This is a genomic window from Mesorhizobium sp. WSM1293 (genome assembly GCF_000513875.1).
Taxonomy (GTDB): Bacteria; Pseudomonadota; Alphaproteobacteria; order Rhizobiales; family Rhizobiaceae; genus Mesorhizobium; species Mesorhizobium ciceri.
Genome location: NZ_AZUV01000009.1, coordinates 287653 through 345323, shown reverse-complemented (window position 1 = coordinate 345323; position 57671 = coordinate 287653). Strand labels below are relative to the sequence as shown.

The 57671-nt window shown below is 63.4% G+C and carries 52 protein-coding genes (2 of these 52 only partly in view); 24 read left to right on the top strand and 28 right to left on the bottom strand.

Features of this window, described 5'->3' with window-relative positions; translation table 11 throughout:
- On the bottom strand, nt 1–509 hold the 5' portion of the coding sequence (locus M729_RS0113365) for a phosphotransferase family protein (RefSeq protein WP_027161837.1). It extends 394 nt beyond the left edge of the window; only the first 509 of its 903 coding nucleotides appear in the window; its start codon is at nt 507–509; its stop codon lies beyond the left edge, outside the window.
- Nucleotides 510–612: 103 nt separating this feature from the next.
- On the opposite strand from M729_RS0113365, the gene M729_RS0113360 reads away from it, so the two are divergent.
- Complete coding sequence (locus M729_RS0113360; protein ID WP_027161836.1) at nt 613–1245, top strand: class I SAM-dependent methyltransferase; 633 nt, start codon at nt 613–615, stop codon at nt 1243–1245.
- A gap of 1 nt (nt 1246) precedes the next feature.
- On the opposite strand, the gene M729_RS0113355 is transcribed toward M729_RS0113360, so the two are convergent.
- Together M729_RS0113355 and M729_RS0113350 are read right to left on the bottom strand one after the other, a co-directional pair.
- Nucleotides 1247–3700: an FAD-dependent oxidoreductase gene (locus tag M729_RS0113355; RefSeq protein ID WP_027161835.1), complete on the bottom strand. Its 2454-nt coding sequence runs from the start codon at nt 3698–3700 to the stop codon at nt 1247–1249.
- A complete protein-coding gene (locus M729_RS0113350) occupies nt 3697–4584 on the bottom strand; it encodes a phosphotransferase family protein (RefSeq protein ID WP_027161834.1) in 888 nt (295 codons plus the stop codon). Before M729_RS0113350 ends, M729_RS0113355 begins: the two co-directional genes overlap by 4 nt.
- Nucleotides 4585–4987: 403 nt before the next feature.
- On the opposite strand from M729_RS0113350, the gene M729_RS0113345 reads away from it, so the two are divergent.
- A complete protein-coding gene (locus M729_RS0113345) occupies nt 4988–5764 on the top strand; it encodes a DeoR/GlpR family DNA-binding transcription regulator (RefSeq protein ID WP_013528029.1) in 777 nt (258 codons plus the stop codon).
- On the opposite strand, the gene M729_RS0113340 is transcribed toward M729_RS0113345, so the two are convergent.
- Complete coding sequence (locus M729_RS0113340) at nt 5761–6660, bottom strand: NAD(P)/FAD-dependent oxidoreductase (RefSeq protein WP_027161833.1); 900 nt, start codon at nt 6658–6660, stop codon at nt 5761–5763. The two genes, M729_RS0113345 and M729_RS0113340, sit on opposite strands and share 4 nt — an antisense overlap.
- Entirely contained in the window at nt 6650–7099 is a 450-nt protein-coding gene (locus M729_RS0113335) for an Rrf2 family transcriptional regulator (protein ID WP_027161832.1), read from the bottom strand. Before M729_RS0113335 ends, M729_RS0113340 begins: the two co-directional genes overlap by 11 nt.
- Nucleotides 7100–7362: 263 nt before the next feature.
- Here M729_RS0113335 and M729_RS0113330 point away from each other — a divergent pair, with 263 nt between their 5' ends.
- From M729_RS0113330 to M729_RS0113300, 7 genes are all read left to right on the top strand, one after another.
- Nucleotides 7363–8019 (top strand): DedA family protein, encoded by a 657-nt coding sequence (locus M729_RS0113330; protein ID WP_084652614.1) that lies wholly within the window; start codon nt 7363–7365, stop codon nt 8017–8019.
- A gap of 75 nt (nt 8020–8094) precedes the next feature.
- A complete protein-coding gene (locus M729_RS0113325; RefSeq protein ID WP_013528025.1) occupies nt 8095–9006 on the top strand; it encodes a LysR substrate-binding domain-containing protein in 912 nt (303 codons plus the stop codon).
- A gap of 219 nt (nt 9007–9225) precedes the next feature.
- A complete protein-coding gene (locus M729_RS0113320; RefSeq protein WP_013528024.1) occupies nt 9226–10380 on the top strand; it encodes an ABC transporter substrate-binding protein in 1155 nt (384 codons plus the stop codon).
- A 229-nt stretch (nt 10381–10609) separates the two neighbouring features.
- Entirely contained in the window at nt 10610–11620 is a 1011-nt protein-coding gene (locus tag M729_RS0113315; RefSeq protein WP_027161830.1) for an ABC transporter ATP-binding protein, read from the top strand.
- A gap of 14 nt (nt 11621–11634) precedes the next feature.
- A complete protein-coding gene (locus M729_RS0113310) occupies nt 11635–12585 on the top strand; it encodes an ABC transporter permease (protein ID WP_196815398.1) in 951 nt (316 codons plus the stop codon).
- Entirely contained in the window at nt 12575–13390 is an 816-nt protein-coding gene (locus M729_RS0113305; protein WP_024503371.1) for an ABC transporter permease, read from the top strand. Before M729_RS0113310 ends, M729_RS0113305 begins: the two co-directional genes overlap by 11 nt.
- Before the next feature lie 98 nt (nt 13391–13488).
- Complete coding sequence (locus M729_RS0113300; protein ID WP_027161829.1) at nt 13489–14916, top strand: gamma-aminobutyraldehyde dehydrogenase; 1428 nt, start codon at nt 13489–13491, stop codon at nt 14914–14916.
- Between the two features lie 174 nt (nt 14917–15090).
- On the opposite strand, the gene M729_RS0113295 is transcribed toward M729_RS0113300, so the two are convergent.
- The 10 genes from M729_RS0113295 to M729_RS0113250 form a co-directional block, all read right to left on the bottom strand.
- Complete coding sequence (locus tag M729_RS0113295) at nt 15091–15405, bottom strand: hypothetical protein (RefSeq protein ID WP_013528019.1); 315 nt, start codon at nt 15403–15405, stop codon at nt 15091–15093.
- A gap of 53 nt (nt 15406–15458) precedes the next feature.
- Entirely contained in the window at nt 15459–15821 is a 363-nt protein-coding gene (locus M729_RS0113290) for a nuclear transport factor 2 family protein (protein ID WP_024503372.1), read from the bottom strand.
- Between the two features lie 81 nt (nt 15822–15902).
- On the bottom strand, nt 15903–16382 hold the full coding sequence (locus M729_RS0113285) for a carboxymuconolactone decarboxylase family protein (protein WP_013528017.1): 480 nt from the start codon (nt 16380–16382) through the stop codon (nt 15903–15905).
- A 110-nt stretch (nt 16383–16492) separates the two neighbouring features.
- The gene (locus M729_RS0113280; RefSeq protein ID WP_027161828.1) at nt 16493–18046 is read right to left on the bottom strand and encodes an alpha/beta fold hydrolase; all 1554 of its coding nucleotides are present in this window, start codon (nt 18044–18046) and stop codon (nt 16493–16495) included.
- Nucleotides 18047–18159: 113 nt separating this feature from the next.
- Entirely contained in the window at nt 18160–18471 is a 312-nt protein-coding gene (locus M729_RS0113275) for a formate dehydrogenase subunit delta (protein WP_013528015.1), read from the bottom strand.
- Nucleotides 18461–19291 (bottom strand): formate dehydrogenase accessory sulfurtransferase FdhD, encoded by an 831-nt coding sequence (fdhD, locus tag M729_RS0113270; protein ID WP_027161827.1) that lies wholly within the window; start codon nt 19289–19291, stop codon nt 18461–18463. The genes M729_RS0113275 and fdhD overlap by 11 nt, the downstream gene beginning before the upstream one ends.
- Before the next feature lie 2 nt (nt 19292–19293).
- Nucleotides 19294–22206: a formate dehydrogenase subunit alpha gene (gene fdhF / locus M729_RS0113265; RefSeq protein WP_027161826.1), complete on the bottom strand. Its 2913-nt coding sequence runs from the start codon at nt 22204–22206 to the stop codon at nt 19294–19296.
- 10 nt (nt 22207–22216) lie between these two features.
- Nucleotides 22217–23773, bottom strand: coding sequence for an NADH-quinone oxidoreductase subunit NuoF (locus M729_RS0113260; RefSeq protein ID WP_013528012.1), 1557 nt, complete (start codon nt 23771–23773; stop codon nt 22217–22219).
- Nucleotides 23770–24249 carry a formate dehydrogenase subunit gamma gene (locus M729_RS0113255; RefSeq protein WP_023811689.1) on the bottom strand — a complete coding sequence of 160 codons (480 nt, stop codon included), beginning with the start codon at nt 24247–24249 and terminating at the stop codon, nt 23770–23772. The genes M729_RS0113260 and M729_RS0113255 overlap by 4 nt, the downstream gene beginning before the upstream one ends.
- Before the next feature lie 175 nt (nt 24250–24424).
- Nucleotides 24425–25339, bottom strand: coding sequence for a LysR family transcriptional regulator (locus tag M729_RS0113250; protein ID WP_013528010.1), 915 nt, complete (start codon nt 25337–25339; stop codon nt 24425–24427).
- A gap of 151 nt (nt 25340–25490) precedes the next feature.
- Between M729_RS0113250 and M729_RS0113245 the strand changes: the two genes are divergently transcribed.
- Nucleotides 25491–26132, top strand: a complete 642-nt coding sequence (locus tag M729_RS0113245; protein ID WP_013528009.1) for a DUF47 domain-containing protein — start codon at nt 25491–25493, stop codon at nt 26130–26132.
- Between the two features lie 3 nt (nt 26133–26135).
- On the top strand, nt 26136–27140 hold the full coding sequence (locus M729_RS0113240; protein WP_027161825.1) for an inorganic phosphate transporter: 1005 nt from the start codon (nt 26136–26138) through the stop codon (nt 27138–27140).
- Between the two features lie 11 nt (nt 27141–27151).
- Here M729_RS0113240 and M729_RS0113235 read toward each other — a convergent pair whose 3' ends face one another.
- The gene (locus M729_RS0113235) at nt 27152–27529 is read right to left on the bottom strand and encodes a VOC family protein (protein ID WP_027161824.1); all 378 of its coding nucleotides are present in this window, start codon (nt 27527–27529) and stop codon (nt 27152–27154) included.
- A gap of 269 nt (nt 27530–27798) precedes the next feature.
- On the opposite strand from M729_RS0113235, the gene M729_RS0113230 reads away from it, so the two are divergent.
- Entirely contained in the window at nt 27799–28980 is a 1182-nt protein-coding gene (locus M729_RS0113230) for an Mrp/NBP35 family ATP-binding protein (RefSeq protein ID WP_027161823.1), read from the top strand.
- Between the two features lie 27 nt (nt 28981–29007).
- Here M729_RS0113230 and M729_RS0113225 read toward each other — a convergent pair whose 3' ends face one another.
- Complete coding sequence (locus tag M729_RS0113225; protein WP_013528005.1) at nt 29008–29460, bottom strand: carbon monoxide dehydrogenase subunit G; 453 nt, start codon at nt 29458–29460, stop codon at nt 29008–29010.
- Nucleotides 29461–29606: 146 nt separating this feature from the next.
- Between M729_RS0113225 and M729_RS0113220 the strand changes: the two genes are divergently transcribed.
- The 4 genes from M729_RS0113220 (at nt 29607) to M729_RS0113205 (ending at nt 34294) form a co-directional block, all read left to right on the top strand.
- On the top strand, nt 29607–31412 hold the full coding sequence (locus M729_RS0113220; protein WP_013528004.1) for an IlvD/Edd family dehydratase: 1806 nt from the start codon (nt 29607–29609) through the stop codon (nt 31410–31412).
- A 215-nt stretch (nt 31413–31627) separates the two neighbouring features.
- Complete coding sequence (locus M729_RS0113215; RefSeq protein WP_027161822.1) at nt 31628–32446, top strand: chromate resistance protein ChrB domain-containing protein; 819 nt, start codon at nt 31628–31630, stop codon at nt 32444–32446.
- On the top strand, nt 32443–33831 hold the full coding sequence (gene chrA / locus M729_RS0113210) for a chromate efflux transporter (protein ID WP_024503379.1): 1389 nt from the start codon (nt 32443–32445) through the stop codon (nt 33829–33831). Before M729_RS0113215 ends, chrA begins: the two co-directional genes overlap by 4 nt.
- 64 nt (nt 33832–33895) lie before the next feature.
- Nucleotides 33896–34294 carry a hypothetical protein gene (locus tag M729_RS0113205; protein ID WP_024503380.1) on the top strand — a complete coding sequence of 133 codons (399 nt, stop codon included), beginning with the start codon at nt 33896–33898 and terminating at the stop codon, nt 34292–34294.
- A gap of 146 nt (nt 34295–34440) precedes the next feature.
- Here M729_RS0113205 and M729_RS0113200 read toward each other — a convergent pair whose 3' ends face one another.
- The 3 genes from M729_RS0113200 to M729_RS0113190 all read right to left on the bottom strand — a co-directional run bounded on the left by M729_RS0113200 (nt 34441) and on the right by M729_RS0113190 (nt 39007).
- A complete protein-coding gene (locus M729_RS0113200) occupies nt 34441–35670 on the bottom strand; it encodes an aromatic ring-hydroxylating dioxygenase subunit alpha (protein ID WP_027161821.1) in 1230 nt (409 codons plus the stop codon).
- Between the two features lie 62 nt (nt 35671–35732).
- Entirely contained in the window at nt 35733–37322 is a 1590-nt protein-coding gene (locus M729_RS0113195; RefSeq protein WP_027161820.1) for a trimethylamine methyltransferase family protein, read from the bottom strand.
- 191 nt (nt 37323–37513) lie between these two features.
- Nucleotides 37514–39007, bottom strand: a complete 1494-nt coding sequence (locus M729_RS0113190) for a PLP-dependent aminotransferase family protein (protein WP_024503382.1) — start codon at nt 39005–39007, stop codon at nt 37514–37516.
- Nucleotides 39008–39330: 323 nt separating this feature from the next.
- Between M729_RS0113190 and pgi the strand changes: the two genes are divergently transcribed.
- Both pgi and M729_RS0113180 read left to right on the top strand, forming a co-directional pair.
- Entirely contained in the window at nt 39331–40974 is a 1644-nt protein-coding gene (gene pgi, locus M729_RS0113185; RefSeq protein WP_084652613.1) for a glucose-6-phosphate isomerase, read from the top strand.
- A gap of 5 nt (nt 40975–40979) precedes the next feature.
- Complete coding sequence (locus tag M729_RS0113180) at nt 40980–41702, top strand: HAD family hydrolase (protein ID WP_027161818.1); 723 nt, start codon at nt 40980–40982, stop codon at nt 41700–41702.
- Nucleotides 41703–42061: 359 nt separating this feature from the next.
- On the opposite strand, the gene M729_RS0113170 is transcribed toward M729_RS0113180, so the two are convergent.
- Both M729_RS0113170 and M729_RS0113165 read right to left on the bottom strand, forming a co-directional pair.
- Nucleotides 42062–42799, bottom strand: coding sequence for a methyltransferase (locus M729_RS0113170; protein WP_027161817.1), 738 nt, complete (start codon nt 42797–42799; stop codon nt 42062–42064).
- A complete protein-coding gene (locus M729_RS0113165; RefSeq protein ID WP_027161816.1) occupies nt 42796–44802 on the bottom strand; it encodes a long-chain fatty acid--CoA ligase in 2007 nt (668 codons plus the stop codon). The genes M729_RS0113170 and M729_RS0113165 overlap by 4 nt, the downstream gene beginning before the upstream one ends.
- Nucleotides 44803–45255: 453 nt before the next feature.
- On the opposite strand from M729_RS0113165, the gene M729_RS0113160 reads away from it, so the two are divergent.
- The 5 genes from M729_RS0113160 to M729_RS0113140 all read left to right on the top strand — a co-directional run bounded on the left by M729_RS0113160 (nt 45256) and on the right by M729_RS0113140 (nt 50518).
- The gene (locus tag M729_RS0113160; protein ID WP_027161815.1) at nt 45256–46848 is read left to right on the top strand and encodes an ABC transporter substrate-binding protein; all 1593 of its coding nucleotides are present in this window, start codon (nt 45256–45258) and stop codon (nt 46846–46848) included.
- 50 nt (nt 46849–46898) lie between these two features.
- Complete coding sequence (locus M729_RS0113155; protein ID WP_027161814.1) at nt 46899–47906, top strand: ABC transporter permease subunit; 1008 nt, start codon at nt 46899–46901, stop codon at nt 47904–47906.
- Nucleotides 47907–47976: 70 nt separating this feature from the next.
- Entirely contained in the window at nt 47977–48831 is an 855-nt protein-coding gene (locus M729_RS0113150; RefSeq protein WP_224618710.1) for an ABC transporter permease subunit, read from the top strand.
- Nucleotides 48832–48833: 2 nt separating this feature from the next.
- Complete coding sequence (locus M729_RS01000000134965; protein ID WP_050596221.1) at nt 48834–49688, top strand: ABC transporter ATP-binding protein; 855 nt, start codon at nt 48834–48836, stop codon at nt 49686–49688.
- Entirely contained in the window at nt 49688–50518 is an 831-nt protein-coding gene (locus M729_RS0113140) for a dipeptide ABC transporter ATP-binding protein (RefSeq protein ID WP_013527989.1), read from the top strand. Before M729_RS01000000134965 ends, M729_RS0113140 begins: the two co-directional genes overlap by 1 nt.
- An 85-nt stretch (nt 50519–50603) precedes the next feature.
- On the opposite strand, the gene M729_RS0113135 is transcribed toward M729_RS0113140, so the two are convergent.
- The 3 genes from M729_RS0113135 to M729_RS0113125 all read right to left on the bottom strand — a co-directional run bounded on the left by M729_RS0113135 (nt 50604) and on the right by M729_RS0113125 (nt 53552).
- Nucleotides 50604–51878: a cysteine desulfurase-like protein gene (locus M729_RS0113135; protein ID WP_027161813.1), complete on the bottom strand. Its 1275-nt coding sequence runs from the start codon at nt 51876–51878 to the stop codon at nt 50604–50606.
- Nucleotides 51879–51927: 49 nt separating this feature from the next.
- Nucleotides 51928–52602, bottom strand: coding sequence for an amino acid ABC transporter permease (locus tag M729_RS0113130; RefSeq protein ID WP_013527987.1), 675 nt, complete (start codon nt 52600–52602; stop codon nt 51928–51930).
- Nucleotides 52603–52754: 152 nt separating this feature from the next.
- Nucleotides 52755–53552 carry an ABC transporter substrate-binding protein gene (locus tag M729_RS0113125; RefSeq protein WP_024503391.1) on the bottom strand — a complete coding sequence of 266 codons (798 nt, stop codon included), beginning with the start codon at nt 53550–53552 and terminating at the stop codon, nt 52755–52757.
- A gap of 505 nt (nt 53553–54057) precedes the next feature.
- Between M729_RS0113125 and M729_RS0113115 the strand changes: the two genes are divergently transcribed.
- The gene (locus M729_RS0113115; protein WP_024503393.1) at nt 54058–55149 is read left to right on the top strand and encodes an LLM class flavin-dependent oxidoreductase; all 1092 of its coding nucleotides are present in this window, start codon (nt 54058–54060) and stop codon (nt 55147–55149) included.
- 24 nt (nt 55150–55173) lie between these two features.
- Here M729_RS0113115 and M729_RS0113110 read toward each other — a convergent pair whose 3' ends face one another.
- The 3 genes from M729_RS0113110 to M729_RS0113100 all read right to left on the bottom strand — a co-directional run.
- Complete coding sequence (locus M729_RS0113110; protein WP_013527982.1) at nt 55174–55569, bottom strand: RidA family protein; 396 nt, start codon at nt 55567–55569, stop codon at nt 55174–55176.
- Nucleotides 55570–55646: 77 nt separating this feature from the next.
- On the bottom strand, nt 55647–56795 hold the full coding sequence (locus M729_RS0113105; RefSeq protein WP_027161811.1) for an acyl-CoA dehydrogenase family protein: 1149 nt from the start codon (nt 56793–56795) through the stop codon (nt 55647–55649).
- Between the two features lie 225 nt (nt 56796–57020).
- Nucleotides 57021–57671, bottom strand: the 3' portion of a protein-coding gene (locus M729_RS0113100) for an enoyl-CoA hydratase family protein (protein WP_027161810.1). Its footprint extends 162 nt past the window's final position; only the last 651 of its 813 coding nucleotides appear in the window; its start codon lies beyond the right edge, outside the window — the gene reads right to left on this strand; the stop codon is at nt 57021–57023.

The window sequence follows — 57671 nt, the reverse complement described above, 5'->3', positions numbered from 1 at the left end:
AGCGGATGGGCGGCCAGCGCCGACCGCACGCTCTCGGCGTCGCGCACCACGTCATGATAGCCGGCGGGCAGGGCGATCTCCTTGGTGGACAGCACCTTGAGATAGTCGTCGATCATCGCAAACAGCTCGAAGCGGAAGGGAAACACCGCGCCTGAATTGTGCAGCTTGCGAAAGGCCTCGCCGGCGCGGGCTGGACTGCCCGGCCGAACCTTGAATTTCTCCTCCGACATGGTTTCGGCGCCGGCGATGTAGCGTGTCACCATCAACCCGGTGCCGGCATCGACATGCAGCACCTCGGGACTGACCCCTGCTTTTGCCGCTTCGCGTGCGGCCACCGCTTCGTTGGCCCGGTTGATGTATTCCTCGGTGCCCTTGCCGGGAATGCGCAGGCAGAAGTCGCCGGCCTTGAAGACGAGGTTGGTGAGGCCGCCCAGCCGTTCCAGCGGCCCGCTGTAGCCGGCCAGCATGGGAATGGCGTCCAGTGCCGCACGCGCCTCGTCTGTAATCATGCCTGCGCCCCCACACACTGTTATTTGTCGCGGCAACGGTTCCACAATTTTCGCGCTTTGGCTATCATCACTGCGAGATCAAAAATTGGCGGACTGGATCAAAGTGGCGGACAACAAACATCAGGGTGCGCTTGGCGCGGCCTACGCGGCAAAGCGGCCCGAAGAGGTCGCCGCACTTTATGATCGTTGGTCGCAGACCTACGACGCCGACATGTCGGCCGCCGGCTATCGCCATCCGACGATCTGCCTTGCGCTGCTGACCCGCCATCTGCCGCGCGGTTCAGCACCGCTGCTCGATGCCGGGGCCGGCACCGGTCTCATCGGCGAATGGCTTGATATTGCCGGTTACCCGCAAGTCGAGGCACTCGATATTTCACAAGGCATGCTGGATCAGGCGGCCCGCAAGGGTGTCTATTCCGCGCTCCATTGCCTGGCGCTGGGCGGTCATCTGCCCTTTGCCGATGATGCCTATGCCGGAGTGATCTCGGCCGGCGTCTTCACATCAGGTCATGTCGGCGTCGAGGGGCTGGACGAACTGATCCGCATCTGCCGGCCGGGCGGGATCATCGTGCTGACGGTCAAGAACTCGCTGTGGGATCAGGGCTTCGCCACGCGCATCGCTGAGCTTGAGGCGCAAGGCCTCGTCACCCGCGTCGAGGAAACGCGCCCTTATGTCTCGATGCCCGGCGAGGCCGACACCGTGCCCAGCCGCGGCCTCGCACTGCGCGTGACGTGACCTACGCTTTGATCCTTACGCCTGCCGGATCGTACATCGGCTCGAGGTGAATCTTGGCCGGCGTCCTCTCCATTGCAACCACCAGTTCGTAGTCGCCCGAGGCGAGAAAATCGTCGCTGACCCCGTCGGCGTTGCGCACGTAGCCGTAGCCGATGGTCTTGCCCAGCGTATAGCCATAACCGCCGCTGGTGAGATAACCGACAGGCTCGCCATTGCGCAGGATGGTTTCGCGGCCGAGCAGCACGATCTCGGGGTCGTCGACCGTGAAGCCGGCAAAGCGTTTCTTCATTGCCGTGCCGCTGGTCTTCTCCAGCGCGCGCCGTCCGATGAAATCCGTGTTCTTGCGCAGCTTGACCGCCCAGCCGAGCCCGGCTTCCTGCGGCGTGTCGTTGGGCGTGATGTCGGAGCCCCAGGCACGATAGCCCTTTTCCAGCCGCAGCGATTCCAGTGCCCGATAGCCGATCGGGCGGATGTCGTGCTTTTTGCCTGCCGCCATCAGCGCGTCGAAGACTTCGCCGGTGGCCGCGATGGGCACGTGCAGTTCCCAGCCCAACTCGCCGACATAGGTGACGCGAAGCGCCCGAATTGTGTGGCCGGCGATGGCAATCTCACGCACATGGCCGAACGGGAAGCTCACGTTTGAGACGTCGGCTTCGGTCACGGCCGAAAGCACGTCGCGCGCCCGAGGACCCATCAGCGACAGCGTGCCGAAATCCTCGGTGACATCGACAAGCCTGGCATCGAGCCCTTCGCCGATATGATCGCCGATCCACGAGGAATCATGCGTGCGGAAGCCTGTGCCGGTGACGATGTAGAACTTCTCTTCGGCCAGCCGCGCCACCGTCAGATCGGCCTCGATGCCGCCGCGTGTGTTGAGAAGCTGCGTGTAGGTCAGCCGGCCGACCGGCTTGCTGACGTCGTTGGCGCAGACCCAGTCCAGCGCCTTCAGCGCATCGGGCCCGCTCAGCTCGTATTTGGCGAAGGAGGATTGATCGAAGATGCCGACTTTTTCGCGCACATGCCGGTGTTCGTCGCCGACCGCCACAAACCAGTTCTGCCGGCCCATCGAATAGATGTCCTGCGGCTCGACGCCTTCGGGCGCGAACCAGTTAGGCCGTTCCCAGCCGAGCTTCGAGCCGAACACGGCATTTTGCTGTTTCAGCCTGTCGTAGAGCGGCGAGACGATGCGCGGCCTCCCGCTGGCATACTCCTCATGCGGAAAGCCGATCGTATAGTGTTTGCCATAGGCCTCCAGCGTGCGGTCGCAGACCCACTGACGGTCACGGTGCAAATTAGCAAAGCGCCTGATGTCGACCACCCACAGGTCGAGCGGTGCTTCGCCATCGACCACCCACTGCGCCAGCACCCAGCCGGCGCCGCCGCCCGAGGCGATGCCGAAGGCGTTGAAGCCGGCGCCGACAAACATGTTGGCGCATTCGGGCGCTGTGCCGAGAATGAAATTGCCGTCCGGCGTAAAACTCTCCGGCCCGTTGATCATCTGCTTGACGCCGACGGTTTCCAGTGCCGGCACGCGCGCGATCGCTTGGCTCATGTGCTGCTCGAAATGGTCGTAATCATCGTCGAACAGCCTGAATTCCCAATCATCGGGGACGTCGCCGCCCGGGAGACCAGTAGCCCAGGCCTGCGGGTTCGGCTCATAGCCGCCCATCACCAGCCCGCCGACCTCTTCCTTGAAATAGGTGCGCCGGTCTGGATCGCGGATGGTCGGCGCGTCGGTCGCCAGTCCGTCGATCTTCTCGGTGATGATGTACTGGTGCTTCACCGGCTGCAGCGGCACGTTGATGCCGGCCATGGCGCCGACCTGCCGCGCCCACTGGCCGGCGCAGTTGACCACCTTGTCACAAGCAATGTCGCCCTTGTTGGTCTTCACCGCCGTGATGCGGCCGTCCTTCATTTCGAAGCCGATGACGCGGACATCCTCGAACAGTTTGGCGCCATGCATGCGCGCGCCCTTGGCCAGCGACTGCGTGATGTCGGAGGGGCTCGCCTGGCCATCGGTCGGCAGCCAGGAGGCGCCGACAAGATCGCCGGTTTCCATGAGCGGCCACATTGCCTTGACTTCCGCCGGTGATAGCAATTGCATGTCCATGCCGAAGCTTTTCGCCGTCGTCGCCAGCCTTTTGTACTCGGTCCAGCGGTCGGCATTGGTGGCGAGCCTGAGGCAGCCGGTCATCTTCCAGCCGGTGGCAAGGCCGGTCTCGGCCTCGAGGCCCTTGTAGAGGTCGACGGAGTATTTCAGCACGCGGGTGATCGAAGCCGACGAGCGCAACTGGCCGACAAGGCCGGCGGCATGCCAGGTCGAGCCCGAGGTCAGCTTGCCTTGTTCGAGCAGAACGACATCGGCTTTGTGGTCGCGCGCCAGATGATAAGCCGTCGAACAGCCGATGATGCCACCGCCGATGACGACGATGGCGGCCTGGATCGGCAATGTCATGATTTCTGCATCCCGTACTTCGTTCTGTAGTTTTCCAGCGCCGTGTCGAGCCGGGCGAGGTTTTCCTCGGTGTAGGCGACGTAGTCGATACCGGGCGCGTCGAGATAGAGCTCGGACACCATGCTCCACATCGCCTCGCGCAGCAGCGAGGCGCATTGCATGGCCGCGTGCGAACGGCGGATCGCTTCGTCCGGTTCTTTCATGAAATAGGCGGTCAGAAAGGCGAAGGATTCCTCGTCGCTCATGCCGGCGTTGGAGGCGGCGCCTGCGAGGTCGAACATCGCCGTGTTGAAGCCGGCATATTCGAAGTCGATCAGCCACAGCCTGTTGCCGTCGTCGAGAATGTTGGCCGGCAACAGATCATTGTGGCCAAAGACGATCGGCAGCAGTTTCTGCGCGCGCTCCAGTTCGTCGGCCAGCGTCAGCAGGCGCGGCAGGTCGCTGCGCTTGCGGCTGCCGCCTTCTTCAAGCGTGCGCGCATAGTCGCGAATGACATGGAACACCCAGAACATGAAGCCGGCGCCGGAGACGTGATTGGGCATCTCCCGGTGAAAGGCGCGCATCAGGGCTGCGACGCGGCCAAGATTGGCGCGTACGTCCTCGGCGAGATAGGTCTTGGCGCCGAGAAACTCTGTGACCATGATGCCCGGTTCGGCATGGCGGACGGCCGGCGCGAAACCGGCGGCATGCGCCGCCCGCGCCGTCATCACCTCGCGCTCGCGAAAGACATGGTGGAACGGATAGTCCTTGCCGAAGCGCACGACGTGTCGTCCCGCCGCGTCCGTGACCACATAATTCGCGTTGCTCAGACCGCCGGGCAGCGGTGCGATCTCGATGCCACCGGTCCAGCAGGGCAGGGCGCGGATGCGGTCTTCGGCGGTCACGGAATCATCCCTGGTTTGCTGGGCTTCGACAAGGCGCCGTGAACAGCGCAACGACGGCGGGGAGAAACGTAAATAATCTCGTCGGTGCGGGACGCCAGGATCGGTATCCCGCACCGCACCGACGAGCCCCTTGGCCAGGTTTTTGAGCCCGGCATCCGCCCCCGCGGATCTGAAAATTCCTTGTACAGGCACGTTCCAAACGGCCTGACCACTGAGTTGCGTCTCTGCCCCCAGTCGCAGATCTGAAGCCTGTTGATGTCTTTGATTTCACGCCAGGGTTTCCCGCTTGTCAATAAAAAGCTGTGACTTTTTTTGGGTATTTTGCCTGAAAGCATAAGGTAGTTCCTTTAAAAGCAATTGAATTACCTTAGAATCGGTCAAGAGCATCAGTTCGGGAAACCAGATGGCCCAGTCCAAACGACACGGCGAGATCCTGCGGCTCCTGCAGGAAGAGGGCACCGTCACCATCGCCAGTCTGGCCGACCGGCTGGGCGTGTCGCTCGAGACGGTGCGCCGCGACGTCAAGCCGCTGACCGGTGATGGCTCTGTCCTCAAGATGCATGGCGCCATCGGCCTGCCGTCAATGATCGGCGAAGCGCCGTTCGAGCGGCGCATGCGTGAGAACGCCGACGCCAAGCGCGTCATTGCCCGCATGGTCGCCGCCACCATCCGCGACGGGGAATCCATCATGCTCGACACCGGAACGACGACCTCGTTCCTTGCGCGTGAACTGCTCGGCCACCGGCGCCTGACGGTCGTCACCAATTCCTCGGACATCGCCCGCACGCTGGCCACCATCAACGGCAACAAGGTCTATATGGCCGGCGGCGAGCTTCGCAGCGATTCCGGCGCTGCTTTCGGCGCCTCGGCGATCGATTTTGTCAGTCGCTTCTCGGTCAGTCACGCCATCATTTCCACCGGGGGCGTCGACGCGGTGATGGGCGTCATGGATTTTGATCTGGATGAGGCCGAGTTCGCCCGCATGGTGCTGTCGCGCGGCCAGCGGTCCCTCGTCATCACCGATCACTCGAAATTCGGCCGTCTTGGTCTGGTCCAGGTCTGCGGCTTCGACAGCTTTTCCGAACTCGCCACCGACCGCTCGCCGCCGCACGACCTGGCCGCCGCCCTTGCGCAGGCCGGCGCCCGGCTCAGCATCGCCGGCGCGGAAGCCGGGTTCTAGCCGAAGACCAGCGATTGGTGGGCGCAGACGCCCGCAAAGGTGCCACCCGATACTGCAAAGGCGATGTTGTGCATCGAACGTGCCGCGTCGCCGGCGGCGTAGACGCCGGGCACGGTCGTCTGCTGCCTGTCGTCGACTGATATCACCGTGCCGAGGAGGCCTTCGGTGAAGCCGCAGCCGAGCTGTTCGGCCAGCGGGCTGGCCATGATATTGCGCGGAGCGGTGAACATCGCCCTGACGCCGGCCTTTCTGCCGTCGTCGAGGTGGACGATCAATCCGCCGGAGCCGTCTTCCTCTAGCTCGGCAACGCTGGTGGGCTCAAACCGCACCTTTCGGCTCTCCAGCGCGCGCATCTGCTCTGTGTCAGGTTCGAACAGGCCATTGCCGAACAGCGTGACATCGCCCCAATCGGTGATCAGCTGCGCCTGATGCATGGACATCGGACCGGTTGCGAGCACGCCGAGCGGCCCGCCGGAAACTTCGTAGCCGTGGCAATAGGGGCAGTGCAGCACGCTCTTTCCCCAGAGCTCGGCAAGCCCGGCAACCTCCGGCAGGATATCGCGCACCCCAGTGGCCAGTACCAGCCGTGCCGCGCCGAATGTCTCGCCACCCTCGGTGGTGATTTCGAAATCGCTGCTGCCAGCGGCAAGGGCCTTGTCGGCGCGCCCGTCGACAACCCTGGCTGCCGGATAGGCCAGTAGTTGGCGCCTTGCGTCATCCAGGATTGCGCCGGGCGCGCGCCCGTCATGTCCGAGGAAGCCGTGCGAATGCTCGGCAAAACGGTTGCGCGGCCGGCCGGCGTCGATCACCAGCACCCTGCGTCCTGCCCGCGCCACCTGGATGGCGGCGGACAGGCCGGCAAAGCTGCCGCCGACGACGGCAAGATCATACTGCATGGCTGGAGACTCCAATGAGGTCAAAACGGCGGCGGAAATCGGCGGTCAGGTCAGCCAGCGTGATGCGGCTCAGCTTCTCCGCCAGCAGCCTTTCGGCGGCGATGCGAAAATCGTCGAGCACGGCGATCACCGCCTGCTCGACGAGGCAGCCGGGGCTTTCCGGATCGGTGCTGAACGGCAGCAGTGTCTCGCCAAGGGCGACACTGATCTCGGCCAGGGATATTTTCTCGGGCGCCCGCCCGAGCAGCCAGCCGCCACCGTGCCCGCGCGACGAGGTGACGATGCCGGCATCGCGCAAGCCTGCGATGGTGCGGCGGACCACGACCGGATTTGTGTGGATGAAGGTGGCAAGCTGCTCGGAGGTCAGCGCTTGTTCGGGCTTCTCGGCCATGTGGACGAGAATGTGCAGGGTCGAGGACAGCCGGCTGTTGCGTTTCATGTAACTTAGTTAGTTACGATTCTCATCGATGTCAAACACGTCTCGTCCGCGCCGGGGCGCAATGTCCACGCAATCCATTCGCGGCAAACAGAACCAGTCGGTGCGCGATTCGCCTCGTATGCCGGTGCCAAGGCGTCGGACCCGACATATGCAACGGATTTCGGGTCCGACGCTGACTGCAGCAAACGCCACGCCGACCGATCGAAGCGTTGGATCCAGGATGAAGGTTGCCTGATGCTTTGTCTTTTCTCCAGAGATGGACCGTGGCGCCGTTTGGTGTTGGCGTCACCATGTCGCTTCGCATGACGGGGCCGCTGGCGGCCATCCTCGGCTTCGGTCTGTTCGGCGTCTTCTGCCTCGCCTTCACCGAAAAGATCCTGCCAATCCCGCCCTCGCATGTGCTGCTGCTGTTCCTCGGCATGACGGCGGCGCCGGATGCTTCGACGCTGGCGATCCTGCTGATGGTGACGACGCTTGCGTCCGCCAGCGGCTGCCTTGTCTGGTATGCGGTCGGCCGCCGGGTTGGACCTGCCCGTGCCGACAGGCTGGTCGAGCGTTTCGGCAAGTACGTGTTCCTGCGCCACGCGACCTACCGCTGGCTCGGCCAGGCCTATCGGCGCAATCACGTCCGGGTGTCCTTGCTGGCGCAGTTCATCCCGACTGTGCGCAATTACCTGCCGATCGCCGCCGGCGCGCTCTGCCTGCCCGCTTTGCCCTTCGCGGCCGCGACGCTGCTCGGCGCCACGTTCTGGAACGCGGGCTTTCTCACCACCGGCTATCTGCTGCGCGGCAGCGGCCGGGACTCCTTCACGGTGGGCCTGCGCATCATTGTCATCGTCGTGGCTCTGGAGACGGCATTCATGCTTGCGCTGTGCTATGGCCCCGCATGCCGGCGGCGCATCAAGTTGGCGCTCGGTTGAGCGCCAGCTCTCAGGTCATGGGATAAGCTCTGCAGTCGGCTTTCCTTCGTTCGGCCGCCGGTGTTTAGTCCGGGCATGGCTTTCACCATCCGCCAGCTGCAGTTCTTCATCGCCGTTGCCGAGCAAGGCACGGTCTCGGGCGCCGCCCAGAACCTCTCCATCTCGCAATCGTCGGTCACCGAAGCAATCAAGGAACTCGAAAGCGATCTCGGCGTCGAACTGTTCGAACGCCACCCGCGCGGCCTCAACATCACCCACAAGGGTCACCAGTTCCTGCGCCATGCGACGAAAATCCTCGCCGATGTTTCCGACGCGCGTCGCTCTTTCTCCGGCGAGCAGGCGGTGGCGGCCGGCCGGCTGCAGCTCGGCGTCACCTCGCTGGTCGCCGGCTATGTGCTGTCGGATCTGCTCGCCCGCTACCGCCGTGCCTATCCGGGCGTCGAGGTCTCTGCCATCGAGGACAATGGCGATTATCTCGAACACCTCCTGATCGGCGGCAAGCTCGACATTGCCGTCATGGTCACCTCCAATTTGCGCGACCGCACCGCGTTGCAGTCGGAAATCCTCGAAGTCTCGGCCTATCGGCTGTGGCTGCCGCTCGGTCATCCGCTCGTCGGCGCCGACATCATCAGCATTGGCGACATTGCCTCCGAAACGCTGATCATGCTGACCGTCGACGAGATCGAGGAGAATACCGGCAAGCTGCTGACGGCGATCGGCGCCAAGCCGCATGTCGCCTTCCGCACCCGTTCCGTGGAGGCCGTGCGCAGTCTGGTCGCCACCGGTGCCGGCGTGGCGCTGCTGCCCGATCTCGTCTACCGGCCCTGGTCGCTGGAAGGCGACCGCATCGAATCGCGCGATATTTCCGGCTCCTTGCCGGTGGTCCAGGTCGGCATGGTCTGGCGGCGCGGCTCCGGTCTGCCGCAGGCCGCGCGCGATTTCATCGGTCTTGCCCAGTCGCAACGGACGGTCCGCCAGCGTCCCTGAGAGACCGGCTGCACATCTATCGGAAAAACCGATATCGCCCTTCTGATAAATGAATTTGCGAAACCGGAATTTTCAAAGCACTTTCGGTTCAGGGACCAAAGCCGCCATCAGAGCGGCATCAAGCCCAACGGACGAACTGACAGTTTTCAGTCCGCGCGTGACCCCTAACGAAGACCGAAACCGGCTTTCAGGGTCAGGCGCCTAAATGGGAGATCGACAATGAATTCATTCCTGAAGTCATGCACTGCTCTGACGGTCGCGCTGACCTTTTCCGGTCAGGCCGTCGCCCAGGTCAAGGAACTTGGCAAGGGCGAAGGCCAGGTCAATATCGTTGCCTGGCCGGGCTACATCGAGCGCGGCGAAACCGACAAGGGCTATGACTGGGTGACCTCCTTCGAGAAGGAAACCGGCTGCAAGGTCAACGTCAAGACAGCCAACACCTCCGACGAAATGGTCTCGCTGATGAATGAGGGCGGCTTCGACCTCGTCACCGCTTCGGGCGATGCCTCGCTGCGCCTCGTTGCCGGCAAGCGCGTGCAGCCGATCAACACCGATCTCATCCCGAGCTGGAAGACGGTCGACGAGCGCCTCAAGGACGCGCCGTGGTTCACCGTTGGCGGCGCCCACTACGGCGTTCCCTACCAGTGGGGTCCCAACGTCCTGATGTACAATACCGACGTGTTCAAGGAGGCTCCCAAGAGCTGGAACATCGTCTTTGAGGAAATGAAGCTGCCGGACGGCAAGTCCAACAAGGGCCGCGTCCAGGCCTATGACGGGCCGATCCACATTGCGGATGCGGCCAACTATCTGATGTTCCACAAACCGGAACTCGGCATCAAGGATCCCTATGAACTGAACGAGGACCAGTACAAGGCGGCGCTCGAATTGCTGCGCGTCCAACGCACACTGGTTGGCCGCTATTGGCACGACGCCGCCATCCAGGTCGACGATTTCCAGAACGAAGGCGTCGTCGCTTCCGGCTCGTGGCCGTATCAGGTCAACACGCTGGTCGCCGCCAAAAAGCCGGTCGCTTCCACCATCCCGGAGGAGGGCGCCACCGGTTGGGCCGACACCACGATGATGGAGGCCGACGCCGCCAACCCCAACTGTGCCTATATGTGGATGGAACATTCGCTGTCGCCGAAGGTGCAGGGCGATGTCTCAGCCTGGTTCGGCTCACTGCCCGTCGTGCCCGCCGCCTGCAAGGGCAATGAGCTTTTGACCGATGAGGGTTGCAAGACCAACGGCTACGAGAACTTCGACAAGATCAAGTTCTGGAAGACGCCGGTGTCGAAATGCGCCACCCAGAACGATCAGTGCGTGCCCTACTATCGCTGGGTGTCGGACTATATCGGCGTCATCGGCGGACGATGAGCATCCTTGCCCTCCCCCTTGTGGGGAGGGTCGACGCATAGCGTCGGGGCGGGGTCTGCTCGGCAGTTCGTGGCAGTGCCTGGCCCTTCGCAAGGCTCAGGCGTTCGAAGCTCGAAAAGCCAAGCAATTGGCTTTTCGTCCGCTATGCGGACCACTTCTCACCCCCACAAGGGGGAGATAGGACGTCGCGCGACATCAACACATCAAACCGGCAACGGACTGACAGCCCATGACCTCCGCCGTCTCCTTCCAGAAGGCCTCGCGCCATTTCGGCAGCGTGCGCGCCGTCGATGCGGTCGATCTCGACATCGCGCCGGGGGAATTCTTCGCCATGCTCGGGCCGTCCGGTTCCGGCAAGACCACTTGCCTGCGCCTCATCGCCGGCTTCGAGCAGCCGACGTCGGGCTCGATCTCGATCTTCGGCGACCGCGCCGAGGGCGTTCCGCCCTATCGCCGCAACGTCAACACCGTGTTCCAGGACTATGCGCTGTTCCCGCATCTGAACGTGCTCGACAACGTTGCCTACGGGCTGATGGTCAAGGGCGTCGGCAAGGCTGAGCGGCACAAGGCGGCGGAAGAGGCGCTGTCACTGGTGCGGCTGCCCGGCTATGGCGCCCGCCGGCCCGGCCAGCTTTCCGGTGGCCAGCGCCAGCGCGTGGCACTGGCCCGCGCGCTGGTCAACCAGCCAAAGGTGCTGCTGCTCGACGAGCCGCTCGGCGCGCTCGACCTCAAATTGCGCGAGAACATGCAGGAGGAGTTGAAGTCGCTGCAGAAGGCGCTCGGCATCACCTTCGTCTTCGTCACTCACGACCAGGGCGAAGCGCTGTCGATGGCCGACCGCGTCGCCGTCTTCAACGATGGCAAGATCATGCAGATCGGCACTCCGGAAGATATCTACCAGCGGCCGAGGACCCGCTTCGTCGCCGATTTCGTCGGCTCCTCCAACGTGCTGCCGCCGGATTTCGTGCAGCGCTATTCCGGCCAGCATCGCTGGGGGAGTCTCCGCCCCGAATCCATTCGCGTCGGCCGCGCGGCCAAGGGGGTCACAAGTGGTGAAGGCGTGTCGGCCCGCCTCGTCTCGACCAATTATCTCGGCGCCACGACAAAGCTGGCGCTCGACGCCGACGGGCTGCGGCTGCACGCCATCGTGCCGGCCGGCATCGCCTTGCCGGCAGAAAGCGAGGCGGTTGTGCTGACCTTCAACCGCGAGCACCTGCATCTGATGGACGAGCCGGCATGAGCCTCGACGCCGCCATGGTGCGTGCAACCGCTCCCGCCATCCTGCCGGGTAGCGGCGGTCTGCGCGGCGCTCTGTCGGACCTTTTCTGGCGCAAGCCGAAGGTCCTGTTGCTGCTCATGCTGCTGCCTCCGGTTTTGTGGCTGGGCATCGTCTATATCGGCTCGCTGTTTGCGCTGCTGGCGCAGAGCTTTTTCTCCATCGACGAGTTTTCCGGCCTCATCAACCGCGAGTTCACGCTCAAGACCTATGGCGATCTGTTCCAGGCTGCCAATCTCGACATCATCCTGCGCACGGTGACGATGGCGGCTCTGGTCACGCTGGCCTCGGCCGTCATCGCCTTCCCCATCGCCTACTACGCGGCGCGCTATGCACGCGGCCGCTGGAAGGCCTTGTTCTATCTCGGCATCATGCTGCCGCTGTGGTCCAGCTATCTGGTCAAGATCTACGCCTGGAAGCTGATCCTGGCCAAGGAAGGCATCCTCACCTGGCTGCTCGCCAAGCTGCATTTGTTGTGGGTTCTCGACGCTTGGCTGTCGCTGCCGATCGTCGGCGGCAATTCCCTGTCGGTATCGTTCACCGGCACCTTCATCGTCTTCGTCTATGTCTGGCTGCCGTTCATGATCCTCCCCGTTCAGGCGGCGCTCGAGCGCGTGCCCGGCAATCTGGTCGAGGCCTCGTCCGACCTCGGCGCTTCACCGGGACAGACCTTCCGCAACGTGCTGTTTCCGCTGGCGCTGCCGGGCATCGTCGCCGGTTCGATCTTCACCTTCTCGCTGACGCTCGGCGATTACATCATCCCGCAGATCATCGGCACCTCGCGTCTGTTCATCGGCCAGGCGGTCTATTCGCAGCAAGGCACCGCCGGCAACATCCCGCTCGCCGCCGCCTTCACCGTGGTGCCGATCGTCATCATGGGCTTCTATCTCTGGGGCGCCAAGCGCATGGGGGCCTTCGATGCGCTCTGATGGTTCCCAGTCGGCTCCGCTCGGCCTGAAGATTGCCGCCGCCTGCGGGCTGCTGTTCCTGCACCTGCCGATCCTGCTGATCTTCGTCTATGCCTTCACCACCGAAGAGAAGAGTTTCGTCTGGCCGCCGCCAGGGCTGACGACGCAGTGGTTCGCCGTGACCTGGAACCGGCCAGATGTCTGGCAGGCGCTGTCGCTGTCGGTCAGGGTGGCCGCGATTTCGACGGCGATCGCGCTCATCCTCGGCACGCTCTGTTCGGCGGCGGTGTCGCGGACAAGATTCTTCGGCCGCGAAACCATCTCGCTGCTGGTCATCCTGCCGATCGCGCTGCCCGGCATCATCACCGGCATTGCGCTGCGCTCGGCCTTTTCGCTGGCCGACATCCCGTTCTCGTTCTGGACGATCGTGCTTGGCCACGCCACCTTCTGCGTGGTCGTCGTCTACAACAACGCCGTCGCCCGTTTCCGCCGCACTTCCGGTTCGATGATCGAGGCTTCGATGGATCTCGGCGCCGACGGTTTTCAGACCTTCCGCCATGTCGTGCTGCCCAACATCGCCACGGCGCTGCTTGCCGGCGGCATGCTGGCCTTCGCGCTGTCCTTCGACGAGGTCATCGTCACCACCTTCACCGCCGGCCAGCAGCAGACGCTGCCGATCTGGATGCTGGAAGAACTGATCCGTCCGCGCCAGCGCCCGGTCACCAATGTCGTTGCCATGGTCGTCATGCTGGTGACGTTGCTGCCGATCCTTGCCGCTTATTACCTCACCCGTGACGGCGACCAGATCGCTGGAAGCGGGAAATGAAAAACAGCGAATAGGGAGTAGCAAATAGGGATCATCGACGGTCAAACCCTACTCGCTTTCAGCTACTCGCTACTCGCTTCTGTTAAGGGAGAAACCTTATGGACACCAAGATGCTGATCGGCTCGAAATTCGAGAAGGGCACCGAGACCGAGGAGCCGATCCTCAATCCAAAGACCGGGGCGACCATCCTCAACCTGCCCGAGGCCAGCCAGGTGCAGATCGAGGCGGCGGTCACTGCTGCCGAACAGGCGTTCGTCTTGTGGTCGCGCACCACGCCGGCGCAGCGCTCCGGCTATTTGCTGAAGATCGCCGACCGCATCGAAGCCGACGCGAAGGAGTTCGCCACGCTCGAGGCGCTCAACTGCGGCAAGCCGATCAACGCCGTGCTCAATGACGAAATCCCGGCGATCGTCGATTGCTACCGCTTCTTCGCCGGCGCCGTCCGTTCGATGCCGGGCGTCGTCGCTGGCGAATACATTCCCGGCCACACCTCGATGGTCCGTCGCGATGCCATTGGCATCGTCGCTTCCATCGCGCCGTGGAACTATCCGCTGATGATGATGGCCTGGAAGCTGGCGCCGGCGATCGCCGGCGGCAACACCGTCGTCTTCAAACCGTCCGAGCAGACACCGCTGACGGCGCTGAAGCTGGCAAAAATCCTTGCGGACATCCTGCCCGAAGGCGTGGTCAATGTCGTGCTCGGCCGCGGCGACAGCGTCGGCAACACGCTGATCAATCATCCCAAGGTCAACATGATCTCGATCACCGGCGATGTCGCCACCGGCAAGAAGGTGCTGCAGGCGGCCGCCAAGTCGGTCAAGCGCACGCATCTCGAGCTCGGCGGCAAGGCGCCGGTCATCGTCTTCGACGACGCCGACCTCGGCGCCGTGGTCAACGGCCTGCGTGCCTTCGGCTATTACAATGCCGGCCAGGACTGCACCGCCGCCTGCCGCATCTACGCCGGCAAGAAGATCTACGACAAGCTCGTCGCCGATCTCTCCTCGGCCGTCTCGACCATCAAGTACGACCGCCCCGACGATACCGAAAACGAAATCGGCCCGCTGATCTCGCGCCGCCAGCGCGACCGCGTCTCGAGCTTCGTCGAGCGCGCCTCGGAACTGAAACACATCGAGATCACCACCGGCGGCAAGCCGGGCGAGGGCTCCGGCTTCTACTACCAGCCGACCGTCGTCGCCGGCGCGCTGCAGGAAGATGAGATCGTGCGCCGCGAAGTGTTCGGCCCGGTCGTCTCGGTTACTCGTTTTTCGGAAGTCGACGAGGCGGTGAACTGGGCCAATGACAGCGACTACGGCCTGGCGTCATCCGTATGGACCAAGGATGTCTCGCGCGCCATGGCGACGGCCGCCCGCCTGCAATATGGCTGCACCTGGATCAACACCCACTTCATGCTGACCAACGAGATGCCGCATGGCGGGTTGAAGCAGTCCGGCTACGGCAAGGACATGTCGCTCTACGCACTGGAGGATTACACCGCCGTGCGGCATGTGATGGTTGCGCATGGCTAGTTTTGCCTTGTCCCCTTGTGGGAGAAGGTGGATCGGCGCGTAGCGCCGAGACGGATGAGGGGTGTTCCAGCTTGACGCCAGCTTACCCCTCACCCGGGTTGCCAACCGATTTGTGAAGGACAAATCGGGGCAATCCGACCTCTCCCACAAGAGGAGAGGTAAGACCGCAGACCACTACTCCACGATGCGATAGATATTCCACAGGCTGGTGCCAGACACGACATAGGGCTCGATCTCCTTGCCCCATTTCGCGTGCGCGTCGATCTTGCCGATCTTGGCGAAGAACGCCTCCAACTGGGCCAGGCTTTCGACCTGGTGATGGGACTCGACCGTCGCCTCCCGCGCGCCGATCGAACCGGTCATGATCTGGAATTCCAGCTCGTCGAGGCCGACCTGTGACCCGATCTCGCGTTCCCATTTCTTCAACAGGTCGAGCACGGTCTGCTTGTGTCCGAACTTGGCGTCGATCTGCCATCTGGCGCTGAACATCGTCTTCTCCTCCAGGTTGCGGCCCAGGCCGCGGTTGATCCACGGTTGTTGATCTACTCGTCCCAGGCCTGCACGACGGTCTGTCTTGCGATCCGACCGTTCTTCAGCTCCAGCATCGCTGCGCAGAACACCTTGGTGCCGTCCGGATAGGCGCAGGCCTGGGTGAAGGCGAGGCTGTCGCCGTCGGCGATGGTGGTGTCGACCTTGTGGGTCATCGCCCGGCTGCAGATGTCGTCCCAGAATGTGGTGATCGCGGCGCGCCCGCGGATTTCACGCGGCTTGCTCGGCGGGTTGTTGCGGTCGATCACCCGCACCAGCGCGTCTTCGGCATAGAAGCTCGACAGCATCTTGCCGTCACGGGTTTCGATCGCCTTCTTGATCGCGGCGCCGTCCACTGTTTGGGTCTTGGTCAGCATTTCATCCTCCATTGGCCCGTCTTCCGACCGGGCGGTTGATGGTCGATGTGCCGTCCGGCGCTCATCGCCGGGCAGTGGTTCTTACTGCGACTTCGCCTTGACGGCCGCGAATACGTCGTCGGTCTGCTTCTTGAAGGTCGTCAGATCGACCTGGCTGCCGTTGAGCATCGTCGACCAATGGCGCACGATGGCGGACATCGCCACCGCCTCCTTGATCTCCTCGTCGCTGGCGCCGTTGAGCTTGGCCGCCTCGGTGTGGAAATAAATGCAGTACTGGCATGGGATCTGCGCCGCGACGGCGAGGCCCAACAGTTCCTTGGTCTTGCCGTCAAGCGCCGTCTTCGGATTGAGCTGCACGCCCTTAATCTCGGCCCAGGCGCCGGCGACGGCCACATCCGGCAGGGTCTTGAACATGTCCGGCACCGAGCCGAGCGTTGCCTCGATGTCCTTGTAGGCGGCCGCCGCGGACGCGTCCTCGGCCTTTGCGGGAGAGATGGCGAACAACGCGCCAACGCTTGCAGCAATCACAAGCAATTTGAGTGTCCGGTTCGACTTCAGCATTTCCTCCTCCGTTCGCAGCGCCTTTTCCAGCGACATCCGCCTAGCCTGCGTGGAGAGAATTGATAGCGCTTACCCGCCCATGGCCGCTTCGCCCGAAAGCGCCATGGCTCTCATGGCCCGTGCGGGCCAGGGTGCCTGGCCGAAAACGCCGCCGCCGCCGCCCGCGACGGCAGATCCAGCTTGAGCAGTATGTTGGCGACATGGCGCTTGACCGTGTGTTCGCTCAGCCGCAATTCGGCGGCGATCGCGGCATTGCTCTTGCCGTCGGCGACGAGGCTCACCACCTCGCTTTCGCGCGCCGTCAATGCGGCCGGCTCGGCGGTCTTGGGTTTGGGCCGGCAGGCGGGTTCCAGATGCTGTTCGGACGTCGCATGGACCAGCGCCAGCGGCTGCTCCAGCTCGTCGACACTGATGCGCCCGGCGTCGGTGAAATGCAGGCCCGACCCAGCCGCCAGATCGGCGATCAGACGCGACGCGATAATGTCGCCGCGGCCGGCATGGGCGGCCAGTTGCATTGCCACCCGCGCCGTCGTCCCAACGGGTGGACCGCGCACTTCGATCTCGCCGACATGCGCCCCTTGCGCGCTTGCCACGCCGATTTCCTGCGCCGCCTCGCGCAGCGCTGCCGCGCAGCGTATGGCGCGTGCCGGGCCGTCGAAGCGCGAAATCATCAACTCGCCATGCAGGCCCACAGAGCGCCCGCCATGGCGCCCGACCAGCAGCCGCCAGGTTTCCTGGAAGCGTTGGCTGCGCTCGCTCCACATCCGGTCGCCGAGCCGTGCCGTATCGTAGATGCGTGTCACCAGCAGTGCGGCCAGCACGCGGTCTACTTCGCCCACGGCGCGTTCGCCGGTCAGGAATTCCTCGATCAGGTCGGCCACCCCATCGACATCGCCGGTCCAGATCGGATGGTCGCGTCCGGGAATCTCGACCAGTCGGGCGCCGGGGATCTTCTGTGCAAGGAAGCGGCTGGCGTCGGGGTCGACCCGCGCATCGTTGCGGCGATGGATTACAAGCGTCGGCGCGCTGATCACGCTCAGGATATGGCGGATGTCGACGTCGGCGTTCATGCGGGCCAGCGCCGCCGCTGCCGTCGGGCTCGCCGACAATCGTTCGAAACGTGCCCACCACTGGGCGAAATGCGCGTCGTCGACCCGGCTCGGCGCGAAATGGGGCAGCGTGGCGCCAGTGCCCCAGGCTGTCTCCGCCATCTCGATGAAAGCGTCGAGGCGTTCGGGCGACATCACCCATTTGTGGAAATGCGCATAGCCGCCATAGAGCGCCAGCGCCCGTGTCCGCTCCGGATAGGTGGCGGCGAACAGCATCGCCATCGGTGCGCCTTCGGAGGAGCCGAGCAGCGCCGCACGGCCGCTGCCGGCGGCGTCCATTACCGCGCGCACATCGTCCATCCGCGTCTCGAGACTGGGCAGGTTATGCGCGTCGACACGGTCGGACAGGCCGGTGCCGCGCTTGTCGAACAGGATCAGCCGAGAGAACGCCGAAAGCCGCTTCAAGAGCCTGGTGTAGCCCTCGTCTTCCCAGTGCAGGTCGAGGTTGGAAATGAAGCCCGGCACGAAGACGAGATCGAATGATCCCTGCCCGACCACCTGATAGGCGATCCGCACATCGCCGCTACAGGCGTATCGCGTCTCGATCGGCCTCACGAGATTTCCACCCCGGCCTGACGATTTCTGGTCGTCAAACCATAGCAGAACAGCGCAGATTGCGGCAGCTTAAACTTTAGCGATTGTGAATGTAAGCTGGCGCGGCTTGGCGGCTATTCCTGCGAGGCGGCGACGTCGGCAGGGGAGGGCTTGAGCCCGAGTTTGAGGTCGGCCGCAGCCGGCGTGATCGGTCGCTTGATCCTGGCGGAGGCGGCCACCACCAACTCGTTGAAGTTCCCGGTGCCGTCGTCCAGCATTTCGAAGAACTGCCGCCGCATCCTCGGCTCCCAGAACTTGTTGATGTGCTCGGCGACGCCGGCAATGCCTTCCTCGCGCGGCTTGGAATGGAAGAAGTCGGCGATCTGGTTTGCCATGCGCACCAGCTTCTCGGCAGTGCTCATAATGTGTTCTTCGTCATGCGACATGCTTGGCAACTCCGCAAACCACCCGGTCGGGGTGGGTGAAAATATCAAAATCGTCGCCGCGAACCAGCGCCACCAGCGTCATGCCGGACTCTTGCGCCGTGCGGATGGCAAGGGCGGTCGGCGCCGAGACGGCGATGATGAAGGCCGAACCGATAGAAGCCGTCTTCTGCACCATTTCGACCGAAACCCTGGATGTCACCACGACAGCACCGGATGCACCATCGATGCCGGCTTTGGCCAGCGCACCGGCCAGCTTGTCGAGCGCGTTGTGACGGCCGACATCTTCGCGTGCCATGACGATGCCCTTACCAGGCACATAGAAGCCGGCGGCGTGCACGGCTCCGGTCTCGGTGTGCAGCGGCTGCACTTTCGACAAAAGCTTGACCGAACGGACAATATCGTTGGCATCAAGCGTAAGCTTTGACACACCAACCGCGTCGACCGAACGCATCGCTTCCTCGATCGATTCGATGCCGCAGAGCCCGCAGCCGACCGGACCCGCGAGCCTTCGCCGCCGCGCTTCGAAGCGCGTGTTGGCTCGGTCCTTCAGCCGGATCTGGATGTCGATGCCGGCGCCATGGTCCTCGACCTCGATGGTTTCGATCTCCTCCGGCGCAGCTACAATGCCCTCGGTCAGCGAGAAGCCAAGCGCGAAATCCTCGAAATCGGCCGGGCTTGCCATCATCACCGCATGCGTGGTGCCGGCAAAGGAGAACGCCACCGGCGTCTCTTCCGGCACCATGCGGTTCGCCGTAGCAGTGCCGCTGGCGCGGTGCGCCAGCCGCGATACCTGCGTCGTGGCTTTGCGCCGCGCGCTCAAGACTACTCCGCCGCCTGCAAAGACGCGATGCGCCGGCTCTGCTTGGCTTGCTCGTCATAGTCGCGCTGCCATTCCGACGGCCCATTGGAGGCGCCGACCTGCACCGCCGTCACCTTGTATTCCGGGCAGTTGGTCGCCCAGTCGGAGAAGTCGGTGGTGATCACGTTGGCCTGCGTGTCCGGATGGTGGAACGTCGTGTAGACCACGCCGGGCGACACCCGGTCGGTGATCAGCGCGCGCAGCGTCGTCTCGCCCGAGCGGCTGGTCAGCCGGACCCAGTCGCCGTCGCGCAAGCCGCGGTTCTCGGCGTCGTGCGGATGAATCTCCAGCCGGTCCTCCGAGTGCCACATGCTGTTGTCGGTGCGCCTGGTCTGCGCGCCGACATTGTACTGCGACAGGATGCGGCCGGTGGTGAGCAGCAGCGGGAAGCGCGGCCCCGTCCTTTCGTCCGTCGCCACATATTCGGTACGGATGAACTTGCCCTTGCCGCGCACGAACCCGTCGATATGCATGATCGGGGTGCCGAGCGGCGCCTTCTCGTTGCAGGGCCATTGCACGGACCCGACACGGTCGAGCAGCTCGAAGGAGACGCCGGCGAAGCTCGGCGTGGTCATCGCGATCTCGTCCATGATTTCGGAGGGATGCTGATAGTTCCAGTCCAGCCCGATCGCGCGGGCAAGCTCCTGCGTCGCCTCCCAATCGGCGTAGCGCGCCTTCGGCTCAAGAACCTTGCGCACCATGTTGATGCGGCGCTCGGCGTTGGTGAAGGTGCCGTCCTTCTCCAGGAAGGTCGAGCCCGGCAGGAAGACATGGGCGTAGTTCGCGGTCTCGTTGAGGAAGAGGTCGTGCACGACGACGCATTCCATCGCGGCAAGGCCGGCTGCGACATGCTTGGTGTCGGGATCGGACTGCAGAATGTCTTCGCCCTGGATGTAGATGCCCTTGAAGCTGCCGTCGACGGCGGCGTCCAGCATGTTGGGGATGCGCAGGCCGGGTTCGTCGTCCAGCTTCACGCCCCACAAGGTCTCGTAGATATCGCGCACGGCTTCGCCGGAGATGTGGCGATAACCGGGCAGCTCATGCGGGAACGAGCCCATGTCGCAGGAACCCTGCACGTTGTTCTGGCCGCGCAGCGGGTTCACGCCGACGCCGGGCCGTCCGATGTTGCCGGTGGCCATGGCGAGGTTGGCGATTGCCATCACAGTGGTGGAACCCTGGCTGTGTTCCGTCACGCCCAGGCCGTAATAGATCGCGCCGTTGCCGCCGGTGGCGTAGAGGCGGGCCGCCCCGCGGATGAGCTCGGGATCGACGCCGGACAATTTGCCGACGGTTTCGGGGCTGTTTTCCGGCAAGGCGACGAACGATGCCCAATCCTGGAACTCCGTCCAGTCGCAACGTTCGCGGATGAAGGCTTCGTCGAACAAGCCCTCGGTGACGATCACATGCGCCAGCGCCGTCAGCACGGCCACATTGGTGCCGGGCTTCAGCGGCAGGTGGTAATCCGCTTCGATATGGGCCGACTTGACCATCTCGGTGCGGCGCGGATCGAGCACGATCAGCTTGGCGCCCTGGCGCAGCCGCTTCTTGAGCCGCGAGGCGAACACCGGGTGAGCGGAAGCCGGATTGGCGCCGATGATGACGGCGACATCGGTGAAGTCGACGGAATCGAAATCCTGCGTGCCGGCAGACGTGCCATATGTCTGGCCGAGCCCGTAGCCCGTCGGCGAATGGCAGACGCGTGCGCAGGTGTCGACATTGTTGTTGCGGAAACCCTGCCGCACCATCTTCTGGACGAGGTAGGTTTCCTCATTGGTGCAGCGCGACGAGGTGATGCCGCCGATCGCGGTGCGTCCGTACTGGTACTGGATGCGGCGGAATTCCTTGGCGGTATGGGCGATCGCCTCTTCCCAGCTGACTTCGCGCCACGGATCGGTGACCTTTTCGCGGATCATCGGCGACAGGATGCGGTCCTTGTGGGTGGCGTAGCCATAGGCGAAACGGCCCTTCACGCAGGAATGGCCGTGGTTCGCCTTGCCCTCCTTGTAGGGCATCATGCGAACGACTTCGTCACCCTTCACCTCGGCCTTGAACGAGCAGCCGACGCCGCAATAGGCGCAGGTGGTGACGGCCGAGCGCTCCGGCAGGCCCTTGGCAAGCACCGTCTTCTCACGCAGCGCATCGGTCGGGCAGGCCTGGACGCAGGCGCCGCAGGACACGCATTCCGAATCGATGAACGCCTCGTGCATTCCCGCCGAAACCCGGGATTCGAAGCCGCGTCCCTCGATGGTCAGCGCAAACGTGCCCTGCACTTCTTCGCACGCCCGCACGCAGCGCGAGCAGACGATGCATTGCGAGGCATCATAGGTGAAATAGGGGTTGGATTCGTCGCGGGCGATGTAATCGACTGCCAGCGAGCCATGGCCGGGCGCCACGCCACCTTCCGGCTTGACGTGGTTGCGGCCCTCGATGCCGTAGCGGTTCTCGGTCAGGCCGATCGACTTCGCCACCGCGTCGAACTCGCTGGCGCCGGTTCCGGCCTGTTCGTTCCAGCCGGTCGGATGGTCGGAGACATAGAGCTCCATGACGCCACGGCGAATGGCATTGAGCCGCTCGGTCTGCGTGCGCACGATCATGCCTTCGCCGACAGGCGTCGTGCAGGATGCCGGCGTGCCGCCGCGTCCTTCGATCTCCACAAGGCAGACACGGCACGAACCGAAGGAGTCCAGCATGTCGGTGGCGCAGAGCTTCGGGATTTCGACCCCGCCCTCCATCGCGGCACGCATGATCGAGGTGCCTTCCGGCACGGTGATGCTGCGCCCGTCGACGTTCAGCGTGACCTGCTTCTGCGCCTTCGATTGCGGGGTTCCGTAGTCAATCTCTTCGACGAGGGATGGGAAGTCGGCCTTGATGTTCATCTGCCAGCTCCTATTCGGCAGCCACGCGCACGGGCGCGGGCTTGAAGTCGTCGGGGAAATGGGTGATCGAGCTCATCACAGGGTAGGGCGTGAAGCCGCCCAGCGCGCAGAGCGAGCCGAATTTCATGGTGTTGCAGAGGTCGGTGACCAGAGCGAGGTTCTTCTCCGGCTCGATGCCCGCGGCGAGTTTGTCGATGGTCTCGACACCGCGCGTCGAGCCGATGCGGCAGGGCGTGCACTTGCCGCAGCTTTCGATGGCGCAGAACTCCATGGCGAAGCGCGCCTGTTTCAGCATGTCGGCGGTGTCGTCGAACACCACGATACCGGCATGGCCGATCAGCCCGTCCTTGGCCGCGAAGGCTTCATAGTCGAATGGCGTGTCGAACAGCGCGCGCGGGAAATAGGCGCCGAGCGGTCCGCCGACCTGCACTGCCTTGACCGGCCGGCCGGTGGCCGTGCCGCCGCCGATCTCGTCGACGATCTCGCCAAGCGTCATGCCGAAAGCGGCTTCGAACAGCCCCGCAAATTTGACATTGCCGGCGATCTGGACCGGGATCGTGCCGCGCGAGCGGCCCATGCCGAAATCCTTGTAGAAGGCCGCACCCTTGTCCATGATGACAGGCACAGAGGCTAGGCTGATGACGTTGTTGATCACCGTCGGCTTGCCGAACAGCCCCTTATGCGCAGGCAGAGGCGGCTTTGCCCGCACCATGCCGCGCTTGCCCTCGAGCGAATCGAGCAGCGCCGTCTCCTCGCCGCAGACATAGGCGCCGGCGCCGACCCGGATCTCCATGTCGAACGCGTGAGGGGAACCCAGCACGCTGGCGCCAAGAACGCCGGCCTTGCGGGCGATCTCGACGGCCTTGTTCATCGCCGCCACCGCATGCGGATATTCCGAGCGGACATAGACGAAGCCCTTGGTCGCGCCCGTGGCTATACCGGCGATCGTCATGCCTTCGATCAGCACGAAGGGATCGCCCTCCATGATCATGCGGTCGGCGAAGGTGCCGGAGTCGCCTTCATCGGCGTTGCAGACGATGTATTTGCGGTCGCCTGCTGTATCGAGCACCGTCTTCCATTTGATGCCGGTCGGGAAGCCGGCGCCGCCGCGTCCGCGCAGGCCCGATTCGGTCACCTCTGCGACGATGGCGGCAGGCGTCAGCGCCAGCGCGTTCATCAGTCCATTCAACCCGCCATGTTTTTTGTAGGATTCGAGCGACAGCGGATCCGTGACGCCGCAGCGCGCGAAAGTCAGCCGCGTCTGTTTGGCCAGGAAGGGGATCTTGTCCGGCGCGCCCAGCCAGCGTTTATGATGGCCGCCGGTAAGGAAGCCGCTGTCGAACAGGCTTTTGACGTCGGACGGTTTGACCGGCCCGTAGGCGATGCGGCCGTTGGCTGTAGCGACTTCGACCATCGGTTCGAGGAAATAGGCGCCGCGCGAACCATTGCGCACGATCTTGGCTTCGATGCCGCGCTCGGCGAGTTCGCCGGCGATCGCCTTGGCGACCTTTTCGGCGCCAAGCGCCAGCGCACCGGAATCGCCGGGAATGTAGATACGCGGGATCATGAGCGCACCTCTGCAACGATCTCGTCGAGCTTCTCGTCATCGAGCCGTCCGATCACCTCGCCATCGAGCATGGCGGCGGGCGAACAGGCGCACAGGCCGAGACAGTAGACCGGCTCCAGCGTCACCGAACCGTCGCGGGTCGTTTCATGAAAGCCGATGCCCAGCAGTTGCTTCAGCTTGGCGGCGATGGCATCCGACCCCATGGACTGGCAGGATTCCGCCTGGCAGAGCTTCAACACATGCCGGCCTGCCGGATGGCTTCGGTAATCGTGATAGAAGCTGACGACGCCGTGCACCTCGGCCCTGGAAATGTTCAGCGCCTCGGCGATGACCGGCAGCGCATCCTTGGGCACATGGCCGAACTCTTCCTGGATGCCGTGGAGGATCGGCAGCAAAGGGCCTTCGAGCCCCTTCATCTCCTGGATGATCGCGGCCGTGCGCGACGTAATCTCGGTACTTGCAGGCTGCATTGTCATGCAGCGCCCTCCCTATCGTAGCGACCCACGCATATCGGCCAAAGCATCAAGCTGTTTTGGAACAACGACATGCGCGTGCCGCTTTATCGCTAAGTGCTTAAGAAACCAGAGAAAACCTCTGAAATCAATAAAGCGGTTTCGTTGTACGATAGAAATCTTCTATCGTTCCGTGTGACTAACCCTGTCTAGCGGAACGGTTGGCATGGAAATCGTCCGCCAGCGCCATTGCCTCGTCCAGCAGCGCCGAGACCAAAGGTGTGTGCGGTTCGCGCGGTGTCGCCACCAGGCCGACCGTGTGGCTGGCGTCAGGTTCGATGATTGGAATGGCCCGGATCGGTTCGGAAAAGCCGAATGTTTCCGCAAGGTTGAGCGGCATGATCGACGACCATTTGCCGGTGCGGATGTGCGAAAACAGCACGATCATCGAATTGGATTCCAGCGTCGGTCGCACCTGCACGCCGGCTTCGGCCAGATGCTGGTCGATGATGCGGCGGTTCTGCATGTCCGGCGTCAACAGGCACAGCGGCAGGCTTGAGAGCTCCGCCCATGTCACTTTGTCGCGGTCGGAATAGGGATTTCCCATCGCGGTGATCAGTTGGTAGCGCTCGTCATAGAGCGGCACGCTGGTCACCCGCCCCAGCGGCTCGTTGTCGAGATAGGTGATACCGGCATCGATGTCGAAATTGCCGAGCAGCGACAGCACCTCGATCGAAGTCCGCGACAGCACCGAAAAAGTGACGCCGGGATGCTTTTCGCGAAATGGCGTCGTCAGCCGCGGCAGCATGGCGAGCGCCGTCGGGATGGCGGCGATGCGGATACGGCCCGAAAGTCCGTGGCGCGCCGCGCGCATTTCCTCGCGCATGGTCCTGGTGTCGCCGACGATGCGGCGTGCCCACACCAGCACCTGTTTTCCCTCCGGCGTCAGCCCCTGGAAGCGTGAGCCGCGCAGAACCAGCATGACGCCAAGCTGGCCTTCCAACTGCTTGATGCCGGCCGACAGCGTCGGCTGCGTGACGCCGCACACCTCCGCCGCCCGGCCGAAATGCTCCTCCCTGGCGAGCGCGATGAAGAATTCCAGCTTGTCGATCATGTGATCTTTCCGGTCGTTCGCTGCAAGGTCGGGGAAATTGTGCTCTACCGCAAGCGCCACGCACAATTGCCCTGCATCCACACCTTTAAGCCGGCTACCTGTTTCCCGCGGCTGAATGCGGCGCTATGTGGATGAAACTGGGAGATCGACCATGCTGGGCTGGTTCCGCAAGCTTTTGCCGCGCGAAGATCGCTTCTTCGACCTGTTCGAACGACATTCCCGCACCGTGGTCGGCGGCGCCGAGGCGCTGGAGCAGCTTCTCCAGGGCAGGGATATCGATCTCTGGTGCCAGAAAATCATCGATCTCGAAGATGAGGCCGACCACATCACCGCGGAAGTCCTGCTGGCTGTACGGCGCTCCTTCATCACGCCTTTCGATCGCGGCGACATCAAGGACTTGATCCAGTCGATGGATGACGCCATCGATATGATGCACAAGACGGTCAAGACGGTGAAGCTGTTCGAGCGCAAGGAGTTCGATCCGCTGATGCAGGAAATGGGTGGTGTCATCGTCGCCGCCGCCAAGCTGGTGGCCGAGGCGATCCCGCTGCTCAACAAGGTCGCAACGCATACTGTGCGCCTCAACGCCATCGCCGAAGAGGTGATGCGCGTCGAAAGCCGGGCCGACGACCTGCACGAGCAAGGGCTGAAGGATCTCTTCAGGAAGCACGGCAGCAGCGATCCGATGGCCTATATGATCGGCAGCGAGATTTATGGCCAACTGGAAAAGGTGGTCGACCGCTTCGAGGACGTCGCCAACGAGATCAGCGGCATCGTCATTGAGAATGTCTAGGTGATGCAAGCAACCATTGCCTTTCCCGTGCTGGCCGGCCTCGTCGCCGTCGCACTGTTCTTCGACTTTCTCAACGGCCTGCACGACGCCGCCAATTCCATCGCCACCATCGTTTCCACCCGCGTGCTGCGGCCGCAATATGCGGTGCTGTGGGCGGCATTCTTCAATTTCATCGCCTTCATGTTCTTCGGCCTCCACGTTGCCGAGACCGTAGGCAAAGGCATCGTCGACGTCAGCATCGTCACCCCGGCGGTGATCTTTGCAGCCCTGGTCGGCGCCATCGTCTGGAACATCGTCACCTGGATCGCCGGCATCCCTTCGAGCAGCTCGCATGCGCTGATCGGCGGCCTGGTCGGCGCCGGTGTTGCGAAGGCAGGCGTGGGCGCCATCGTTTGGACCGGGCTTGGCAAGACGGTCGCGGCAATCGTCTTGTCGCCAGCGACGGGCTTTATCCTGGCGCTCGTCCTGGTTCTCGTCGTCTCGTGGCTCTTCGTGCGCCAGACGCCGTTTGCGGTCGACAGCACCTTCCGCGTCATGCAGTTCTTTTCCGCCTCGCTCTATTCCCTCGGGCACGGCGGCAATGACGCCCAGAAGACCATGGGCATCATCGCCGTGCTGCTCTATTCGCAAGGCATGCTCGGCGCGACTTTCTACGTGCCGCTGTGGGTGGTCCTCACTTGCCAGTCGGCACTGGCGCTCGGCACCCTGTTCGGCGGCTGGCGCATCGTCCACACCATGGGCTCGAAGATCACCCGGCTGAACCCGATGCAGGGTTTTTGCGCCGAAACCGGTGGGGCGATCACGCTGTTTGCGGCGACCTGGCTCGGCGTTCCCGTATCGACCACCCACACCATCACCGGCGCCATCATCGGCGTCGGCGCCGCCCGCCGCGTCTCGGCCGTGCGCTGGGGCATTGCCGGCAACATCGTCATCGCCTGGATCGTTACCTTGCCGGCCACCGCTTTGATTTCGGCGCTCACCTACCTCGCAGTTGGCCTGGCGAGGTGAGGTGAAGAAATCTACCTGTCCACAAGGTTCAGGATGTTGCCGTCTGGATCCTTGAACCAGGCAACTTTCATTCCGTAACCGACGTGGAGATCGCCCTCCAGCGTCAAGCCCGGCATCTGATAGTGCTCGAAGGCGACGCCCATCGACTTCAGCTCCTTGACGATGTTGCCGATCTCGTCGCCAACCATCCAGGTCACCGCTGTCGCCTTGTTGGTTCCGGCAAATTGGGAATGATAGACGTTGAGGGTGGTATCGCCGCTTTTGTACACGATCAGTTCGCCCCCCTCATCCTGCACCTGTTTCAGGCCAAGCGTTCCTTCGTAGAAAGCCTTGGCCTTTGCCAGATCGCTTACCGCCAGATTTGCCGTTGCGTTGCTGTTTGCGAGCATAATCGCCTCCTTCTCGGCTTGTCGGTCCCGTGCTGGTCGTTGAAATAGGTCGCTGCGATCGTTTGGCGACTGTCGGCTGGATTGATTGCTGGCCGCATCGGCGCTCGCTTATCTGGAGGACGTTTGGCGCGGATGAAATCCGGCAGGACCCGCCGGTTTTTCAGGCACGCCAAGACAGCCATTGCTCCACGGCTTGGTTCTGTCCGGAAACTGCATTATCTCAGGTGCAAGCTGCATCTCAGGCGCAAGCTGCGTAAGGAAAAACTGCCATGTCCGTCACCAAGGAAATCGTCACCGAGCGTCTGAAGACGGTCAACGGGCCGGATTTCACCGGCAACATCGTCGACCTCGGCATGGTTTCGGAAATTTTCATCGCCGACGGGAAGGTCTTCTTCTCGATTACCGTTCCCGCCGCCCGCGCCCAGGAAATGGAGCCGCTGCGCGCCGCTGCCGAGCGTGTCGTCAAGGCGATCCCCGGTGTCGCCGGCGCCGTCGTCGCGCTGACGGCGGAGAAGAAGGGCGGCGGCATGGAGGCGCCGGTTCCATCGCGCCCCGCACCCAGGCCCGTTCCGCCGGCTGCGCCCGCTGCCGCCGCGCCGCGTGTGGCTCCGCACGCGCCGGCCTCGCACAGCTCGGGCAAGCGTGGCGTGCCCGGTATCGAAGCGATCATTGCCGTTGCTTCCGGCAAAGGCGGCGTCGGCAAGTCGACCACCGCCGTCAACATCGCGCTCGGCCTCGCCGCCAACGGCCTGCGCGTCGGCGTGCTCGATGCCGACATCTACGGCCCGTCCATGCCAAGGCTGCTCAACATCCACGGCCGGCCGCAGACCGTCGACGGCAAGATCCTGAAACCGATGGAGAATTACGGCCTGAAGGTGATGTCGATGGGTTTCCTCGTCGACGAGGAAACGCCGATGATCTGGCGTGGCCCGATGGTGATGTCGGCACTGACGCAGATGCTGCGTGAAGTCGAATGGGGTCGGCTCGACGTGCTCGTCGTCGACATGCCGCCCGGCACCGGCGACGCGCAGCTGACCATGGCCCAGCAGGTGCCGCTGGCTGGCGCCGTCATCGTCTCGACGCCGCAGGACCTGGCCCTGATCGACGCGCGAAAAGGCCTCAACATGTTCAAGAAGGTCGACGTGCCGCTGCTCGGCATCGTCGAGAACATGAGCTATTTCATCGCCCCGGACACCGGCAAGCGCTACGACATCTTCGGTCATGGCGGGGCGCGGCGCGAGGCCGAGCGCCTTGGCGTCACCTTCCTCGGCGAGGTGCCGCTCGAGATGGGCATTCGCGAAAGCTCGGATGCCGGCACGCCGGTTGTCGTCTCCAAGCCCGACGGCGCCGAGGCGAAAATCTACCGCGACATCGCCTCGAAGGTCTGGGACCGGGTTAACGAAGAGCGTGGTGCTGCGGCAGCGGCGGTGCCGAGTATTGTTTTCGAGTAGCTTGTTCGGTAGCCGCCGCTCTGCAGCCTAGGCCGCGCCGACCTTCTCGCCGAAGCTGGAAAAAAACTGTCCGGCCAGTTTCTTCGAGGTCGATTCGATCAGCCGGCTGCCGAGTTGGGCGATCTTGCCGCCGACATCGGCCTTGGCCGCGTAGTTCAATATCGTGGCGTCGGGTCCATCTGCCGTCAGCGTCACGTCGGCGCCACCCTTGGCGAAGCCTGCAATGCCGCCCTTGCCTTCGCCCTGGATGGTGTAGGAGTGCGGCGGCTTCAGGTTCTTCAGCGTCACTTCGCCGTTGAACGTCGCCTTGATCGGTCCGATCTTCACCACCACGGTTGCCGCCATCTCGGTCGGCGACTTCATCTCCAGGCTCTGGCAACCGGGAATGGTCGCCTTCAAGACCTCGGGATCGTTCAGCGCTTCCCACACTTTTTGCAGCGGTGCGGCAATGCGCTCCTCGCCTTCGATCACCAAAGCCATGAAAACCTCCCGGACAAGACTGTCCGAACCCGTAACGCACGGCTTGGTGCGTGTCTATCGCACCAAAGTCCGGTTGCGACCGCACGCCCTCTTGCCTGCTCCCGCGCGTTGCCATATCGATTTGTCTTACAAATACGGAGACCATGATGGCAGGCGCCCCCACCCATAAGAAAAAATTTCGCTCGCAGGAGTGGTTCGACAATCCCGACAATCCGGGCATGACGGCTCTCTATCTCGAGCGCTATCTCAATTACGGCCTGACGCGCGCCGAACTGATGTCCGGCAAGCCGCTGATCGGCATCGCCCAGACCGGCTCGGATCTGTCGCCCTGCAACCGTCATCATATCGAACTGGCCAAGCGTGTGCGCGAAGGCATCGTCTCGATGGGCGGTATTCCGTTCGAGTTCCCCTGCCATCCGATCCAGGAGACCGGCAAGCGGCCGACCGCAGCGCTCGACCGCAACCTTGCCTACCTCAGCCTGGTCGAGGTGCTTTACGGCTACCCGCTCGATGGCGTCGTGCTGACCATCGGTTGCGACAAGACGACGCCGGCGCTGCTGATGGCAGCGGCCACCGTCAACATTCCGGCGATCGCGCTGTCGGTCGGGCCGATGCTCAATGGCTGGCACAAGGGCAAGCGCACCGGCTCCGGTACCATCGTCTGGGAATCACGCCAGCGCCTGTCGGCCGGCGAGATCGATTATGACGAGTTCATGGACATCGTCGCCTCGTCGGCGCCGTCCACCGGCTATTGCAACACCATGGGCACCGCCACCACGATGAACTCGCTGGCCGAGGCGCTTGGCATGCAGTTGCCGGGCTCGGCCGCCATTCCCGCGCCCTACCGCGAGCGTGGCCAGATTTCCTATGAGACCGGAAAACGCATCGTCGAGATGGTGCATGAGGATCTGAAGCCGTCCGACATCATGACGAGAGAGGCTTTCGAGAACGCCATCGTCGTCAATTCGGCCATTGGCGGCTCAACCAACGCGCCGATCCACCTCAATGCCATCGCCCGCCACCTTGGTGTCAAGCTCGACAATGACGACTGGCAGACGGTCGGCCTCAATGTGCCGCTGCTGGTCAATTTGCAGCCGACGGGCGAATATCTTGGCGAGGACTACCATCATGCCGGCGGCGTGCCGGCGGTCATTGCCGAACTGATGAAGGGCGACCTGTTGCCGCATCCCGGCGCACGCACCGTCAACGGCAAGTCGATCGGCGAGAATAGCGAGGGCGTCGCCAACGAAAACCCCGACGTCATCCGCTCTGTCGCCAAGCCGCTGAAGGCCAATGCCGGCTTCATCAATCTCAGGGGCAATCTGTTCGATTCGGCGATCATGAAGACCAGCGGCATCTCGCCCGAGTTTCGCGAGCGCTATCTGTCCAATCCTAGGGATCCCGAGGCTTTCGAAGGCAACGCCATGGTTTTCGACGGGCCGGAGGATTACCACGCCCGCATCGACGACCCGGCGCAAGGCATCGACGAACACACCATCCTGTTCATGCGCGGCGCCGGCCCGGTCGGCTATCCCGGCGGTGCCGAGGTCGTCAACATGCAGCCGCCGGCCTATCTCATCAAGAAGGGCATCCACGCGCTCGCCTGCATCGGGGACGGCCGCCAGTCGGGCACGTCGGGTTCGCCGTCGATCCTCAACGCCTCGCCGGAAGCGGCGATCGGCGGCGGACTGGCGCTGCTCAAGACGGGCGACCGGGTCCGCATCGACTTGCGCAAGGGCACGGCCGACATCCTCGTCACCGACGACGAGATCACCCGGCGCCGCGCCGAACTGCAGAACAATGGCGGCTTCCACTATCCCGAGCACCAGACGCCCTGGCAGGAGATCCAGCGCGGTATGGTCGCGCAGTTTTCGGAGGGAATGGTGCTGAAGCCGGCGGTGAAATACCAGGATGTCGCGCACACCAGCGGTGTCCCCAGGGACAATCATTGATTCTGGATCGACGGATGGCGGCTTGATCAAATCAGGCCGCCGTCGGTTTTCCGGTCAGCGTGTTGCATCGCTGCCGGGTAGGTCGAGAACGGCCACCGTCCTTGACAAGCGCGCCCAACAAATCCACCATCATGACAAGGGGTGCATCGCGACGACCCCGTGAGGCGTCAGCCCAACGTTCGCGTCCAAGCTTCTCTTTTCAGGAGGTGGACGCCATGCCGTCAACAACCGCTATCACCGTACCGCAATTGTCCCGGCTCATAGGTCTGCCGGGCGCCCCAGTCATTGTCGATGTTCGCATAGATGAAGATTTCGACGCCGATCCGCGGCTGTTGCCGGCGTCGTGCCGTCGCGATTTCAAAACCGTTTCAAGCTGGGCGGCCACGTTCGCCGGCAAGCCAGTGGCCGTCGTTTGCCAGAGGGGGCAAAAGCTCTCGCAAGGCGTGGCCGCATGGCTGCGCCATGAGGGGATATCAGCTGAATCTCTCGAAGGCGGCTTTGAAGCCTGGCGCGATGCCGGCGGGCTTCTGGCCCGCACCGCCAAGATGCCGCCACGCAATGAAAAGGGCGCCACCGTCTGGGTGACGCGATCGCGCCCGAAGGTCGACCGCATCGCTTGCCCGTGGCTGATCCGGCGTTTCGTCGACCCCGACGCGGTGTTCCTGTTCGTCGAACCCGCTGAAGTGTTGGCTGTTGCCGACCGCTTTCAGGCCGTGCCGTTCGACATCGACAATGTGTTCTGGAGCCATCGCGGCGAGCGCTGCACCTTCGACACGATGATCGAGGAGTTCGGGCTGGAATCCGCGGCGCTCGATCGCCTCGCTGCAATCGTGCGGGCGGCCGACACTGCAAGCCTTGACCTGGTGCCTCAGGCGGCCGGCTTTCTGGCTGCCTCGCTTGGTCTGTCGCGTATGTACCGCGACGATCTGGAACAACTGGAAGCAGGCATGCTGCTCTACGACGCGTTCTTCCGCTGGTGTCGCGACGCCACCGAAGAAACGCACAACTGGCCGGCTGCGGGTAAGCCGTCGTGACCGCTCTTGTCCCGGACAATAAGGCGGGAACTGTCCCGGTGCCGGCTGCACCGACCTTCACCGAGGCCGTGAAGGTCTGGGCGAAAATCGGATTGCTCAGCTTTGGCGGTCCGGCCGGGCAGATCGCGCTGATGCACAAGGAACTGGTCGAGGAGCGGCGCTGGATCGGTGAGCGGCGTTTCCTGCACGCGCTGAACTACTGCATGTTGCTGCCTGGCCCGGAAGCCCAGCAACTCGCCATCTACATCGGTTGGCTGCTGCACAGGACGGCCGGCGGCCTTGTCGCCGGCATCCTGTTCGTCTTGCCGGGCGCGCTCGTCATGCTCGCCTTGAGCAGCCTCTACGTCCTCTATGGCGACGTGCCGCTTGTCGCGGCGCTGTTTTTCGGGGTCAAGGCGGCTGTGCTTGCCATTGTCGTCGAGGCGGTGGTCCGGATCAGCCGGCGTGCCCTCAAGAACCGGGTCATGGTGTCGATCGCGGTCGCGGCGTTCATCGCCATCTATGCGTTGAATGTGCCCTTTCCGCTCATCGTCCTGCTAGCCGGCCTGACGGGATGGCTGGGGGATCGCATTGCTCCCGCCCTGTTTTCCGGCTCGGCCCATGGCAAGGACGATGTTGCCGACTTCAAGGGAGCGGTCGACCTGATGTTCGAGCGTGGCGAACTGGCCCATGTCAAACCGACCAGATGGCATGCACCGCGCACCGTCGCCATCTGGCTGCCGCTCTGGCTCGGGCCTGTTCTTTTGATCTGGTGGTTCACCGGCTCTGCAAGCGTCTGGACCGAGATAGGCCGGTTCTTCAGTCTCATGGCTGTCGTCACCTTCGGTGGCGCCTATGCGGTCCTCGCTTATGTCGCACAGGCAGCCGTCCAGTCCTTCGGCTGGCTGGCGCCGGGTGAAATGGTCGATGGCCTTGGGCTCGCCGAAACGACGCCAGGGCCGCTCATCCTGGTGCTGCAGTTCGTCGGCTTCATCGCCGCGTTCCGCCATTCCGGCTCGCTGGACCCGTTGGTTGCCGGATCGCTGGGGGCTTTGCTCACTCTGTGGGTGACGTTCACGCCTTGCTTCTTCTGGATATTCCTCGGTGCGCCCTACATCGAGGCCTTGCGCGGCAACAAGGCACTGTCGGCCGCACTGGGCGCGATCACCGCCGCCGTTGTCGGGGTAATTATGAATCTGGCCCTATGGTTTGCCTTGCACGTCATCTTCCGTGAGGTGCGCGCGACGGGCCTTGGCATGAACGTGCCGGTGCTTTCGTCGATCGACTGGCGCGCGGCCTTGCTTTCCGTGGCCGCCATGGTCGCCATCCTGAAGCTGAAAGTCGGCATGCTGCCGACACTCGCGCTATCCGCCCTTGCAGGGATCTTGCTGGCGGCGGCTGGTTAGACAGCACCGCCTTTGCAATCCGCTTGCCCACCACCTAAGTGGGCTGGAAATGGAAGGAAACATCATGGCCGGACGGCGATCTTCCCTCGGCTTTCTCGGAATGTTCGGCCGTTCGGGCGACTTGAGGCAGCTCGACGATGCATTGCGCGGCGCCGATCTGCATCCAGCCCTTGTGCCGGAGGGCGTGAAGCTTACCCTCGTCAATCTCATGAAGGATCGCTGGCCCGACGAGCCGCCACCGGGCACCTATGCGTCGGTGGCACAATTATGCAGCTATTGCATCGCGGGTCCCGAAACCTTCGAGCAAGCCAATGGCCATGAGCGGACGCTGGGAGCCGAGCGCCGCATCGAGGCGGCGCTTGAAGCCGGTGACAGCCTCGACGCGCAGATCGTGCTGATGACGCTGCATGCCAAGCTCATCAACCCCGAAGTCGTCGACCGATACGGGCTCAGCGCGGAATGACGCGAAAGGCAAGATCTGCCTGATTCTCCTAGAGCAATTCTAGGAAAAGTGTGAGCGGTTTTCCGTCTAGAATTGCGTCAAAACAAAGAGTTAGAGCAGATCGCCGTTTCCGTGAAACGGTGAATGCTCTAAGGCAGCCGAGCCGTTCAGGCCCGGCTGATCTCCTCGAGATACCAGCCGATGTAGCGCAGTTCGTTATATTCCATCGGCGCGATAGGTCCGGGCACGAAATAGTGCGAGCGCACGCCGCGCGCAGTGTGCTCGATGATCTTCTTGTCCTCTTCGGTGGTGATCTTCCACAGCCAGGTCAGCTTCTCCAGATCGTAATCCTGGCCCTCGACCGTGTCGCCGCGCACCAGCCAGATCAGTTCCATCTCGCAGGTGCCAGCCGTTTTCGGGATGAAGCGGTAGATCATGCCGTGATCGGGATAGCATACGAGGAAGGTCGTGCCGCCGAGATGGATGGAAGTGACGCCACCGTCATAGTCGGAGAAGCGTCCCATCAGCGGGGCCACCGGCGATCCATCCTGGCTGCCGCTCGAAACGCCGTCATAGAGCGCATAGCGGAAGGTGTGGATTGCTTCCTGACCGGCCGCCGAGTTCTGCCAGCGGTTGGCGCTGCCGATCTCGATGCCGAGCGCGCAGGTGCGTTGCTCCATCGCCGCATTGAGCTGCTCGATCATTTCTGCCGGCTTTTCCAGCGCATGCGTCTGCGAATATTCCGGATGCGCCGGCCCGCAATGGTAACATTCGACATAGTTCTCGACGGCGAGCTTCCAGTTGGCGTCGAGCGGGTAGGACTGACGATACGCAACCTTGGCGTCGCTCCAGCCATACTGGCCGCAGCTCGTTCGCAGCGACTGTTCGATAGGATCGAAATCGAGCGGCGTCTCGGCGAAGGAAATGAAGACCAGACCGGATGCGACGCGGACATGAAGCTTCTTCAGCCCGTGCGCCGTGCGGTCGAAATCCTTCGGCATCAGGCGGGCAGCGCGCAACGATCCGTCATTGGAATAGGCCCAGGCGTGGTAGGGGCACACGAACATCTTCGCGTTGCCCTTCTGCTTGGTGCAGACCTCGGCGCCGCGGTGGCGACAGACGTTGAGCATGGCATGCACGGTGCCATCCATGCCGCGTGTCAGGATGACCGCCTCGTCGCCCAGTTTGAACAGCTCGAAATCGCCGGGGTTCGGGATAACGCTGGCGTGGGCCAGGCAATGCCAGTGGCGGCGAAAGACCCGTTCCATGTCGCGCTCGAAGATCGCCGGGTCATGATAGAAGGCACGCACCAGGCCGTGGCCTGGCCGATGAGATGCCACCAGCCGATCGATCGCGTCGCCGTCGGTGGGGGCTTGCTGGATAGGATGCACACTCATTTGTCGTTCTGCCCGATGGTTGGTCGTGTATGGCTGTATGGCTGCACGAGACTTGTCTCCGGTCAGCCGCCCATATGCGTGCGCGGCAGGTGGATCAGGTTGCCGAAACGGGCACGCAATCTGTCGTCGACCTGTTTTGGCACATGGCGCGGAAATCGTTCGGCAAGAATGCGCTTCTTCTCGGTGATCGCACGCAGCAATATATCAGGCCGGCCTTTTTCGTTCCATTCCTTCGGCGAGGAACGATCGCCGAGGGCAGGATAGAAGTGCTCGGTCTGCATCAGCTTGAGCGTTTGTTCGTTGTCGAGATAGTGGCCCGGACCCTTGAGGCAGACCTCCGCGATGCTGTCGATCGACAGGGCCTCGTCAGTCACGTCGATGCCACGCGCGCAGCCCAGGCAATGACCGAGCATGTCGTTGTCGATGACCAGGCTCTCCAGGCAGAAGCCGAGCAGCGAGGCATGCATGCCGGCCGCCTCATAGACGAGGTTGAGGCCGGAGAGGCCGGCCATCACATTGGTGATGCCCTTTTCGTAGCCGGACTGAATGTCGGGCAATTTCGAATCCGTCATGCCGGCGGCGGAGCCACCGGGCAGGTCGTAGAATTGCGCCATCTGGGCACAGGCCGCCGTTGCCACCGACTGCTCGGCCGACCCGCCGGCCATGGCGCCGGTGCGCAGGTCGGACATGAACGGCCATGCGCCAAAGATCGCCGGATGGCCGGGCTTGAGCGCGTTGACATAGACCAAGCCGGCCAGCACTTCGGCCACTGCCTGCACGACGGCGCCGGCCATCGCCGCGGGTGCCGTCGTGCCGGACTGGCCGGTCGACAGCAGCAGGATCGGGATGCCGCCTTCGACGCAGGCCTCGAGCACGCCGCAGGCATCCTCGGCGAACCTCATCGGCGGCACGACGAATGAATTGGAGTTGGAAACGAATGGCCGGGCGCGGAAATTCTCCTCGCCTCCGGCGATGGCGTACAGCATTTCAAGTGCAGGCTTCACGTTCTCACGCACCGTGAAGGATGTTCCGACGTGCTTCGATGTTCCCATCACACAGGCATAAAGCGTGTTGAAATCCATCTCGAGCGGATCGGCGATGTCGCGCGCCACCATCGGCCGCTGGAAGAAATGAATGTTGTCCAGCCCGTCGACGATGCGGGCGGCATCATAAATATCCTGCAGCTTGGATTCGCGGTACTCACGCTTCTCCAGATCCACCAGGTGCACGGCGATGCCTGCCGTGCCGTAGTGCACGCGCTTGCCCTGGACCACCATGTCGTGCCTGGGGTCCTGGCCATGAAGCGTGAAATGTCGTGCCGCCCGCTTGATGGTGTCGAGCACGAGCGCGCGCGGAAAGCGGACCCGGCCATCGTCGCCATGGATCGCCCCCACCTTGGTCAGCACCTTTATGCAGGAAGGAATGGCGTTGGCGAAACCCACTGTCTCCAGAAGCGTCAGCACGCCTTCGTGGATACGCTCGCGGTCATCCCCGCGAAGCGGCCCGTAGCCGCCGCCCTCGATGGCCTTGTGCTGTGGTCTGGCATCCTCCACCAGGGGAGATGATCGCATGGCATGTCCTGTTTCGCGAAGACCGGAGCGTTGTGGACGACGGTTCGCCGGCGTGTCCTGCTGTTCGACAGCCACTGGCATGGAGCACTCCAACTTCGTCGGCAGGAACTCGTGGCGGTTGGTCCACCATCGGCCTGCTTCTTCCCCTGATGACGCCGACTATGCCGCCGGCACTGGCCCATCCTATGGGCCAGCTGGCTCAGTTCCATGTGCCAGAACTAAAATACCGGAGCCGCTGGGAGCGGCTCCGGTCACGAGAGGTCGATGATGGATCAGGCGGCCGCGGGTCTGCGTCCGGCGGCCGTGGCCAGTTCGCGGATGCCTGGCTCGATGTGCTGCAGTGCGATCGACGAGATGCCCAGCCGCATGAAACGCGAAGGCTTTTCAGTGCGATCGAAGAAGCGGTCGCCTGGCTCGATGATGACGCTGCGCGAGGCCGCTGCCTCGGCAAGCCCGCGCGAATCGGTGCCGCGCGGCCCTTCGAGCCACAGCGACGTACCGCCGGCCGAATCGGTCGAACGCCATTCCGGCAGGAAGGCGGAAATCGCATGGACCAGCCGCTTGCGCCGCTCGTCGAAGGCTGACGACAGCCGCCGCACCAGCGCCTCGTGGTGGCCGAGCGACAGGAACAGTGCGACGGCGCGCTGATTGTTGGCCGGCGGATGACGCAGCATGAAGCGGCGCAGCGCCCGGAGCTCCGCGATCAGTCCGGCGGACGCCACGATGTAGCCGAGCCGCAGGCCGGGAGCCAGCGTCTTGGACATCGAGCCGACATAGACCACGCGGCCGGAACGATCGAGGCTCTTCAGCGCTTGCTGCGGTGCCTCGTCGAGAAGCTGGCTGTCATAGCCGTCCTCGATGATGATCTGGTTGTAGCGGTTGGCGCGCGCCAGAAGATCCTGCCGCCGTTCCGCCGACAACGGCACCATGGTCGGGCAATGATGGCTGGGCGTGACGAAGACGAAGCCGGAATCATTGGGAATAGAAGCAGTTACGATGCCGGACTGGTCGACCGGCACCGGCTGTATCTCTGCGCCCGCAAGGCGGAAGATCGAGCGCGCGTCGGGGTAACCGGGGTCCTCCATCGCCACCTTGGAGCCCTTGGACATCAGCAGCGTCGCCAGCATGTAGAGCGCGTTCTGGGCGCCCAGCGTGACGATGATCTCGTCGGGATTGGCGAAGATGCCGCGCCGGGGCAGGAGCCGCGCCTGGATCTGCTCGATCAGCAGCGGATCGTCACGGTCGACCATGTCGGACGCCCAGTTGCGGATTTCCAGCACGGCAAGCGCCATGCGGTTGCACTCGCGCCATTCAGCGGTCGGGAACAGCGCCGGGTCGAACTGCCCGTAGACGAAAGGATAGGACGATTTGATCCAGTTCTCGTGCTTGGCCGGCGGCGGCATGTCGCTTGCGGCGATCTTGCGGCGTGCCTTCCAGTCGATCTCATTGGCCTGGTCGGGCGCCTTCTGGTGCGGCTTGGCCGGTGTCGCCAGCACATCGGGATTGACGAAATGGCCACGCCGCTCGCGCGCCACCAGGAAACCCTGGTCGACGAGCTGCTGGAACGCCAGCACCACGGTTCCGCGCGCCACGCCGAGTTTTTCGGCCAGGATGCGGCAGGAAGGGAGCGGCATCGAAGCGGCGATCTGGCGGTCGAGAATGGCGGCTACGATGGCCTGGCGGATCTGCGCCTGCAGGGTTTGGCCGGATTCGGCCGAAATCCGGAACAGGCCGGACCATATCGCCGTGTCGTTTCGCTGTGGCATGGGAGATTTCCTCGATGGCCAGCCTTTTTCGTTTGGCTGGACCAGCCGAACGTAACCGTGGCACAAGGGGTTGCGCCAATCAATTTTTCTGATCGTTGGGATTTATGCCAGTGATCCTTCACGTCCTTTTGATGCTGCGTTGCGGCATCGTGGGGTGACGCGGCGCTTCATCCCGGCGATGACATCGTGCGTCATGGCGGCGTGAGGGTCTGCGTCATCGCTGCGCATTGATACGGGTGGAGTTCGGCCCGATAGATTGTCGCGACGACACGCGCCGGAAACATCCGGTCCGTAATGATGGCTCGAGGTCTCGGAGTTTGGCAGTGGATCAATCGTCCTTTCAAAAACAGCTCGCCGCCTTGCGCGATCACCGCGCGGCGGCGCCCGCCAGCATGCGCCAGACCTTCGCCGCCGATCCCAAGCGGTTCGTGGAATTCTCCGCCACCGACGGCGATCTGCTGCTCGACTGGTCGAAGTGCGCGGTCGACGCGACCACCATGGAGCTGCTGGAAAAGCTCGCGCAGGCCGCCGATCTCGAAGGCCGCCGCGCCGCCATGTTCGCCGGCAAGAAGATCAACGTCACCGAGGACCGTGCCGTGCTGCACACGGCGCTGCGCAACCTGACCGGCAAGGGCGTCACCGTCGATGGCCAGGACGTCAAGGCGGACGTCATCGCCGTGCTCGACGCCATGGGCGCCTTTGCCGATGCCGTGCGCTCGGGCAAGGCGGCCGGCGCCACCGGCAAGAAGATCACCGACATCGTCAACATCGGCATCGGCGGTTCCGATCTCGGCCCGGCCATGGCGACGCTGGCGCTGGCGCCCTATCATGACGGGCCGCGCGCGCATTATGTCTCCAACATAGACGGCGCCCATATCCACGACACGCTGAAGGGCCTCTCCGCCGAGACCACGCTTTTCATCATCGCTTCCAAGACCTTCACCACCGTCGAGACGATGACCAATGCGCAGACGGCGCGCGACTGGGTGCAGAAGGCGCTCGGCAAGGAAGCGGTCGGCAAGCATTTCGCCGCCGTCTCGACCGCGCTCGACCTGGTGGCCAAGTTCGGCATCGCGCCCGATCGCGTCTTCGGCTTCTGGGACTGGGTCGGTGGCCGCTATTCGCTCTGGGGCGCCATCGGCCTGCCGGTGATGATCGCTGTCGGCCCGCGGAATTTTCGCGCCTTCCTTGATGGCGCGCATGAGATGGACGAGCATTTCCGCACCGCGCCGGTGCAGGAGAACCTGCCGGTGCTGCTGGGACTGGTCGGCTGGTGGCATCGCGTGATCTGCGGTTACCCGGCGCGCGCCGTCATCCCTTACGACCAGCGCCTGTCCAGGCTGCCGGCCTATTTGCAGCAACTCGACATGGAATCGAACGGCAAGAGCGTCACCCTCGAAGGCACGGCGGTGACGACGCCGACCGGACCGCTGGTCTGGGGTGAGCCCGGCACCAACGGCCAGCATGCCTTCTTCCAGCTGCTGCACCAGGGCACCGATTTCATTCCGGTCGAGTTCCTTGCCGCGGCCACCGGTCACGAGCCCGATCTCAAGCACCAGCACGATCTGCTGCTCGCCAACTGCCTGGCGCAGTCGGAAGCGCTGATGAAGGGCCGCACGCTGGAGGAGGCGCGCGCCCAGATGCTGGCCAAGGGCATGAAGCCGGCCGAGGTCGACAAGATCGCGCCGCACCGCGTCTTCTCGGGTAACCGTCCCTCGGTCACCATCCTCTACAGAAAACTCGACCCGCGCACCTTCGGCCGGCTGATCGCGCTCTACGAGCACCGCGTCTTCGTCGAGGGCACGCTGTTCAACATCAACTCCTTCGATCAGTGGGGCGTCGAACTCGGCAAGGAACTGGCCACCGGCCTGTTGCCTGTCGTGGAGGGCAAGGAAAGTGCCGCCAATCGGGATGCATCGACCGCTGGCCTTGTGGGATTCATCCAGCATTTGCGTGGCTCGGAGTGAAAAGCTTGGCAGACATCAAGGGAATATTGTTCGACAAGGACGGCACGCTTGTCGACTTCAACGCCACCTGGCTCGGCGTTGCCGACTTCATGGCCATGGATGCGTCGGAAGGCGATCGCTGGAAAGCCGACAGGCTGCTGGCCGCTGCCGGCTTCGATTTCGCCAACAAGCGTTTCAAGCCGGACTCCATCTTTGCCTCCGGCACCAATCTCGACGTCGTCGAATTGTGGTTCCCGCGCCTGTCCAACGAGGATCAGATGCTTGCGGTTGCCCGCTTCAACGAGATCACCTCCGTACAAGGCTCGGCGATGGCCGTGGCGCTGCCGGGCATCGTCGATACGCTGACGGCACTGCACAGGAAATCCTACCGGCTTGGCGTCGCCACCAACGATTCGACCAGCGGCGCGGAAAAGACGCTGGTCACGCTCGGCGTCGCTCAATTGTTCGACGCGGCCTATGGCTACGACGCGGTGGCCAATCCGAAGCCGGCGCCCGACACCATCCAGGCCTTTAGCGATCTCACCGGCCTCAAGCCGGCGGAAATCGCCATGGTCGGCGACAACCGGCACGACCTCGAAATGGCACGTGCTGGCGGCTGCGGGCTGGCGATCGGCGTGCTCTCCGGCACCGGCACCCGCGAATCGCTGGCCGGCATTGCCGATGTGGTTCTGGATTCGGTCGCCGACCTGCCGGATTTTCTCTCGGCGCGGGTCAGGGAGACGATCTGACGGGAAAGGCTAGGTCAAACTCGATTCACCTCGGGATTTTCTGCCAATGGCCGAGATGGGGGAGCAGTCCATGGAAACTATCGAGCTTCTGGTTTGTTTTCGGACACAATGGGCCACTCATCAGCAGAACAAACGTACCCGCATTTGCCGCACCTGATCTTGGCGCTTTGCGCTGTCGATGTCTTCGCCTGGCTGAAGATCGAAGCCCCGATTTTCGCATTTTGGGCAAACTGTGAAACCGATACGTTGAACAACTTTAATCCACGCCACTCGACTTCTCCGACCAACGGCTAGTCGAATCTATTTTCTGCCCTCGATGTTTGTCCACAATGAGTAGAATTTAGGCTTGCTCTGTGGCGTCAGCGCGCTCCCTCCTCAAACGAAAAGACGCCGCTAAGCCTCGTCGCAGCCCCCTTCGCGTCGCCGAAATCCGGCACCTTGTATTCGGCGAGCAATCGCAGCCGGGACAGCGGCAGGTCGTTGCGGCGGGGATCTCCGACCAATACCTCGATGCCGGCCGCCAGGCAGCGGTCGAGGAACGGGATAACCCGCAGAGCAACCTCAGGGCCGTAGAACACGTCGCCGGCAAGCACGAGCTCGACCGCCGGCGGGGGACCCGTGGTAATGTCCTTGTCGACAATGGCGATCTCGACGCCGTTGGCCGCGGCATTGAGGCCGATCGCGGCAACGCCGTTACGGTCGATCTCTGCGGCGATCACTTCGCGCGAACCGGCCTTGGCGGCGGCGATGCCGACAAGGCCGGAGCCGGCACCAAGGTCGAGCACGCGGCGACCGGCTACCGTTTGCGGATGATCCAGTATATGGCGCGCAAGCACTGCGCCGCCGGCCCACACATAAGCCCAGTAAGGCGGCTGCGGCTCAGGTCCATTGTTGTCCGCCTCGATCGTGTCGTCATCGTCGTCAGCGCTTTGGTGCGTATCGGTAAGCCGTCTCAGGCCACTGGCCGGGTGCGGTGTAAAAAGCTGGATCTCAGGCACCGACGGCACCGGGGCGAGGCGCATGTTCGTCCTGATGAACTCTGCCGGGTCAGGACGGCAAGGTGCATCTACGGCATCCGCGCCGCCGGCTGCAATCATTCGCGCAGCGCTCGCCGCAGGATCTTGCCGACCGGCGTCTTCGGCAGTTCGGTGCGGAATTCGATGTATCTGGGCCGCTTGTAGCCGGTCAGGTTCTCGCGGCAAAAGGCGGTCAGTGCCTCGGCGGTCAGCGCCGGATCCTTCCTGACCACGAACAGTTTCGGCACCTCGCCCGAATGCTCGTCCGGCACGCCGATCGCCGCCACTTCGAGCACGCCCGGATGCATCGCCACGACTTCCTCGAGCTCGTTGGGATAGACGTTGAAGCCCGAGACCAGGATCATGTCCTTCTTGCGGTCGACGATCTTGGTGTAGCCGCGCTCGTCCATGAAGCCCATGTCGCCGGATTTGAAGTAGCCGTCCTTGGTCATCACCTTGGCGGTCTCATCCGGCCGGTTCCAGTAGCCCGCCATCACTTGCGGCCCCCGGATGCAGACTTCGCCGACCTCGCCGAGCGGCAAATTGTTGCCGTCTTCGTCGCGGATGGCGATCTCCGTCGAGGGCAGCGGCAAGCCGATGGTGCCGGTGAAGTCGCCGGCGGTGAACTTGTTGGCGGTGGCCACCGGCGAGGTTTCCGAGAGGCCGTAGCCTTCGGTGACCGAACATCCGGTCAGCGCCTTCCAGCGTTCGGCGACGCCCTTCTGCACCGCCATGCCGCCGCCCAGCGTCAGCACCAGCGGCTTGAAGTCGAGCTTGCGGAAATCCTCATTGTTGAGCAGCGCGTTGAACAGCGTGTTGAGGCCGGGAAAGATGTGCACCGGATATTTCTGCAATTCCTTGACGAAGCCTGGGATGTCGCGCGGATTGGGAATGAGCACATTGCGGGCGCCCTGCTGCATGCCCATCAGCGCGTTCACCGTCAGCGCGAAGATATGATAGAGCGGCAGCGCGCAGATGAAGTTGGGGTGCGCGGGTTTCGGCTTGATCGTGTAGGCGTCCTCCATCCACTGCGCGTTCTGCGCGACGTTGGCGAGCACGTTGCTGTGCAGCAGCGTGGCGCCCTTCGAGACGCCCGTGGTGCCGCCCGTATATTGCAGGAAGGCGACATCGTCGGCTGCCACCTTGGCCGGCCTGAAGCCCATACCGGCGCCGGCCTTCATGGCGGCATTGAACTTGACATGGCCGGGCAGCGACCATGCCGGCACCATTTTCTTCACGCGGCGCACGACGAAATTGACGATTGTGCCCTTCAGCCCGCCGAGCATGTCGCCCATCGCGGCGACCACCACATGCTTGACTGCGGTCCTGGCGATCACCGCCTGCAAGGTGTTGGCGAAGTTCTCCAGGATGACGATGGCTTGCGCCCCGGAATCCTTCAGCTGGTGTTCGAGCTCGCGCGGCGTGTAGAGCGGATTGATGTTCACCACCACATAACCCGCTCGCAAGATCGCCATCATCGCCACCGGATATTGCAGCACGTTGGGCATCATCAGCGCGACGCGCGCGCCTTTCTGCAGGCCCTTCGATTTCAGGTAGGCGCCGAAGGCCGCCGACAGCCGCTCGACATCGGTGTAGCTGATGGACTTGTCCATGCAGGTGAAGGCCGGCTGCGCGGAAAACTGCTTGCAGGCGGCGACGAGGAAATCGCCGATCGAGCTGTAGGGCAGGGCGCCGATCTCCGCCTGCACGTTTTTCGGATAGTTCTTGAGCCACGGCTTTTCCGGCAAGCCGGCGGCCAACGCCGTCAGCGCTTTCGGCAATCGGTTGGCGGTGGCGTCGGCCGGCTTTGCCGCCGGTGGGGCCTTCACCGCCGCCGCGGCCTTCGAGGCCGGCCTGGCAGCGGGCTTTGCCGCACCCGCTTTACGCCCCGGCGCCGTCTTTCCGGCCGCAGCCTTGGCCGGGGCTTTCACCGCCGGCTTTGTGCTTGCCCTTACAGGTGCCGCGGCCGCCTTCGGCTTGGCGGCTTTGGCAACGGGTGCTTTCGGCTTGGCAGTACCGGCTGCTTTCGACGGCGCCTTGGCTCCCGCTTTCACCGGCGCCGTCGTCCTTGATGCTTTTGCCAACCGTTCCTCCCTGGACAAGTCTTGTTCATCCGTGCCGCACTCGCCCCTGAATTGGCAAGGGCGCCCTCCGCTGCGGCCGCTACACCCTATGTATTGCCTCCCTTGGTGAGCGTGCAAGTCTTGCCCTTGCGGCAACGCGGCGAAAGATTTGCCGTCGAAAGTCTTCGCCGCCGCCAGCGCTCCAGGCGGTGTCCTGACGCATCCCACGGCCGCTCGGAAGCGCCGGGAACATTTATGTCGTCAGCCTGGCGATCAATAAAAAAATTCGGCTGTTAATAATCTCGTGAACGGAAGAAACAGCTAATTTTTTCTGCAATTTGGCAAAGTTGCGGATTTTTTTCCTGCTTCCCGCGGGGTAAGCAAACGGGGTGTTCCAAAGCCGGAAAAACGGTGCTTATATGCGCGCTTCGCGAGCCTGATAGAGGGGCTTGGAAGAACATCAGGGAGTGCTCAATGAATAAGAAGCTGACTTTTGCAGCCGCGTTGCTGGCTGCAAGCGTCCTGGGCGGCATGGCCAATGCGAAAACTCTGGTCTACTGCGCGGAAGCTTCGCCGGAAGGTTTCGATCCGGCGCCGTATACCGCAGGCCAGACGTTCGACGCGTCCTCGCGCACCGTCTTCAACCGCCTCGTCGAATTCGATCACGGCAAGACGACGACCTCGCCGGGCCTGGCCGAAAGCTGGACGATCTCCGACGATGGCAAGGAATATGTCTTCAAGCTGCGCAAGGGCGTCAAGTTCGCCGCCACCGACTATTTCACCCCGACGCGCGACTTCAACGCCGACGACGTGGTGTTCTCGTTCGAACGTCAGGTCGAGAAGAACGGTCCCTGGTTCCAGTACATTCCGGGCATTGCCTACCAGTATTACAATGACCAGTTCGGCGACAACATCACCAAGGTCGAGAAGGTCGATGACCTGACGGTGAAGTTCACCCTCAAGGAGCCGGCGATCACCTTCATTCCGACGCTGGGCATGGATTTTGCGTCCGTCGTCTCCAAGGAATATGCCGACAAGCTGCAGGCCGACAAGACGCCTGAGCTGTTCAACCAGAAGCCGATCGGCACCGGCCCGTTCATCTTCGTCGACTACCAGACCGACGCCGCCATCCGCTACAAGGCCAACCCGGACTATTGGGGCGGCAAGCAGAAGATCGACGATCTGGTCTTCGCCATCACCACCGATCCGGCCGTGCGCGCACAGAAGCTCAAGGCCGGCGAATGCAACATCATGTCGTACCCGGCACCGGCCGACATCGCCGGCCTGCAGGCCGATGCGAACCTGAAGGTCGAGGAGCAGGAAGGCCTCAATGTCGGCGCGCTGATGTACAACACCCAGCAGAAGCCGTTCGACGACGTGCGCGTGCGCAAGGCGCTCAACATGGCCATCAACAAGAAGGCCATCATCGACGCGGTCTTCCAGGGTGCCGGCCAGGTGGCGGTCAACCCGATCCCGCCGACCATGTGGTCCTACAACAAGGAAGTGAAGGACGATCCGTACGATCCGGATGCAGCCAAGAAGCTGCTTGAAGAGGCCGGCGTCAAGGACCTCAAGATGAACGTCTGGGCCATGCCGGTGTCGCGCCCCTACATGCCGAACGCGCGCCGCACCGCCGAACTGATCCAGGCGGACTTCGCCAAGGTCGGCGTCACCGTCGAGATCGTCAGCTACGATTGGGGTGAATACCTCAAGCGCGCTTCCGCGGTCGATCACGACGGCGCCGTCATCGTCGGCTGGACCGGCGACAATGGCGATCCGGACAACTTCCTCGGCGTGCTCCTGAGCTGCGCTTCCGTCGGTTCGAACAACCGCGCGGAATGGTGCAACAAGGACTTCGATGCGCTCATCAACAAGGCCAAGACCGTTTCGGACCAGGCCGAGCGCACCAAGCTCTATGAACAGGCACAGGTCATCTTCAAGGAACAGGCACCCTGGGCGACGCTCGCTCACTCCAAGGTGTTCATGCCGATGCAGAAGACCGTCACCGGCTTTGCGATGGATCCGCTCGGTATCCACCGCTTCGACGGCGTCGATATCGCCGAATAAGGTTGCGAAACGGGGGCGCCACCATGTGGTGACGCCCCCACTCGCCCGCCATGCTGCGTTATATCCTCGGCAAGCTCGCCCTCATCATCCCGACCTTCATCGGGATAACCATCCTCGCCTTTGGCTTCGTGCGCATCCTGCCCGGTGATCCGGTGCTGGTGCTTGCGGGCGAACGCGGCCTGTCGCCCGAACGCCACACGGCGCTCATGCACCAGTTCGGTTTCGACCTGCCGATCTGGCAACAATATCTGACCTATCTGACCAACATCCTCAGCGGTGATTTCGGCACCTCGTTTTCCACCAAGACGCCGGTGCTCAAGGATTTCCTGGTGCGCTTCCCGGCAACGGTCGAGCTCGCCATCTTCGCCATGATCTTTGCCATTGTCCTAGGTGTCGCCGCCGGCATCTTCGCCGCCATCCGCCGCGGCTCCTGGTTCGACCAATTGACCATGGGCACGGCGCTGGCCGGCTATTCCATGCCGATCTTCTGGTGGGGTCTGCTGCTGATCATCGTGTTCTCCGGCATGCTGCACTGGACGCCGGTTTCAGGCCGCATCGACCTCCTCTACTTCTTCAAGCCGGTGACCGGCTTCATGACCATCGATTCCCTGATCTCGGGCCAGAAGGGCGCCTTCCGTTCGGCGCTGTCGCACCTGATCTTGCCGACCATCGTGCTCGGCACCATTCCGCTCGCCGTCATCGCGAGGCAGACGCGCTCGGCGATGCTCGAGGTGCTGGGTGAGGACTATGTCCGCACCGCGCGCGCCAAGGGCCTGGCGCCGCGTAGGGTCATCGGCCTGCACGCCTTCCGCAACGCGCTGATCCCGGTCGTCACCACCATCGGCCTGCAGGTCGGCACGCTGCTCACCGGCGCCATCCTGACCGAGAGCATCTTCTCCTGGCCCGGCATCGGCAAATGGATGATCGACGCCATTTCCAAGCGCGACTATTTCACCGTGCAGGGCGGGTTGCTTTTGATCGCGTTGATCGTCATGTCGGTGAACCTCATCGTCGACGTGCTCTACGCCGTCATCAACCCACGCATCCGGGCCAACTGACATGAGCAATGAAGGCCCCGCCACCATCGAAGCCGCGACCGTCGTCAAGCCGCAGGACGCCAGGTTGCAGATGTTCGGCGAGTTCTGGCATTACTTCTCCGTCAACAAGGGCGCGGTGATCGGGCTCTTCGTCTTCGCGCTGCTGATCCTGATCGCCATTTTCGCGCCGCTGCTGGCGCCGCATTCGCCGGACGATCAGTTCCGCGACTTCTTCCTGACGCCGCCGGCCTGGCAGGAGGGCGGCAATGCGCAGTTCCTGCTCGGCACCGACGCCGTCGGCCGCGATATGCTGTCGCGCCTGATCTACGGCTCGCGCTTCTCGCTCGCCATCGGCTTCGTCGTTGTCACGTCAGCGCTGATTTCAGGCGTCATCCTCGGCCTGCTCGCCGGCTACTGCCGCGGCTGGGTCGACACGCTGATCATGCGCATCATGGACATCATCCTGGCCTTCCCGTCGCTGCTCTTGGCCCTGGTGCTGGTCGCGGTGCTTGGCCCCGGCCTCGTCAACGCCATGATCGCCATCGCCTTCGTGCTGCAGCCGCATTTCGCCCGGCTCACCCGCGCCGCCGTGATGGCCGAAAAGACCCGCGAATATGTCGTCTCGGCCAAGGTCGCCGGCGCCAGCCATCTCAGGCTGATGCTGGTCACCATCCTGCCAAACTGCATCGCGCCGTTGATCGTGCAGGCGACGCTGTCCTTCTCCAACGCCATCCTCGAGGCGGCGGCCCTTGGCTTCCTCGGCATGGGCGCGCAGCCGCCGACGCCGGAATGGGGCACCATGCTGGCCGAAGCGCGCGAGTTCATCCTGCGCGCCTGGTGGGTGGTGACCTTCCCCGGCCTCGCCATCCTGATCACCGTCTTTGCCATCAACCTGATCGGCGACGGTCTGCGCGACGCGCTCGACCCCAAGCTGAAGAGGTCCTGAGCATGTCTCTGCTCGAGATCAAGAACCTCACCGTTTCCTTCGACACCGCGGCCGGACCGTTCATGGCCGTGCAAGGCATCGACCTGTCGATCGAGCCGCGCGAAGTGCTGGCGATCGTCGGCGAGTCCGGTTCCGGCAAGTCGGTGGCGATGCTGGCGGTGATGGGGCTGTTGCCCAACACGGCAACCGTCAAGGCCGACCGCATGGCCTTCGACGGTGTCGACCTTCTGAAGCTTAGCCCGTCCGAACGCCGCAAGATCGTCGGCAAGGACATCTCGATGATCTTCCAGGAGCCGATCGCCAGCCTCAACCCGTGCTTCACCGTCGGGTTCCAGATCGAGGAGGTGCTGCGCTTCCACATGGGCATGGACCGCGCCCAGCGCCGGGCGCGTGCCATCGAACTGATGAAGCTGGTCGGCATCGCCGACCCTGAAGAGCGGCTGAGTTCGTTCCCGCACCAGATGTCGGGCGGCCAGTGCCAGCGCGTCATGATCGCCATCGCCATTGCCTGCAATCCGAAACTGCTGATCGCCGACGAGCCGACCACGGCGCTCGACGTCACCATCCAGAAGCAGATCCTCGATCTGCTGGTTTCGCTGCAGGCCAAATACGGCATGGGCCTGATCATGATCACCCACAATATGGGCGTGGTGGCCGAGACCGCCGACCGCGTCATCGTCCAGTACAAGGGCCGCAAGATGGAAGAGGCCGACGTGCTGTCGCTGTTTGAATCGCCAAAGAGCAATTACACGCGGGCGCTTTTGTCGGCGCTGCCGGAAAACGCCGTCGGCGACCGGCTGCCGACCGTTTCCGACATGATGTTCGAGCCGGCCCCCTCTGCTGCGGGAGCCGCCTGATGAGCACGACGGTTCTCGAAGGCAAGAACATCGTCCGCGACTACCACATCGGCGGCGGCCTGTTCACCGGGCCGCGTACCGTGCACGCGGTCAAGGGGGTCTCGTTCAAGGTCGACAAGGGCAAGACGCTGGCCATTGTCGGCGAAAGCGGCTGCGGCAAGTCAACGCTTGCCCGCATCATCACGCTGATCGATCCGGCGACATCGGGCGAATTGTTCATCGACGGCAACAAGGTCGACATCGCCAAGGGCGGATTGACCAAGGAGATGCGCCGCAAGGTGCAGATCGTCTTCCAGAACCCCTACGGATCGCTCAATCCGCGCCAGAAGATCGGCGACGTGCTGGGCGAGCCGCTTTTGATCAACACCGACAAGCCGGCGTCCGAGCGGCGCGACCTTGCGATGAAGATGTTGAAGAAGGTTGGCCTCGGCCACGAGCACTACAATCGCTATCCGCATATGTTTTCCGGCGGCCAGCGTCAGCGCATCGCCATTGCCCGCGCGCTGATGCTGAACCCGAGCCTGCTGGTGCTCGACGAGCCGGTCTCGGCGCTCGATCTGTCGGTGCAGGCGCAGGTGCTCAACCTGCTTGCCGACCTGCAGGATGAGTTCCAGCTGACCTATGTCTTCATCAGCCACGATCTGTCCGTGGTGCGTTACATCGCCGACGATGTGATGGTGATGTATTTCGGCGAGGCGGTGGAATACGGCTCGCGCGACGAGGTCTTTGCCGATCCCAAGCACAGCTACACCCGGACGCTGTTCGCGGCGACACCGCGCGCCGACGTCGCGTCGATCAAGGCGAGGCTGGCGAAGAAGAAAGCGGCTTAACGTCTCTTCGTCATCCTCGGGTCTGCACTGCGTCGCTACGCTCCCTTGTTCCGCCCATGGATGACGACGCTGGAGAGGCCGCCTCTCACGACAGCTTGGCGATGATGGCGCGCAGCGCCTCGCCGAAGCGCCGGACTTCCTCGACCGTGTTGTAGTGGACCAGCGAGGCACGGATGGCGCCGCTGTCCATCGAGAGGTTGAGACGCTTCATCAGCCGTGGCGCGTACATGTGGCCGTCGCGGATGCCGATCTGCATCTCGGCCATTTCCTCGACGACCCGCTGCGGCGATAGTTTGCCGATGTTGAAGCAGAAGGTCGGCACGCGCTCATGGATGCGCGCCTCGTCGGCAACGCCGTAGATGGTTGCCCCGCAATCCTTCAGCACGGCCAGCATCTCGCGCGCCAGCACCAGCTCGTAGTCGCGGATGGCGCCCATGCCGGCAACGATGTTTTCGCGTCGGGAGCGGTTGTTGGACGGCGCCAGATTGCGGCCGATCAGTTCCAGATACTGCACCGCCGCATCCATGCCGGAAACGTTCTCGTAGATGAAGGTGCCGGCCTCGACCTTGTAGGGCGGCTCGTCGGGGATGAAATCCTCGCGGAAGGTCGGCAGCCGCTTCAGCGTCTCGAAGCGCCCCCACAGGAAGCCCATATGCGGCGAGAAATTCTTGTAGCCGGAGCAGACGAGATAGTCGCAGTCCCAGGCCTGCACGTCGATCAGTCCATGCGGCCCGTAATGCACGCAGTCGAGGAACACTTCGGCGCCGGCCGCATGCGCGATCTCAGCCACCGAAGCGACATCGACGATCGAGCCGATCGAGTGCGCTGTCACCGTGCAGGCGACCAGGCGGGTGCGGTCCGAAACCAGCGGACGCAGATCGTCGACATGCAGATTGCCGTCCTCGCGCATCCGCCACCATTTGAATTTCGCACCGGCCGACTCCAGCGCCAGCCAAGTCGCGATGTTGGCGTCATGGTCCATGTCGGTGACGACGATCTCGTCGCGCTCTTGCAGCATCTGGCCGATGCCGAGGCTGACCAGGCGGATGAACGAGGTGGCATTCATGCCGAAGCAGATTTCCGCCGGGCTGTAGGCGTTGATGAGCAGAGCGACGCTTGTCCGGGCATCGGCGACCGATTGGTCGACGGTGACGCTGCGGCCATAGCGGCCGCCACGCTGCACATTGTGCGAAACCAGATGATTGGTCACCGCGTCGAGCACGCTCTGCGGGATCTGCGCGCCGGCGGCGTTGTCCAAAAAGATGAAATCGCCGGCCCGCTGCAAGGCTGGAAACATGGCGCGGATGGTGTCGACGGGGAACGCGGTGGCATTCGCATTGTCGGTTTGATGCTTATTCACGGGTAGGCTCCTGCGGAGGGCTTGGACGGGGTGGGATCGGTTGGCGAGGTCAGCGCTTCTTTTCGGTCTTGAAGCGCTCTTCGAGCAGGCTGACGAGGCGGACCATCGGCCAGAGGAAGATGAGATAGACAAGCGCGGCGCCGATCAGCGGCGATGGGTTGGCGTAGAGCGACTGCGCGTTGGTCGCTTCCTTCAAGAGTTCCGGCAGCGCCACGGTCGAGGCGAGCGAGGTGTCCTTGAACATCGAGACGCAGTTACTGGTCATCGGCGGGATGACGACGCGGATCGCTTGCGGCAGCACCACCTTGCGCAAGGTCAGGAGGAACGGCAGGCCAAGCGCCTGCGACGCCTCGAACTGCCCGCGCGGAATGCTTTCGATGCCGGAGCGGAACACCTCGGCCGAGTAGGCCGACATGATGAAGGCGAAGGCTGTCACCGCCGATGCCCAGGACGACAGGCGTATGCCGAGGAAGGGCAGCGCATAGTAGATCAGGATCAGCACGACCAGCACCGGCAGGGCGCGGAAGATGTCGGTGTAGCCGACCGCGAGCCAGCGCAGCGGCTTCGGCGCATAGAGCCGCACCAGGCTGATCCCCAGGCCGATGGGGATGCCGATGCCGATGCTCAAAATGCCGAGCAGCAGCGTGTTCAGGAAGCCGCGCAGCAGCGCCGGCAGGCTGGACATGATGACGTCGGGGTTGAAGAAGGTGTCGATCAGCGACATGGGAGCGTTCCCGAACCCCAGAGCAAAGAATGCTCACGTTAAAATCGATTGGCCCCGCCGAGGGCAGGAGATCTGCGGCAGAAGCCGGCGGCCAGGCGTGAAAGAATCGTGCCGGCCTGGAAAGCCGGCACGATGTTACCGCAGCTTTCAGCTCAGGCCTTCGGCAGCGGCATTTCCTTCATGGTCGAAGAGTCGGCGGGCGCGTCGCTGCCGAACCACTTCTTGTGGATGGCGGCCAACGTGCCGTCCTTCTTCATCGCGCTCAGCGCATCGTTCAGCTTGCCGAGCAGCGGGTGGTCCTTGGTCATCATCAGGCCGTATTGCTCACCGGTCTTGATGCGCTCCTTGACCACCAGGTCCTTCATCTTGGTGAAGGAATATTCCATGCCCGGAATGTCGCTGACTGCCGCATCGACGCGGCCGGCGCTGAGGTCGAGCAGCAGGTTCTGCTGCGTGTCGTAGCCCTTCACGTCGCTGAAGCCGTCGGCTTCCTGATGCGCCTTGACCCAGGTTTCGCCGGTCGAACCGGACAGCACGCCGATGATCTTGCCCTTGAGGTCGGCCTCGGCCTTGATCGGGCTGTCGGCCTTGGTGGCGATGCCCATATCGGAATCATAATAGGGCTGCGTGAACGACTGTGACTTCAGCCGCTCCGCCGTGATGGTGATCGACGAGATGGCGACGTCGATGCGCTTCGAGGTGGTGGCGGCAAACAGCGCCTGGAAGCCGAGATCGGCGATGTCGGTGGTCATGCCGATGCGCTTGGCGGCTTCGTTGACGATGTCGACCTCGAAGCCTTCGAAAGTGCCGCTCTCGTTCTTGAATTCGAAGGGCGGGTTGGTCGGGTAGGCGCCGACATTCAGCACATCCGCGGCATAAGCGGTGGCGGGGCCGGCGGCGATGCCGATGGCGGCGGCGAGAAGAAGCAATTTGCGACGCGTGAAGCTCATTTTTGTTCCCTCTGTTGTTGATCGGGCGGGTTGCTCCCGCACGGTTTTTTGCCGCCCCGCTTCACGCAGGGCGTCAATTTATGGCAGCGACCATGCGGTCACGGATGGCGATGTTGTGTGTTGCAGACCGCGAATCCGCGCGCACGTCATCGAAGGCATGGCGCGTGTTGGATGATGACTGGGGCAGTATGAACGACAAGAACTGAGACTCCCACCCGGAGCACCCACGATGGACTGGCCGGCACGATGGACTGGTCTGCTCGATGGACTGGCCGGCAAGCCCGTCCGGCACGGCAATCGCCATCGACTCCGGAATGCTTATCCAAAGTGCGGCGCTTTTCAAGGCGAAAGTTTTAAGCTTAAAAAGCTGCGGTGTCCGTTGCGTGGTGGACACGGTGCGGCCCGCTGGAACCGATACCCGCGAGCGATGGTGACGCCAAGCTATTTCAGGCTTGAAATATTTCTGCGCGGGCCTAGCGTGCGATCTTCGCCGGGAGGCAGCGACGTGAACAAACCACACCCTTTGCACGGCCCGAACAGACTGAAGCTTGGCGTCTTTTCGACCAATGCCGATGGCGGGCTTGCCATCACCGATGTGCCGGAGCGCTGGGCGGCGAGCTGGCAGGACAATGTGACCGCAGCCCAGATCGCCGACCGCGCCGGGCTGGAGTTCATGCTGCCGATCGCGCGTTGGCGCGGCTTCGGCGGCCGCAACAAGGTGCGCGAATGGTCGTTCGAGACCTTCACCTGGGCGGCGGCACTCGCCATGGCCACCGAGCAGATCGGCCTGTTCATGACCGTGCATGTGCCGCTGGTGCATCCGCTCTATGCCGCCAAGGCGCTGGCGACGGTCGACCATATTAGCCAGGGACGCGCGGGCTTGAACATCGTCTGCGGCTGGAACCCGAAGGAATTCGGCATGTTCGGCACGCCGCTGGTCGAGAAGGGCTATGACCAGGCGGCGGAATGGATCGAGATCCTGGAAAAGCTTTATGCCTCGGCCGAACCGCTCGATTACGAAGGCACTTATTATCGCCTCAAGGAGGCTGTCAGCCGGCCGGCCAGTCTGCAGGTTCCGCGCCCCGTGACCATGAACGCCGCCTTCGGCGGGCCGGGCCGCGATTTCGCTGCCGCCCGGTGCGATTATCTGTTCACGACATTTTCGGAAATGAGCGATGCCGGCAAGCATGTCGCCGACATCAGCGAGCGGGCCGATAAGGCAGGCCGCGATGTCGGCGTCTACACCGTGGCGCATGTCGTCTGCCGCCCGACGATGGAAGAGGCGCAGGCCTACTACACGCGCTACGCCGTCGATATGGCCGACCATGACGCCGTCGATGCCCACATGGCCGGCAAGAAGGAATTCTCGCAATCGCACGACCCGCACGCCTATGACCGCTACCGGCAGCGTTTCGCCGGCGGCGCCGGCACCTACCCGCTGATCGGAACGCCGGAAACGATCGCCGCCGACATGGTCGCCATTGCCGGGCACGGCTATCAGGGCATCGCGCTGTCCTTCGTCAACTACACGCAAGAACTGCCCTATTTCTGCGATCACGTGCTGCCGATCTTGAGGCAGGCGGGGCTTCGCGAATAATTTATTCCTGAGGCAGCCAATAATTTATTCCGGAATAACTGCCGTAGCCTGGATCTCCACCTTGGCCCGGTCCTCTACCAGCGCCACCACCTGCATGGCGGCCATCGCCGGAAAATGCCGGCCGATGACCTCGCGATAGGCCTCGCCGATACCCCTGAGATTGGCAAGGTATTCGGCCTTGTCGGTAAAATACCAGGTCATCGAGGTGATGTGCTGCGGCCCCGCACCGGCCTCGGCCAGCACCGCGACGATGTTCTGAAGCGTCTGTCGCACCTGGCCAACAAAATCGTCCGTTTCGAACTGGCATTGGCCGTTCCAGCCGACCTGTCCGCCAACGAAGACGAGCCGACCGCGCGCCGCGACGCCGTTGGCGTAGCCGACAGGTTTGGCCCAGCCTTCCGGCTGCAAAATCTGGTGCATTTCAGTCTCCCGATTCGTCAAAACTCGGTTCGCAATATCCATTGTCAAAACAGTCTGGTCCGTGGGCGCGACCTGCTTCAGGCCGCGCCCATCACTTGCCGCGCAATCACCACTTTCTGCACGTCGGAGGCACCCTCATAGATGCGCAGCGCGCGGATCTCGCGATACAGGCTTTCGACGATGTGGCCTTTGCGGACGCCGTCGCCGCCGTGCAGTTGCACGGCCTTGTCGATCACCTCTTGCGCCTTGTCGGTGGCGAACAGCTTGGCCATCGCCGCCTCGCGGGTGACGCGGGGCGCGCCCATGTCCTTGGTCCAGGCGGCACGGTAGACCAGCAGCGCCGCCGCATCGACATCGAGCGCCATGTCGGCGATGTGCCCCTGCACCATTTGCAATTCGGCCATCGGCGCGCCGAACAGTTTGCGCTCGACCACGCGTTTGATGCTTTCATCCAGTGCGCGGCGGGCAAAGCCGAGTGCCGCCGCACCGACGGTCGAGCGGAACACATCGAGCACCGACATGGCGATGCGGAAGCCGTCGCCTGGCCTGCCGATCAGTGCGGTGGCCGGCAGGCGGACCCGCTCGAAAGACAGCCGCGCCAGCGGATGCGGCGCGATCACTTCGAGCCGTTCGGCGATGCCAAGGCCCTTGGCGTCGCCAGGCACGAGGAAGGCCGAGAGCCCCTTGGCGCCCGGCGCCTCGCCGGTGCGGGCAAAGACGACATAGAGGTCGGCGATGCCGCCATTGGAAATCCAGGTTTTTTCGCCTGTAAGAACGAAGCTGTCGCCGTCGCGGGTCGCCGTCATCTCGGTGTTGGCGACGTCCGAGCCAGAGCGCGGCTCCGACAGGGCGAAGGCCGAAATCGCTTTGCCGGCGCGTGTCCTCGAAAGCCATTCCTGCTGCTCCGGCGTGCCGAACAGGCTGAGCGCGCCGGTGCCCAATCCCTGCATGGCGAAGGCGAAGTCGGCCAACCCGTCATGCCGGGCGAGCGTCTCGCGCGTGATGCACAAAGTGCGCACATCGAGGGGGCCAGGATTGTCAGTGTCGAGCGCCGTCGGTTTCAGCCAGCCGTCTTGGCCGAGCTTGCCCACCAGCTCGCGGCAGGCGGCGTCGACATCATGATGATCGACCGGCAGGTTTTTCGCGCACCACGCCTCCAACTGCTCGGCCAGCTCGCGATGACGGTCTTCGAAGAATGGCCAGTTGAGGAAGGAGCGGTCAGGCATTGGTGCCTCCGGTACTCGGGCCTTGCGCTCTACGGCGCCCCCCTCTGTCCTGCCGGACATCTCCCCCACGAGGGGGGAGATTGGCTGGCACGGACGTCCCGCCAATTCTGCGTTTGATAATGGCGAAACCAAAGCGGATAGCCGATCTCCCCCCTTGTGGGGGAGATGTCCGGCAGGACAGAGGGGGGCGCTGTCCCGCCAACGTCTCCATTGAAACGCTCATCCTCAATCCCCCTCGAACACCGGCTTTTCCTTGGCCACGAACGCCTTGTAGGCGCGCTCGAAGTCGCGGGTCTGCATGCAGATCGCTTGCGCCTGCGCTTCCGCCTCGATCGCCTGGTCGAGGCCCATCGACCATTCCTGGTTGAGCTGCGTCTTGGTGATGCCGTGCGCAAAGGTCGGGCCGGAGACGATGCGCGTCGCCATGTCGAGCGCATCGGCCTCCAGCGATGCGGCATCGACCAACCGGTTGTAAAACCCCCAGCGCTCGCCTTCCGCCGCTGTCATGGTGCGGCCGGTATAGAGCAGTTCAGCAGCACGGCCCTGGCCGATGATGCGCGGCAGGATCGCGCAGGCGCCCATGTCGCAGCCGGCGAGGCCGACGCGGGTGAACAGGAATGCGGTCTTGGCTTCCGGCGTGGCGATGCGGATATCGGAGCTCATCGCAATGATGGCGCCGGCGCCGACCGCGACGCCGTCGACCGCCGCAATGATCGGCTTGCCGCAATTCAGCATCGCCTTGACGAAATCGCCGGTCATGCGGGTGAAGGCGAGAAGCTGCTTCATGTCCATCTTGACCAGCGGGCCGATGATGTCGTGGACATCGCCGCCAGAGCAGAAATTGCCGCCATTGGAGAGGAACACCACGGCATCGAC

What these genes read in the sequence shown, in the direction of transcription:
- M729_RS0113105 (WP_027161811.1), bottom strand. Translation starts at nt 56,795, where the DNA reads ATGCCTGACCGCTCCTTCCTCAACTGGCCATTCTTCGAAGACCGTCAT.
- M729_RS0113130 (WP_013527987.1), bottom strand. Translation starts at nt 52,602, where the DNA reads ATGTCGCTGATCGACACCTTCTTCAACCCCGACGTCATCATGTCCAGC.
- M729_RS0113275 (WP_013528015.1), bottom strand. Translation starts at nt 18,471, where the DNA reads ATGTCGCATGACGAAGAACACATTATGAGCACTGCCGAGAAGCTGGTG.
- M729_RS0113125 (WP_024503391.1), bottom strand. Translation starts at nt 53,552, where the DNA reads ATGAGCTTCACGCGTCGCAAATTGCTTCTTCTCGCCGCCGCCATCGGC.
- M729_RS0113295 (WP_013528019.1), bottom strand. Translation starts at nt 15,405, where the DNA reads ATGTTCAGCGCCAGATGGCAGATCGACGCCAAGTTCGGACACAAGCAG.
- M729_RS01000000134965 (WP_050596221.1), top strand. Translation starts at nt 48,834, where the DNA reads ATGTCTCTGCTCGAGATCAAGAACCTCACCGTTTCCTTCGACACCGCG.
- M729_RS0113320 (WP_013528024.1), top strand. Translation starts at nt 9,226, where the DNA reads ATGAATTCATTCCTGAAGTCATGCACTGCTCTGACGGTCGCGCTGACC.
- M729_RS0113140 (WP_013527989.1), top strand. Translation starts at nt 49,688, where the DNA reads ATGAGCACGACGGTTCTCGAAGGCAAGAACATCGTCCGCGACTACCAC.
- fdhF (WP_027161826.1), bottom strand. Translation starts at nt 22,206, where the DNA reads ATGAACATCAAGGCCGACTTCCCATCCCTCGTCGAAGAGATTGACTAC.
- M729_RS0113335 (WP_027161832.1), bottom strand. Translation starts at nt 7,099, where the DNA reads ATGAAACGCAACAGCCGGCTGTCCTCGACCCTGCACATTCTCGTCCAC.
- M729_RS0113355 (WP_027161835.1), bottom strand. Translation starts at nt 3,700, where the DNA reads ATGACATTGCCGATCCAGGCCGCCATCGTCGTCATCGGCGGTGGCATC.
- M729_RS0113160 (WP_027161815.1), top strand. Translation starts at nt 45,256, where the DNA reads ATGAATAAGAAGCTGACTTTTGCAGCCGCGTTGCTGGCTGCAAGCGTC.
- M729_RS0113315 (WP_027161830.1), top strand. Translation starts at nt 10,610, where the DNA reads ATGACCTCCGCCGTCTCCTTCCAGAAGGCCTCGCGCCATTTCGGCAGC.
- M729_RS0113195 (WP_027161820.1), bottom strand. Translation starts at nt 37,322, where the DNA reads ATGCCAGTGGCTGTCGAACAGCAGGACACGCCGGCGAACCGTCGTCCA.
- M729_RS0113240 (WP_027161825.1), top strand. Translation starts at nt 26,136, where the DNA reads ATGCAAGCAACCATTGCCTTTCCCGTGCTGGCCGGCCTCGTCGCCGTC.
- M729_RS0113245 (WP_013528009.1), top strand. Translation starts at nt 25,491, where the DNA reads ATGCTGGGCTGGTTCCGCAAGCTTTTGCCGCGCGAAGATCGCTTCTTC.
- M729_RS0113110 (WP_013527982.1), bottom strand. Translation starts at nt 55,569, where the DNA reads ATGCACCAGATTTTGCAGCCGGAAGGCTGGGCCAAACCTGTCGGCTAC.
- M729_RS0113170 (WP_027161817.1), bottom strand. Translation starts at nt 42,799, where the DNA reads ATGATTGCAGCCGGCGGCGCGGATGCCGTAGATGCACCTTGCCGTCCT.
- M729_RS0113285 (WP_013528017.1), bottom strand. Translation starts at nt 16,382, where the DNA reads ATGCTGAAGTCGAACCGGACACTCAAATTGCTTGTGATTGCTGCAAGC.
- M729_RS0113325 (WP_013528025.1), top strand. Translation starts at nt 8,095, where the DNA reads ATGGCTTTCACCATCCGCCAGCTGCAGTTCTTCATCGCCGTTGCCGAG.
- M729_RS0113340 (WP_027161833.1), bottom strand. Translation starts at nt 6,660, where the DNA reads ATGCAGTATGATCTTGCCGTCGTCGGCGGCAGCTTTGCCGGCCTGTCC.
- M729_RS0113190 (WP_024503382.1), bottom strand. Translation starts at nt 39,007, where the DNA reads ATGCCACAGCGAAACGACACGGCGATATGGTCCGGCCTGTTCCGGATT.
- M729_RS0113215 (WP_027161822.1), top strand. Translation starts at nt 31,628, where the DNA reads ATGCCGTCAACAACCGCTATCACCGTACCGCAATTGTCCCGGCTCATA.
- M729_RS0113250 (WP_013528010.1), bottom strand. Translation starts at nt 25,339, where the DNA reads ATGATCGACAAGCTGGAATTCTTCATCGCGCTCGCCAGGGAGGAGCAT.
- M729_RS0113235 (WP_027161824.1), bottom strand. Translation starts at nt 27,529, where the DNA reads ATGCTCGCAAACAGCAACGCAACGGCAAATCTGGCGGTAAGCGATCTG.
- M729_RS0113225 (WP_013528005.1), bottom strand. Translation starts at nt 29,460, where the DNA reads ATGGCTTTGGTGATCGAAGGCGAGGAGCGCATTGCCGCACCGCTGCAA.
- M729_RS0113305 (WP_024503371.1), top strand. Translation starts at nt 12,575, where the DNA reads ATGCGCTCTGATGGTTCCCAGTCGGCTCCGCTCGGCCTGAAGATTGCC.
- M729_RS0113205 (WP_024503380.1), top strand. Translation starts at nt 33,896, where the DNA reads ATGGCCGGACGGCGATCTTCCCTCGGCTTTCTCGGAATGTTCGGCCGT.
- M729_RS0113310 (WP_196815398.1), top strand. Translation starts at nt 11,635, where the DNA reads ATGGTGCGTGCAACCGCTCCCGCCATCCTGCCGGGTAGCGGCGGTCTG.
- M729_RS0113300 (WP_027161829.1), top strand. Translation starts at nt 13,489, where the DNA reads ATGGACACCAAGATGCTGATCGGCTCGAAATTCGAGAAGGGCACCGAG.
- M729_RS0113220 (WP_013528004.1), top strand. Translation starts at nt 29,607, where the DNA reads ATGGCAGGCGCCCCCACCCATAAGAAAAAATTTCGCTCGCAGGAGTGG.
- M729_RS0113230 (WP_027161823.1), top strand. Translation starts at nt 27,799, where the DNA reads ATGTCCGTCACCAAGGAAATCGTCACCGAGCGTCTGAAGACGGTCAAC.
- M729_RS0113200 (WP_027161821.1), bottom strand. Translation starts at nt 35,670, where the DNA reads ATGAGTGTGCATCCTATCCAGCAAGCCCCCACCGACGGCGACGCGATC.
- M729_RS0113150 (WP_224618710.1), top strand. Translation starts at nt 47,977, where the DNA reads ATGTTCGGCGAGTTCTGGCATTACTTCTCCGTCAACAAGGGCGCGGTG.
- M729_RS0113255 (WP_023811689.1), bottom strand. Translation starts at nt 24,249, where the DNA reads ATGACAATGCAGCCTGCAAGTACCGAGATTACGTCGCGCACGGCCGCG.
- M729_RS0113345 (WP_013528029.1), top strand. Translation starts at nt 4,988, where the DNA reads ATGGCCCAGTCCAAACGACACGGCGAGATCCTGCGGCTCCTGCAGGAA.
- M729_RS0113290 (WP_024503372.1), bottom strand. Translation starts at nt 15,821, where the DNA reads ATGCTGACCAAGACCCAAACAGTGGACGGCGCCGCGATCAAGAAGGCG.
- M729_RS0113260 (WP_013528012.1), bottom strand. Translation starts at nt 23,773, where the DNA reads ATGATCCCGCGTATCTACATTCCCGGCGATTCCGGTGCGCTGGCGCTT.
- M729_RS0113155 (WP_027161814.1), top strand. Translation starts at nt 46,899, where the DNA reads ATGCTGCGTTATATCCTCGGCAAGCTCGCCCTCATCATCCCGACCTTC.